At 44.2% G+C, this 57,671-nt stretch carries 54 protein-coding genes, 1 riboswitch and 1 other annotated feature (1 of these 56 running past the window's edge); of the genes, 18 read left to right on the top strand and 36 right to left on the bottom strand.

The window, feature by feature from the left end; all coding sequences use genetic code 11:
- On the bottom strand, positions 1–566 hold the 5' portion of the coding sequence (locus A6D97_RS04180) for a manganese-dependent inorganic pyrophosphatase (RefSeq protein ID WP_017065328.1). 340 nt of this gene lie to the left of the window's left edge; 566 of the gene's 906 nt are visible here — the first part of the coding sequence; its start codon is at positions 564–566; its stop codon lies off the left edge, out of view.
- Positions 567–767: 201 nt separating this feature from the next.
- On the opposite strand from A6D97_RS04180, the gene A6D97_RS04175 reads away from it, so the two are divergent.
- Complete coding sequence (locus A6D97_RS04175) at positions 768–1,982, top strand: putative manganese transporter (RefSeq protein WP_065583875.1); 1,215 nt, start codon at positions 768–770, stop codon at positions 1,980–1,982.
- A gap of 294 nt (positions 1,983–2,276) precedes the next feature.
- Here the strand turns inward: A6D97_RS04175 and torA are convergent, their stop codons facing one another.
- From torA to torE, 3 genes are read right to left on the bottom strand one after another with little or no spacing between them, the layout of a single operon-like run.
- Positions 2,277–4,739, bottom strand: coding sequence for a trimethylamine-N-oxide reductase TorA (gene torA, locus A6D97_RS04170; RefSeq protein ID WP_017067667.1), 2,463 nt, complete (start codon positions 4,737–4,739; stop codon positions 2,277–2,279).
- 24 nt (positions 4,740–4,763) lie between these two features.
- Positions 4,764–5,945, bottom strand: a complete 1,182-nt coding sequence (gene torC, locus A6D97_RS04165; RefSeq protein WP_017060299.1) for a pentaheme c-type cytochrome TorC — start codon at positions 5,943–5,945, stop codon at positions 4,764–4,766.
- Positions 5,946–5,996: 51 nt separating this feature from the next.
- Positions 5,997–6,179 carry a trimethylamine N-oxide reductase system protein TorE gene (gene torE, locus A6D97_RS04160; RefSeq protein WP_017060298.1) on the bottom strand — a complete coding sequence of 61 codons (183 nt, stop codon included), beginning with the start codon at positions 6,177–6,179 and terminating at the stop codon, positions 5,997–5,999.
- Positions 6,180–6,617: 438 nt separating this feature from the next.
- Here torE and A6D97_RS04155 point away from each other — a divergent pair, with 438 nt between their 5' ends.
- Positions 6,618–7,412, top strand: a complete 795-nt coding sequence (locus A6D97_RS04155) for an ABC transporter permease (RefSeq protein WP_065583874.1) — start codon at positions 6,618–6,620, stop codon at positions 7,410–7,412.
- Positions 7,413–7,766: 354 nt separating this feature from the next.
- Here the strand turns inward: A6D97_RS04155 and focA are convergent, their stop codons facing one another.
- Both focA and A6D97_RS04145 read right to left on the bottom strand, forming a co-directional pair.
- Positions 7,767–8,609 (bottom strand): formate transporter FocA, encoded by an 843-nt coding sequence (gene focA, locus A6D97_RS04150; protein WP_065583873.1) that lies wholly within the window; start codon positions 8,607–8,609, stop codon positions 7,767–7,769.
- 362 nt (positions 8,610–8,971) lie between these two features.
- A complete protein-coding gene (locus A6D97_RS04145; protein WP_065583872.1) occupies positions 8,972–10,279 on the bottom strand; it encodes an ATPase in 1,308 nt (435 codons plus the stop codon).
- A gap of 257 nt (positions 10,280–10,536) precedes the next feature.
- On the opposite strand from A6D97_RS04145, the gene A6D97_RS04140 reads away from it, so the two are divergent.
- The 3 genes from A6D97_RS04140 (at position 10,537) to A6D97_RS04130 (ending at position 12,394) form a co-directional block, all read left to right on the top strand.
- Positions 10,537–10,767, top strand: coding sequence for a TIGR02647 family protein (locus A6D97_RS04140; RefSeq protein WP_017060280.1), 231 nt, complete (start codon positions 10,537–10,539; stop codon positions 10,765–10,767).
- A gap of 114 nt (positions 10,768–10,881) precedes the next feature.
- Entirely contained in the window at positions 10,882–11,736 is an 855-nt protein-coding gene (locus A6D97_RS04135) for an NAD(P)H-binding protein (RefSeq protein ID WP_017060279.1), read from the top strand.
- Complete coding sequence (locus A6D97_RS04130) at positions 11,729–12,394, top strand: YdcF family protein (protein WP_032545711.1); 666 nt, start codon at positions 11,729–11,731, stop codon at positions 12,392–12,394. Before A6D97_RS04135 ends, A6D97_RS04130 begins: the two co-directional genes overlap by 8 nt.
- 149 nt (positions 12,395–12,543) lie before the next feature.
- On the opposite strand, the gene A6D97_RS04125 is transcribed toward A6D97_RS04130, so the two are convergent.
- Together A6D97_RS04125 and cysS are read right to left on the bottom strand one after the other, a co-directional pair.
- Positions 12,544–13,122 carry a thymidine kinase gene (locus A6D97_RS04125; protein ID WP_065583871.1) on the bottom strand — a complete coding sequence of 193 codons (579 nt, stop codon included), beginning with the start codon at positions 13,120–13,122 and terminating at the stop codon, positions 12,544–12,546.
- A gap of 97 nt (positions 13,123–13,219) precedes the next feature.
- Positions 13,220–14,605 (bottom strand): cysteine--tRNA ligase, encoded by a 1,386-nt coding sequence (gene cysS, locus A6D97_RS04120; RefSeq protein WP_065583870.1) that lies wholly within the window; start codon positions 14,603–14,605, stop codon positions 13,220–13,222.
- Positions 14,606–14,970: 365 nt separating this feature from the next.
- Between cysS and A6D97_RS04115 the strand changes: the two genes are divergently transcribed.
- From A6D97_RS04115 to A6D97_RS04100, 4 genes are all read left to right on the top strand, one after another.
- Positions 14,971–15,465 carry a peptidylprolyl isomerase gene (locus A6D97_RS04115; protein ID WP_017060275.1) on the top strand — a complete coding sequence of 165 codons (495 nt, stop codon included), beginning with the start codon at positions 14,971–14,973 and terminating at the stop codon, positions 15,463–15,465.
- A gap of 77 nt (positions 15,466–15,542) precedes the next feature.
- A complete protein-coding gene (gene lpxH, locus A6D97_RS04110; protein ID WP_017060274.1) occupies positions 15,543–16,277 on the top strand; it encodes a UDP-2,3-diacylglucosamine diphosphatase in 735 nt (244 codons plus the stop codon).
- 123 nt (positions 16,278–16,400) lie between these two features.
- Positions 16,401–17,618: an EAL domain-containing protein gene (locus tag A6D97_RS04105; RefSeq protein WP_029235542.1), complete on the top strand. Its 1,218-nt coding sequence runs from the start codon at positions 16,401–16,403 to the stop codon at positions 17,616–17,618.
- A 136-nt stretch (positions 17,619–17,754) separates the two neighbouring features.
- Positions 17,755–18,267: a YchJ family protein gene (locus A6D97_RS04100; RefSeq protein ID WP_017060272.1), complete on the top strand. Its 513-nt coding sequence runs from the start codon at positions 17,755–17,757 to the stop codon at positions 18,265–18,267.
- A gap of 225 nt (positions 18,268–18,492) precedes the next feature.
- On the opposite strand, the gene hisIE is transcribed toward A6D97_RS04100, so the two are convergent.
- The 9 genes from hisIE to A6D97_RS04055 form a co-directional block, all read right to left on the bottom strand.
- A complete protein-coding gene (hisIE, locus tag A6D97_RS04095) occupies positions 18,493–19,143 on the bottom strand; it encodes a bifunctional phosphoribosyl-AMP cyclohydrolase/phosphoribosyl-ATP diphosphatase HisIE (protein ID WP_017060271.1) in 651 nt (216 codons plus the stop codon).
- Positions 19,140–19,913 (bottom strand): imidazole glycerol phosphate synthase subunit HisF, encoded by a 774-nt coding sequence (gene hisF / locus A6D97_RS04090; protein ID WP_017060270.1) that lies wholly within the window; start codon positions 19,911–19,913, stop codon positions 19,140–19,142. The genes hisIE and hisF overlap by 4 nt, the downstream gene beginning before the upstream one ends.
- A complete protein-coding gene (hisA, locus tag A6D97_RS04085) occupies positions 19,895–20,632 on the bottom strand; it encodes a 1-(5-phosphoribosyl)-5-[(5-phosphoribosylamino)methylideneamino]imidazole-4-carboxamide isomerase (RefSeq protein ID WP_065583869.1) in 738 nt (245 codons plus the stop codon). The genes hisF and hisA overlap by 19 nt, the downstream gene beginning before the upstream one ends.
- 43 nt (positions 20,633–20,675) lie before the next feature.
- Positions 20,676–21,290, bottom strand: coding sequence for an imidazole glycerol phosphate synthase subunit HisH (hisH, locus tag A6D97_RS04080; RefSeq protein WP_017060268.1), 615 nt, complete (start codon positions 21,288–21,290; stop codon positions 20,676–20,678).
- Between the two features lie 9 nt (positions 21,291–21,299).
- Entirely contained in the window at positions 21,300–22,388 is a 1,089-nt protein-coding gene (gene hisB, locus A6D97_RS04075) for a bifunctional histidinol-phosphatase/imidazoleglycerol-phosphate dehydratase HisB (protein WP_017060267.1), read from the bottom strand.
- A 131-nt stretch (positions 22,389–22,519) separates the two neighbouring features.
- Entirely contained in the window at positions 22,520–23,560 is a 1,041-nt protein-coding gene (gene hisC, locus A6D97_RS04070) for a histidinol-phosphate transaminase (protein WP_065583868.1), read from the bottom strand.
- A gap of 9 nt (positions 23,561–23,569) precedes the next feature.
- Positions 23,570–24,871 carry a histidinol dehydrogenase gene (hisD, locus tag A6D97_RS04065; protein WP_017065318.1) on the bottom strand — a complete coding sequence of 434 codons (1,302 nt, stop codon included), beginning with the start codon at positions 24,869–24,871 and terminating at the stop codon, positions 23,570–23,572.
- Positions 24,871–25,767, bottom strand: a complete 897-nt coding sequence (gene hisG, locus A6D97_RS04060) for an ATP phosphoribosyltransferase (protein ID WP_017060264.1) — start codon at positions 25,765–25,767, stop codon at positions 24,871–24,873. The genes hisD and hisG overlap by 1 nt, the downstream gene beginning before the upstream one ends.
- A gap of 53 nt (positions 25,768–25,820) precedes the next feature.
- Positions 25,821–25,956 (bottom strand) — a sequence feature (His leader region).
- 190 nt (positions 25,957–26,146) lie between these two features.
- The gene (locus A6D97_RS04055) at positions 26,147–27,739 is read right to left on the bottom strand and encodes a Na+/H+ antiporter NhaC family protein (RefSeq protein WP_065583867.1); all 1,593 of its coding nucleotides are present in this window, start codon (positions 27,737–27,739) and stop codon (positions 26,147–26,149) included.
- A 112-nt stretch (positions 27,740–27,851) separates the two neighbouring features.
- Positions 27,852–28,029, bottom strand: a riboswitch (Lysine riboswitch).
- A 364-nt stretch (positions 28,030–28,393) separates the two neighbouring features.
- Here A6D97_RS04055 and A6D97_RS04050 point away from each other — a divergent pair.
- Positions 28,394–28,804, top strand: coding sequence for an H-NS family nucleoid-associated regulatory protein (locus A6D97_RS04050; protein ID WP_017060262.1), 411 nt, complete (start codon positions 28,394–28,396; stop codon positions 28,802–28,804).
- A 194-nt stretch (positions 28,805–28,998) separates the two neighbouring features.
- Here the strand turns inward: A6D97_RS04050 and A6D97_RS04045 are convergent, their stop codons facing one another.
- Together A6D97_RS04045 and A6D97_RS04040 are read right to left on the bottom strand one after the other, a co-directional pair.
- Complete coding sequence (locus A6D97_RS04045; protein WP_065583866.1) at positions 28,999–30,303, bottom strand: inosine/guanosine kinase; 1,305 nt, start codon at positions 30,301–30,303, stop codon at positions 28,999–29,001.
- Between the two features lie 102 nt (positions 30,304–30,405).
- Positions 30,406–30,675, bottom strand: coding sequence for a hypothetical protein (locus A6D97_RS04040; RefSeq protein ID WP_010439986.1), 270 nt, complete (start codon positions 30,673–30,675; stop codon positions 30,406–30,408).
- A gap of 204 nt (positions 30,676–30,879) precedes the next feature.
- Between A6D97_RS04040 and mnmA the strand changes: the two genes are divergently transcribed.
- The 3 genes from mnmA to purB all read left to right on the top strand — a co-directional run bounded on the left by mnmA (position 30,880) and on the right by purB (position 34,191).
- Positions 30,880–32,016 carry a tRNA 2-thiouridine(34) synthase MnmA gene (gene mnmA / locus A6D97_RS04035; RefSeq protein WP_065583865.1) on the top strand — a complete coding sequence of 379 codons (1,137 nt, stop codon included), beginning with the start codon at positions 30,880–30,882 and terminating at the stop codon, positions 32,014–32,016.
- A 43-nt stretch (positions 32,017–32,059) separates the two neighbouring features.
- Positions 32,060–32,677: a high frequency lysogenization protein HflD gene (gene hflD, locus A6D97_RS04030; protein ID WP_017060259.1), complete on the top strand. Its 618-nt coding sequence runs from the start codon at positions 32,060–32,062 to the stop codon at positions 32,675–32,677.
- Positions 32,678–32,820: 143 nt separating this feature from the next.
- Positions 32,821–34,191: an adenylosuccinate lyase gene (gene purB / locus A6D97_RS04025; RefSeq protein ID WP_065583864.1), complete on the top strand. Its 1,371-nt coding sequence runs from the start codon at positions 32,821–32,823 to the stop codon at positions 34,189–34,191.
- Positions 34,192–34,484: 293 nt separating this feature from the next.
- On the opposite strand, the gene htpX is transcribed toward purB, so the two are convergent.
- Positions 34,485–35,348, bottom strand: coding sequence for a protease HtpX (gene htpX, locus A6D97_RS04020; protein ID WP_065583863.1), 864 nt, complete (start codon positions 35,346–35,348; stop codon positions 34,485–34,487).
- A gap of 277 nt (positions 35,349–35,625) precedes the next feature.
- Between htpX and A6D97_RS21950 the strand changes: the two genes are divergently transcribed.
- Complete coding sequence (locus A6D97_RS21950; protein WP_017060256.1) at positions 35,626–35,793, top strand: hypothetical protein; 168 nt, start codon at positions 35,626–35,628, stop codon at positions 35,791–35,793.
- A 114-nt stretch (positions 35,794–35,907) separates the two neighbouring features.
- Here the strand turns inward: A6D97_RS21950 and bioD are convergent, their stop codons facing one another.
- The 4 genes from bioD to bioB are packed head-to-tail and all read right to left on the bottom strand — an operon-like array spanning position 35,908 to position 39,642.
- The gene (gene bioD / locus A6D97_RS04015; RefSeq protein ID WP_017060255.1) at positions 35,908–36,591 is read right to left on the bottom strand and encodes a dethiobiotin synthase; all 684 of its coding nucleotides are present in this window, start codon (positions 36,589–36,591) and stop codon (positions 35,908–35,910) included.
- On the bottom strand, positions 36,588–37,391 hold the full coding sequence (bioC, locus tag A6D97_RS04010; RefSeq protein ID WP_017060254.1) for a malonyl-ACP O-methyltransferase BioC: 804 nt from the start codon (positions 37,389–37,391) through the stop codon (positions 36,588–36,590). Before bioC ends, bioD begins: the two co-directional genes overlap by 4 nt.
- Positions 37,392–38,603 (bottom strand): 8-amino-7-oxononanoate synthase, encoded by a 1,212-nt coding sequence (gene bioF / locus A6D97_RS04005; protein WP_017060253.1) that lies wholly within the window; start codon positions 38,601–38,603, stop codon positions 37,392–37,394.
- A complete protein-coding gene (bioB, locus tag A6D97_RS04000; protein ID WP_016792500.1) occupies positions 38,590–39,642 on the bottom strand; it encodes a biotin synthase BioB in 1,053 nt (350 codons plus the stop codon). Before bioB ends, bioF begins: the two co-directional genes overlap by 14 nt.
- Before the next feature lie 159 nt (positions 39,643–39,801).
- On the opposite strand from bioB, the gene bioA reads away from it, so the two are divergent.
- Positions 39,802–41,079, top strand: coding sequence for an adenosylmethionine--8-amino-7-oxononanoate transaminase (bioA, locus tag A6D97_RS03995; protein WP_065583862.1), 1,278 nt, complete (start codon positions 39,802–39,804; stop codon positions 41,077–41,079).
- Between the two features lie 124 nt (positions 41,080–41,203).
- Here the strand turns inward: bioA and A6D97_RS03990 are convergent, their stop codons facing one another.
- From A6D97_RS03990 to lrp, 6 genes are all read right to left on the bottom strand, one after another.
- Entirely contained in the window at positions 41,204–41,470 is a 267-nt protein-coding gene (locus A6D97_RS03990; protein WP_017060251.1) for a DksA/TraR family C4-type zinc finger protein, read from the bottom strand.
- Positions 41,471–41,691: 221 nt separating this feature from the next.
- Positions 41,692–42,999 (bottom strand): serine--tRNA ligase, encoded by a 1,308-nt coding sequence (serS, locus tag A6D97_RS03985; RefSeq protein ID WP_017060250.1) that lies wholly within the window; start codon positions 42,997–42,999, stop codon positions 41,692–41,694.
- Positions 43,000–43,141: 142 nt separating this feature from the next.
- Positions 43,142–44,497: a replication-associated recombination protein A gene (locus tag A6D97_RS03980; RefSeq protein ID WP_240492690.1), complete on the bottom strand. Its 1,356-nt coding sequence runs from the start codon at positions 44,495–44,497 to the stop codon at positions 43,142–43,144.
- A 64-nt stretch (positions 44,498–44,561) separates the two neighbouring features.
- The gene (gene lolA / locus A6D97_RS03975) at positions 44,562–45,158 is read right to left on the bottom strand and encodes an outer membrane lipoprotein chaperone LolA (RefSeq protein WP_017060248.1); all 597 of its coding nucleotides are present in this window, start codon (positions 45,156–45,158) and stop codon (positions 44,562–44,564) included.
- 75 nt (positions 45,159–45,233) lie between these two features.
- Positions 45,234–48,410: a DNA translocase FtsK gene (locus tag A6D97_RS03970; RefSeq protein WP_065583861.1), complete on the bottom strand. Its 3,177-nt coding sequence runs from the start codon at positions 48,408–48,410 to the stop codon at positions 45,234–45,236.
- A 163-nt stretch (positions 48,411–48,573) separates the two neighbouring features.
- On the bottom strand, positions 48,574–49,068 hold the full coding sequence (gene lrp / locus A6D97_RS03965) for a leucine-responsive transcriptional regulator Lrp (RefSeq protein WP_004734558.1): 495 nt from the start codon (positions 49,066–49,068) through the stop codon (positions 48,574–48,576).
- 156 nt (positions 49,069–49,224) lie between these two features.
- Here lrp and ald point away from each other — a divergent pair, with 156 nt between their 5' ends.
- Positions 49,225–50,349 carry an alanine dehydrogenase gene (ald, locus tag A6D97_RS03960; RefSeq protein ID WP_017060246.1) on the top strand — a complete coding sequence of 375 codons (1,125 nt, stop codon included), beginning with the start codon at positions 49,225–49,227 and terminating at the stop codon, positions 50,347–50,349.
- A 155-nt stretch (positions 50,350–50,504) separates the two neighbouring features.
- Here ald and A6D97_RS03955 read toward each other — a convergent pair whose 3' ends face one another.
- Together A6D97_RS03955 and cysB are read right to left on the bottom strand one after the other, a co-directional pair.
- Positions 50,505–51,707 carry a methyltransferase gene (locus A6D97_RS03955; RefSeq protein WP_065583860.1) on the bottom strand — a complete coding sequence of 401 codons (1,203 nt, stop codon included), beginning with the start codon at positions 51,705–51,707 and terminating at the stop codon, positions 50,505–50,507.
- A 140-nt stretch (positions 51,708–51,847) separates the two neighbouring features.
- Complete coding sequence (gene cysB / locus A6D97_RS03950) at positions 51,848–52,822, bottom strand: HTH-type transcriptional regulator CysB (RefSeq protein WP_017060244.1); 975 nt, start codon at positions 52,820–52,822, stop codon at positions 51,848–51,850.
- 322 nt (positions 52,823–53,144) lie between these two features.
- On the opposite strand from cysB, the gene A6D97_RS03945 reads away from it, so the two are divergent.
- Together A6D97_RS03945 and miaE are read left to right on the top strand one after the other, a co-directional pair.
- Complete coding sequence (locus A6D97_RS03945) at positions 53,145–53,909, top strand: hypothetical protein (RefSeq protein WP_017060243.1); 765 nt, start codon at positions 53,145–53,147, stop codon at positions 53,907–53,909.
- A 143-nt stretch (positions 53,910–54,052) separates the two neighbouring features.
- Complete coding sequence (gene miaE, locus A6D97_RS03940; RefSeq protein WP_017060242.1) at positions 54,053–54,808, top strand: tRNA isopentenyl-2-thiomethyl-A-37 hydroxylase MiaE; 756 nt, start codon at positions 54,053–54,055, stop codon at positions 54,806–54,808.
- A gap of 104 nt (positions 54,809–54,912) precedes the next feature.
- Here miaE and pyrF read toward each other — a convergent pair whose 3' ends face one another.
- From pyrF to ihfB, 4 genes are all read right to left on the bottom strand, one after another.
- A complete protein-coding gene (pyrF, locus tag A6D97_RS03935; protein ID WP_017060241.1) occupies positions 54,913–55,608 on the bottom strand; it encodes an orotidine-5'-phosphate decarboxylase in 696 nt (231 codons plus the stop codon).
- A gap of 124 nt (positions 55,609–55,732) precedes the next feature.
- On the bottom strand, positions 55,733–56,908 hold the full coding sequence (lapB, locus tag A6D97_RS03930; RefSeq protein WP_017060240.1) for a lipopolysaccharide assembly protein LapB: 1,176 nt from the start codon (positions 56,906–56,908) through the stop codon (positions 55,733–55,735).
- Between the two features lie 12 nt (positions 56,909–56,920).
- Entirely contained in the window at positions 56,921–57,193 is a 273-nt protein-coding gene (locus A6D97_RS03925) for a lipopolysaccharide assembly protein LapA domain-containing protein (protein ID WP_017065308.1), read from the bottom strand.
- Positions 57,194–57,322: 129 nt separating this feature from the next.
- Complete coding sequence (gene ihfB / locus A6D97_RS03920; RefSeq protein WP_017060238.1) at positions 57,323–57,607, bottom strand: integration host factor subunit beta; 285 nt, start codon at positions 57,605–57,607, stop codon at positions 57,323–57,325.
- Positions 57,608–57,671 lie beyond the last annotated feature (64 nt).

Genomic DNA, 57,671 nt, shown 5'->3' with positions numbered 1-57,671 from the left:
TCGATGTTTGTTTTTGCGATTAGAAGCGCTTTGATGAATGCATCAACGTCAGTTACGCCAGCAATTTCAGCAAGCTCAGCAACCGCGTCTTTGTCTTTTTGAGTACATGTTGGAGAAGCGAAACCAACTGTGTCTGAAAGAATTGCAGACATCATTAGTTTAGCGATTTGTTGAGAGATTGCGTGACCTTCAATCTTGAACATGTTGAAAAGTACAGTGTTTGTACAACCAACAGGCCAGATCCAAGCTTCCATTGGGTTTACTGTCATCACGTCGCCTAGACGGTGGTGATCAACAATACCTACGATCTCTGCATCAGCAACATCATCTGGTGCTTGTGCTAGATCTGAGTAGTCTACTAGCCAGATTTTCTCACCAGCAACAGAAGTACGAAGCTCTGGCTTTTCAGCACCAGCGACTTCTAGAATGTGTTGAGTTTCGCGGTTGATCTCGCCTTGGCGAATTGGTGTCGCTTCCTCGCCACGAGCCTTAAGAAGCTCTGTTGCAACTAACGCACTACAAATACTGTCACTATCAGGGTTTTTGTGACCAACAACTAAAATCATGTTTCTTCCTATTACACTAACAATTATGACTCTACCTTTAGAGCCTCTCTTTATTAGCCATACTTTACCTCATTTTTTCAGGTTGGTCATGTTTCGTAGGTTTAGCCAATGGTAACAATAGATAAAAAACCAGCAAATGCAATTGATAATTATTATCATTCGTATATATTTATCTTAAGCCACTAATTTTGAGTAACACCTATGGATCGACTAATCTCTTTTTTGCCAAGCAGTAGCGCTGCGAAAACAACTCAGTTTTCACTGTCATTTAAGCGCCTGCTTTTACCTATCTCACTTGCAGCTTTAGTTATGGCGCCTGCCACGCGAGAATTGACGGTCACTACCTTGTCAGACGCGTTTTGGGCAGTGTCTTGTTATGTTGCTTTAACCTTGGCTATTTACCACTGGTTAAGTCTGTACATAAACAAAGATAACGTCTTCAATAAGCTCGTCCATCAATCTCGTTCAAACCAAGTGGTATTCGCGGCTCTCATGGGCGCGTTGCCCGGCTGTGGCGGTGCGATAGTGGTAACCACACAATTTATCTCGGGAAAACTCGGATTTGGTGCGGTAGTTGCGGTGCTCGTCTCAACCATGGGTGACGCGGCGTTCCTGCTCATAGCGAGCGAGCCTAAGACAGGTTTAGCCATGATGGCGATGGGCGTGATCGTGGGTACTGCGTCAGGCCGAATCATTAACTTGTTTCACGCAGACGACTTCTTACGCCCAAAAAAAGCAGAGAAAAATGAAGTGGTGAGCAGCTGTGCTTCTCAATCTCAAGACAAAGAATCGGTCTCTAAAAAAGCGATAAACCTGCAAGGTTACCTGTGGTCTGTACTGATTATTCCGGGTGCTGCCGTTGCCCTACTTGGCTCTTTTCAAGTCGATGTGAACAAGCTGCTCGCTTTGCCTGAAATGTCGATGGAATGGGCGGGGACAGTTTTGCTGATCAGCTCGATGTTTCTGTGGGGGCTAACCCGTGAAATTGAGGATTACAAATCAGCCGTGAGTGAGGACGAAAAGTGTATAGGCTCTCACCCATTGCAAAAGACCGCTCAAGATACAAACTTTGTCACCGCTTGGGTGGTGGTTGCCTTTCTTTTCTTTGAATTTGGCTCTGTGATAGCAAATGTTGATTTTGCGACGCTATTCTCAAGCTGGGGCATCATGCTCCCCCTGGCTGGCGTGTTGATGGGTTTGCTACCGGGCTGTGGACCGCAATTATTGGTCACTAGCTTATACCTTTCAGGCGCCCTGCCACTTTCGGCTCAGGTAGGTAACGCAATTTCAAATGATGGTGACGCGCTATTCCCTGCGATTGCGATGGCTCCCAAAGCGGCACTGGTCGCGACCTTATACTCTAGTGTGCCCGCACTAATCTGTGCTTATAGCTACTGGTTTATATTTGAGATCTAACTTGAGTAGAGTTAACTCCATAGGCTTCTGTAAGGTCGGTACTTTGTATCGGCCTTTTTGTTTCCGCCTGCTTAAGTCTTTCCACAGGTTCTTTTTACATTCCCTTCCTGCTTCACTGCTTCTACCACCTCTCTCAAACAGCGCGTTACAGCCTGTCTCAAAAACGCCCTCTATTAGCCCTGTATAATGCTTATTTAGAAACACCAACACTGATATCAAAAATACAAAAAGCCCCTGTAAGAGTGCTTACAGGGGCTTTAATTCAAGCTTTAATCTTGGTTCTTAAGACAAGACTTAAGAAACTTCGATTGGACCACCGAATGAAGTTACTGGAGGCAGTTTGCCTTGGAACTTCTCGAAATCAACCAAACATGTGTTTGCTGACGTTGCTTGAGCAAGTTCAGACGTACCGATATCTTGAGTCAGTGTGTTTGGATCGCCGTATGTATCTAGCGCGCCCACTTTCTCGTTGATCGGACCGTACCAAGCACCTTCTTCGATACGAACAACACCAGGAGCGTAGCTATCCATTAGAACAGCACCTGCTAGTAGTTGACCACGGTCGTTAAACACACGTACTACATCGCCATCTTTGATGCCTTTCTTCTTAGCATCTACTGGGTTGATGTAGATTGGCTCACGGCCTTGTACCGCGTAAGTCGCACGCCACTCTTCAGATTCACACATCTGAGAGTGAAGACGCTTGTCTGGGTGACAAGATTGTAGCCAGTACGGGTGCTTGTCAGAGCCTGGACCACCGTGTGAACGTTCAGATTTCTCGAACCACATTGGGTGTTCTTGACAGTGCTCGTAACCCATGTTGCCAACAGTACGGCTTGTGATTTCGATGAAACCAGAAGGCGTGCCTAGTGCGTTGATCTCTGGATCTTCACGGAATGAAGCGTGACGAGTCCATGGCTTACCTTTGCCGAAGTCTAGGAAACCTTTCTCCCAGAACTCAGCAAACTCAGGCATTTCGAAGCTACCTTCGTTTGATGCGCGACATTCGTCGTACAGAGATTTAACCCACTGCATTTCGTCCATACCACGCGTGTAATCGTCGTAACGACCCCAACGCTTAGTTAGGCTAGACATGATCTCGAAGTCAGTCTTAGACTGGAACAGAGGATCCACTAGCTTGTGCATTGCGATCAAACCACGGCCAGAGTACGCGCCGTAACCATCGATATCGTTACGTTCCCACTGAGTACAAGCTGGAAGAACAATATCAGAGTGACGACAAGTTGCAGTCCAAGCGAAATCAACAGCCACTACAGTTTGTAGGCTCTTGAATGCTTTACGCATCTTGTTGCGATCTTGGTGGTGGTGCCACGGGTTGTTACCACTGAATACCATCATCTTGATGTCAGGCAGTGTCACTGTTGCGCCGTTTGCTTTGATCTTCTTACCTGGCTCTAACAGGCTATCTACCCAACGAGCAACAGGGATTACGCGGCTGTAACCGTTGTAATCAGTGTTAGTGTGCTTAGGCGATTGACCTTTGTCGATGTTCAGCGGGAATGAACCCGGAGCAGCGAAGCCAGTTGAAGATACACCGATACCAGAGTAGTGGTGACCGTAAGAGATACCACCGCCCGGAAGACCAATTTGGCCAACCATTGCTGCGATAACTGCACACATCCAGTAAGGCTGTTCACCGTGCTCTTGACGTTGGATACTCCAACCAACAAGAATCTGTGTACGACCGTTAACCAGCATCTTAGCGAAGTCACGAATAGAGTCCGCGCTTGCGCCACAGATAGCAGAAGCCCATTCTGGCGTCTTCTCAACTCTGTCTTTCGTTTCACCTTGAACGTACTTGATGAAATCTTCAAAACCTAGACAGTAAGTTTCGATGAACTTCTTGTCGTATAGGCCTTCGTTGTAAAGAACGTGAGCAACACCAAGCATGAACGCCACATCAGTTTGTGGGTTGATGTACATTTGCTCGTTTTCTAGGTAACGACCTGTTTTGTTTTTAACAGGGTCAACAGAAACAACGTTGATCTCTTTCTTAGCAACTTTTTCTTTCAGCTGTTCTAGGTATGCGAACGACTCGTGAGTCTCACATGTCCAACCTACTTGAAGGTTTTTAACTGGATCGTTACCCCAAAGAACAATGTTGTCACTGTTTTCTAGGATAAGTTCCCAAGATGTACCTTGTGCGTAAACTTCAGTAGAACCTAGCACGTAAGGCATGATCGTTTGACCAGCACCTGTTGAGTAGTCACCGATTTTCTTCACAGAGTAACCGTGAAGTGCCATTGCACGTTGCATGTGGTTAGTACAGCTATGGAACTGACCTGTTTGCCTCCAACCAGTTTGACCTGTGTGAAGCGCCCATGGACCGTAATCTTTCTGTACGCGCTCTAGCTCGCGGTAAACAAGGTCTAGTGCCTCATCCCAAGTCACACGAATAAAGCGGTTGTTACCACGCGTGTCTGCGCTGTACTTATGCTTCTTCAACCAATCTAGGCGAACCATTGGGTAACGCACACGTGATGGGCTGTAGATAATACCTTTAATACCTTTCAACATCTCAGTTGGGTGTTGATCGATTTCTAGAGGTTTAATTTCTTGTACTTTACCCGCATAAACACGAGCTCGGAATGCACCCCAGTGAGAACCAGAGACTTTCCACGCACCGTCTGTTTCTGCTGCAGACGCTGATGCCGACGCCAATAAGCTTGGACCGATAACCGATGCCGCACTTGTAGTAGCGACACCTTTCAGAAAACTTCTTCTTGTAATTGCCATTGTGTTACTCCAATTGACGTCTTATTAGTGATGGCCTTCAGAAAAATCTGATGAGTGCTTCTGTAGATACTTAAGAACCAGTGCTTCTGTATCTGTATCGAAGTTAACGAATGCAATCATACCATCTAGCATGCCTACCCAACCGTTAGCGCTGAAGTGAGCTTCATCTGGCTGTGAGTGACACGTTGAACAGTTAGATTGGTACGCTTGACCCGCTGCGTTCCAGATTGGATCGAAGTTATCAACCATAGACTCTTTCTTCATCCAAAGTGCTAGGTTAACTTCTTCCCATGGAAGGCCAGTAAGCTCATCTTCTTTCTTCTCACCAACAGTGATAACGTCACTTTGAGATACTTCTTTCGTCAAGATTGCAGTTGAGATGTTCATACCGAAGTCTTCTTGGATTACACGTCCGAAGCCTTTCGCTTTACGCCAACCGTCGATTTGAATCTTGATCATGTCGCCTTTTTCGTCGATAACCGCAACTTTACTTGCAGGGCTTAATAGACCCGCTTCAACTTCAGCTGTTTCATCTGTGTACATTGGTAGGTGACGAATAGAGATCACGTCTGAACCATTTGCGTAAGATGTGCTGCTTGCTACGTTTTCTAGCTCGCCAACAATACCGCTCGCTGATGCCATATCTAATGGAAGGTTGTGAGCAATACCTTTGTGACAGTCAACACAGCTTTGATCACGCTCTGCCGCGTTCTTCATCTGGATACGCGCTGTTGGGCGCATGTTTTCGAAATCCATTGAATCGTAGTTGTGGCAGTTTTTACACTCTAGAGATTTGTTCGAAGAGAAGCGATCCCATTCGTGTTTAGCCAGTTCGATACGACGAGCTTCGAATTTCTCAGGCGTATCTAGGTCACCAAATACTTGAGCGAATACTTCTTTAGAAGCTTGCATCTTACGAGCGATTTTTGCTGTCCATTCATGTGGAACGTGACAGTCAGGACAAGTAGCACGTACACCAGAAGTGTTTTTCCAGTGAACCGTTTCTTGTAGTTCTACGTATACGTTGTCACGCATGGTGTGACAGCTTACACAGAATTCTTCTGTATTTGTGTGCTCTAGAGCTGTGTTAAAACCGCCCCAGAAAATAACACCGGCGATAAAGCCACCCATAGTTAGTACACCAAGACTGATGTGTACTGCTGGGCGAGTCATTGTGCGCCATAATTTAACTAAAAATGATTTCATGTTTAGCTCTCTTAAATATTGATTTTAAAAAATGTTGTTACTTAGAGGGCATTACATGCCGCCGTGAGCACCAGGAGGTCCGAATACAAACACTTGCAGTGCCCAAACTAGGAAGCCGTAACCGCCTACAAAAGCCACACTTAATATTGGGAAGAGAACCACCGCGATGAAGAGGAAAGACTTCCACTCCAGCGAATGTTTTTCGCTAGTTTCAATTTTATTAACATCACTCATACATTTTGCCTATTTTGTATTTAGTAATTTCGAGTAACCCATTCTATGGGGCTAAAGTTCTTAAGTATCTAACGACAAATTTTAGACCATACTCAAAGTAGGGTTCAATCAAATCTCCCGTTATAACCCTTGCTAATCAATACTTTTTTGAGCTCATCCAAAGTTGTTTTTAGTTAAACAAAGTTATTAAAAAGTATTAACAAATGTGAAGAATTAAGTATATTTCACAAATGTTAAATTCCAACATTTACGCAACCGTATTGTAACCAATTTTAACGTTTTACCTACTAAGTAGTAGCCAAAAAACCCTCAAATAACCATTATTTTGTACTTTGAATGTTAAATAATTGAGCCTTTTTTGAGTTCGACAGGTATGACTCTGAAATGCATCATTTGGCACTTTCAGATATGATAGAAGCCTTATTAAAAGGAAGCATTATGCAAGACGTTATTGATATATCTTGGTGGCAATTATTGTTTTTCAGTTCACTTCTCTTGCTACCAATTGTAATCAACCACAAGCTAAAACTTGGCCTTGGAAAAGAGGCTTCTATCAGCATCATTCGCATGACTGTTCAGCTATTTCTGGTTGGCCTCTACCTAGAATACCTGTTCACTTTGAATAGCTTGTGGGTCAATTTACTGTGGTTATTTACGATGATTATCGTTGGGGCAAGCTCGATTGTTGAAAAGTCCAAGTTACCCCGAAACCTCTTGTTAGTGCCTGTCGCTGTGAGCCTAGCGGTAACCTGTGTACCCATTGTCTTGTTCATCTGCTTATTTATCATTAAACCAACACCGGTTTTTAACGCTCAGTACCTTATCCCGATCGCAGGGATGTTATTGGGTAATAGCTTAAGCAGTAATATAGTGGCATTGCAGAACCTGTTTGGTGCTTTTGAAACACAGAAATCAGAATATGAAGCAGCAATCGCGTTAGGCGCGTCTCCTACTTATGCTGCAGCGCCTTTTGTGCGTAATGCTATACAGAAAGCGATGTCTCCTATTATGGCCTCAATGGCAACCACAGGCTTAGTAACGCTACCGGGGATGATGACAGGTCAAATTCTCGGGGGAGCTTCACCAATGATCGCAATTAAGTATCAACTGATGATCATGCTGGCGATTTTCGTGATGATGAGCTGCTCCTTAGCGCTTGCACTTCACCTATCGTTAAAGACTTCTCTGACCAAAGAAGGGCGAGTTCTCGCTCAAATACAGCCTTCAAAATAACCTCCCGACTCATCTTAGATCTGGTTACTCACTGAATTTGATACAGGTTATCCACAGAAATTGTGGATAACCAAATCAATATAGATCCTTTTTTGTCCATTTCGGCTCGCGCAAAGATCATTGCCATTGATCCTTGGGTTATTTCAAAGACATATACACACGTGCAGAACTGCGTTGTTAAGCGTTCAAATGATAATTTAAGAATTCAACGAGTAAGTTTTCCACAAATAAAAAACGGCCTGCAATGCAGGCCGTCTTGTAAATGTCATAAGTCAGTTCAATGTTTCCACTCTGAGCTTTAACTAATCTTGTCACTGAGCTAGTCACACAAGCTTTGTTGATCCGCCATCTTTATTAATCGCGTAAATAAATCAACCAATACCACATGCCAACAAAGATACCGCCGCCGATGATGTTACCGATAGTAACGGGCAGCAAGTTGTTCATCAGAAAGTCCATCATGTTTAGGTCAACATAGTCTGCTGGATTAGCCCCTGTCATTGTCCAGAATTCAGTTGGAGCAAATGTTTTGATACCGATAGCTAAAGGAACTTGGAACATATTCGCAATACAGTGCTCAAAGCCCGATGATACAAACATCGCGACAGGTAAAATCAGTACTGCAATTTTGTCAGTCAGTGTTCGTCCACTAAACGTCATCCATACCGCGATACAAACCAATACGTTACACATGATGCCAAGCGCGATAGCTTGGATAAAACCATGGTGCATTTTGTGCTGAGAGATGGCCATGGCATTCAAACCCACTTGCCCATGGTCGAACATGTACTGTTTAGTCAGAAGCATGCATGCCACTAGCAATAAAGCACCAATAAGGTTACCGATATAAACGGTCGCCCAGTTCTTTACTAGGGTTCCCCAGCTAATCTTGCCACTTGCACGAGCAACAAGAGTGAGCACCGAACTGGTAAATAGTTCACCGCCAGTAACAACAACGAGGATTAGGCCCAAGCTAAATGCAAGGCCACCTAGGACGCGAGTAATACCCCAAGGTAAATCACCAGCGCCAGTGGTTACAATTGTGTAGAACACAAACGCAATACCGATATGTATGCCAGCTGAAATCGCTAGGAGAAAAGATTTGGTTGGATCTTTGGTTGCTTTACCTACGCCAATATCTGCAGCGCGCTCAGCCATTTGTGGCGGTAATAATGAGTCAAATTGGTTTAGATTCATGATGATTTACATTTTGAAACATGTTGTCGGGAGCGCGATAATCCTCTCTTTCATTTCTGAATTCAAGAGCTATTTGGGACTCAAAATACCTCCCACAACCTTGTGGAAAGGAAATAGCCCAAGTTATTCAAAATTCATACGACTTTAGTAGTAAAAAGAAAACTATGCTGAATGATTAGTTATCAGCATAGAAAATAACACATCTATAAATATCAACAAGTTACGTTAAAAATAAAAGAATAACGTACACTAAAATGGCTCACAGAGCGCTTTTATTTCTAGATTTTGACATAGATCAACAGAACGTAAAAAAGCGCCCTAAGGCGCTTTTAACTCAATCACAAATAAAGAAATTAGTGATGCTAAACCGAAGGTTCAATCACTTCTTCTGATGATTGTTCTAGGGTTGAATCCTCTAGAGTAGATTCAACAGCTGGGGACATCACATCAGAGTCACTTTCGTTGGCCACTTTGCCACCTAAGCTTTTCAAACTATCCACTAACTCTTCTAAGCTTTTAATGTGAGCATCACTCTTGGTAATCTGCTCACCGAGCAACTCACTGTGCTTGGTCGCTTCAACCAATTTCTGTGTTTGTTTCTGATTCTCACTTTCTAACTTAGCGAGTCGTTCAGTCAAAGTTTTAATCTCTGACTTTAATGACGCCGTCATGTCTGAGCCTTTCAGCGCTTTAACACTCGCTACAATTTTTTGAGACTGAAGGCGCAATACAACATCACGGTGATCTTCATCATTAACCACTTGTGAAATGCTCAGCAACTGATTCTCTGCATTCAAAACCGATTGTTCGAACTTGTCGCCTTTTACACTCGCGAGCACTTTTACCTCATGAGCGACACTGCGCACGTGGTTCAACTCAAACTCCGCAGCGTGTACCGCATCTTCAATGATAGACTTTTCACGGGGACTGGCTTTGACTTGGCTTTCTGCCAAAGCAATTTGAGATGCTGCTTTAGCAAACGTCAGTGGAGCAACGTCATCGAAATCTTCATCTTCCAAGAACTCTAATTCGTTCTTCAAAGGTTCGATGTATTTCTTATGTGCCACTTTAACTTCTAGTAAGCGAGCATTGTTAAGAAATTCCACCTGCGCTTCTTGAGCGTCTTCAAGCTCATCGACCAGAACATACTCAAACAGCTCGCTGTATTCTGAATACAAGCGTTTGTAGCTCGAGGTAAACATGGTATCTGCGCCAAGGAACTTGAGGTAATCCATTTGCACAATCGAATCCGCTAGTACTCGGTCAGCCTTCTTCTTTAGCACTAATATCGAGTCATAATTTGATTTGATCAACGCAATTTTTTCATCAAAAGCTTCAGCGTAAGTCAGGCTAGAAAAAACTGAATAGCTCTTGGTGAGCCGAGTTTCGTCTTTAAGTAAGTCCGCATAAATGCTTTCAGCGTCATCCCATGCGTCTAATAGTTCATTGTAATTCTCTGGTGCATAGAGAGACAATTGGCCGTGGTCTGCGAGCTTAGCCTCCCATTCGGAGTAAACGCTTTGGACAGACTGAAATGAACGGACCTCTATTGTCGATTCATTATTGTTGTTTGTGGTTTGGTTCGCGTCTGTCTGCTCTGAGGGTGTACTTTGACAACCTGAGATAGCAAATAGCATACTGATCGTTAATGCTACTTTGTTCGCTCTCACTTATGCATATCCTTTTTATACAATATTCGCTCAATGCAAATTATTTCTAGTCACAATATATTACAACCACTTAGCAATAAACATCACTGATGATTTAAGTGGGTGCAAATCACCCAATATAACCAAAATAAACTCATCACTCGATGATTAATCAATCAATTTGGTATCACTTATCAATTCTCTTTATTTGCTATTGCCTGAGCCGAGAATGCGCACTAAGGTGAAGGTAGAGAACGTTATGAATATATAGGTCAATTATGAAGTACAACGCTGAACATATTGCTGATTTAAACCTCCTTCTTCAATTTGATGTAAGTAGTGCAGCTACTGGAATTAAAGTCCATCAAGAGGCTGCTCAAGAAACTCAAGACGCTGTTAAGCGCCTATTCGAAAAAAACCTTTGTACTCAGCCAGACGGCGGTTACCTAACAGATGAAGGTATCGAGATGGCAGAGCGCGCAGACAAGCTTCTTCGCGTACTAAACTAAAGCTCCATTGTTCTAGTAAAAACTCCACTTGCTTCGGCCGTGGAGTTTTTTCATTTTTGGGCAAAGCTTTGTTAGGCTTATTGTAAATTCGTCATTTGCAGTTGTGAGGAACACATGGCTTCTATATTTATTGTCGGTGCAGGATGGGTAGGTGCACCTTTATCTGAACATTTAGAAAAACATGGTAACCGAGTAGTGGTCACGAAAACGACCCAAGCGGGAGCAGATGCCATTGGTAGCGAACAAATTCCATGTGAAGTGTTTAGCTTTGATTCATCCGATCCACAACAGACTATCGGGCGACTCTATTCATTGTTACTCGAAAACAACACTGAAATTGTGATTGGCAGCTTCCCTCCTGGCTTTAGAAAAGGAGCAGGACAAGAGTATGCCGACTACTGGCAGCAACTCACCAATGCATGCCAAAAGGCCAACATTAAAAAGCTCATTATGGTTAGTTCAACTACGGTATACCCAACTAAGCCGGGTGTGCTGAACGAGCTGGATGCATCACTCCCCCTTTCGACCTCAGATAACGAGCACGCGTCTTTATTTTCCGATAACGCACGAATCATGCTGCAAGCTGAACAGTCAGTGATTGATTCCGGTATCGACTACACCATTCTTCGCTTTAGTGGCTTAATCGGCCCAAGCCGTCACCCATCACGCTTCGCAAGCAAGTTAAAACAAGTCAGCACTCAAGCTCCAGCCAACATGCTGCACCTTGATGATGCAATTGGTGCTGTCGATTTCGCTATCAGTCAACTGCACAATGAAATAGTTAACGTGACCACACCAAATACAGTCAGTAAGGCGGAGTTTTATGCCGCGGCACTGAAAAGCGCCAACAGCAGTGAGCCTCTGCCCGCTGTTGTTGATACCCCAGACAAGTTAATCTCTTCGAAGAAGATTCTCGACTTAGGTTATTCATTTAAATTCGAATCCACACTGGACGCACTTCATGACTGAACAATCTATTGCTAACAAAAATCCCAACATAAAACTGCATCGCTCAGTCGACACCCTTTGGAACTTTATGTCGATGGGTCACAAGGTTACGCCTTCCGACTGTATCTTTGTGTTGTGTAGCAACGATACTCGCGTAGCTGAATATGCAGCCGAGCTTTATCACCAACAGATCGCGCCTTACATCGTTTTTTCTGGCGGTGTGGGGCGCTTTACCGAAAGAAGCTTTGAACGCTCAGAAGCAGAAACATTCGCTTCTATCGCACGAGATTGTGGCGTGCCTGACTCTGACATTATCATAGAGAAACACGCAACAAATACTGGGGAAAATGTACGATTCACTCATGAGTTGCTGACAGAAAAAGGGTTATCGCCGAAGAGGCTAACCTTAGTTCAGAAGCCCTTCATGGAGAAACGTACCTACGCAACCTTCAGTAAACAATGGCCTGACGAAACTTCCGAGATTACCGTGACGTCGCGATGGCAAACTTGGGATGATTACTTTAACGAAGAGTTGCCGTTAGATATGGTGTTAGGCGCATTAATTGCTGATTACGAGCGAATCAAATCCTACCCAGAGAAAGGCTTTCAGATTGAGATGCCGATCCCCGACGACGTTGACCACGCCTATCAAGCATTGAAGAAGCTCGGTTTCGAATAAGCAAAAGTTAGACTTTGAACAAAGTAAAAGCTCGGCAGGAAATAAAACAAAAGCTCGGCTTGGAAGAAAGCAAAACACAGGCCCAATAAACAAAAACGGTGACACTTGGTCACCGTTTTTCGTTCTTTCGCGTTAGCAAATAGATCGGCTTATTTACCCAACGCTTCTTTGTAGTGCAGACGGCAAACAGAAACGTATTTGTCGTTACCGCCAATAGCCACTTGGTCGCCCTCAGCAATCGCCACACCGTGCTCGTCGGTACGAATTACCATGTTCGCTTTACGGCCACAGTGACAAATTGTTTTAAGCTCAACAAGTTTATCTGCCCAAGACAGTAAGTAACGGCTACCTTCAAACAGTTCACCCAGGAAATCGGTACGTAGGCCGTAACAAAGTACAGGGATGTGCAGCTTATCAACCACTTCTGTTAATTGGTACACCTGCTCCTTCGATAAAAATTGGCACTCATCGATCAATACACAATGACGCTTTTCTTCTTCGTTAAGTTTTTGAATTGCCTCAAACATATTGGTGTCGTTTTTAAACAATTGAGCTTCAGATTGAAGACCAATTCGTGAACTCACTTTACCGATACCATAGCGATCATCTAATGCAGCCGTAAAGATCACTGGTGTCATACCACGTTCTTGGTAGTTGAATGAAGATTGAAGAAGCGTTGTTGATTTACCCGCGTTCATTGCCGAGTAATAAAAATACATCTGAGCCACAGAAATATTCCTGTTAATTAAAAGTTGAAGATAAAAAGGTGAAATTAGAGAATTTTTGCTAGAAAAAAGGGCTGAAAATCAGCCCTTTTTATAAGATTTACTTACGACGCCAAGTCGTACCTTCTGGACCATCTTCCAGAACAATACCTAGCTCGTTCAGCTTATCACGTGCAAGATCGGCATTTGCCCAATCCTTCGAAGCGCGAGAGTCATTACGTAGCTTAATTAGGCCTTCGATTTCAGCGACTTCGTCATCGTTACCTGCTGCATCGCCTTGCAAGAAAGCTTCTGGATCTTGGTGAAGAATACCGATGATGTCTGCCAGTTCACGCATCAACGCACCTAGTGCACTTGCTTTTTCTATGCTTTCAGTCTTGATACGGTTGATTTCACGAGCCATTTCAAACAGCACTGAATAAGCTTCAGGTGTGTTGAAATCATCGTTCATCGCTGTAGAGAAACGAGTCACATACTCTTCACCACCAGCAGGGGCTGCGGTAACGTCTAGACCACGAAGTGATGTATAGAGACGTTCAAGTGATGCACGAGCCTGATTTAGGTTATCTTCGCTGTAGTTTAGTTGGCTACGGTAGTGACCAGACATTAGGAAGTAACGAACTGTCTCTGCATCGTAATGCTGAAGTACGTCACGGATAGTGAAAAAGTTACCCAGTGACTTAGACATTTTTTCTCTGTCTACCATCACCATGCCACTGTGCATCCAAGTATTTACATACTGAGTGCCGTGCGCGCAGCAAGACTGTGCGATTTCGTTTTCGTGGTGAGGGAACTGCAGATCTGAACCACCACCGTGGATATCGAAGTGGTTACCAAGAATAGACGAGTTCATTGCTGAACATTCGATGTGCCAACCTGGACGACCCGGGCCCCATGGCGATTCCCATGTAGGTTCACCTGGCTTAGACATCTTCCAAAGAACGAAGTCTAGTGGGCTGCGTTTTGCAGATTCAACATCAACGCGAGCACCCGCTTGAAGCTGATCAAGGTCTTGCTTTGAAAGCTTACCGTATTCGTCGAATTTCTTTACTTCAAACATCACGTCGCCGTTGCTTGCAACGTATGCGAAACCACGTTCAATCAGCTTTTCAACAAGCTCGATGATTTCAGTGATGTATTCTGTCGCACGAGGCTCAACATCTGGACGCTTCATGTTCAATGCATCAAAGTCAGCGTGCATCTCACCGATTAAACGCTCAGTCAGAGAGTCACAAGACTCACCGTTTTCGTTAGCGCGTTTGATGATTTTGTCATCGATATCAGTGATATTACGAACGAAATTCAAATCGTAACCAAGGTAACGCAGGTAACGAGTTACCACGTCAAATGAAACGAACGTACGGCCATGACCAATATGACAGAGATCGTATATGGTTACCCCACAGACATACATACCGACTTTGCCAGCTGTAATTGGTTTGAATTCCTCTTTCTGTCTTGTGAGCGTGTTATATATCTTCAGCATGATCTCTATCTATTTTATGGATTAATCAAAATAAGCTCGCAGTATAACAAGTCATACCTTAATAGGTAATCCCTAAAAGCAGGAATTATACCAATCACGGTAAGTAGATGGTCATAAATAGCGCAGAAAAAATGCTTGAGAACAAGGAAGCTCTTTTCGACAAAAAGTTTCGATAAGTAGTTATTCTACATTCAAAATTTCTAACGACGTTATCAAGTGTTTTAACAAGCTAGGATGGCCAGTTATTTACTACGATTGGTATTACCTCAAACATCCGAGTTAAGTTAATGATTTGGTGATTTGAAAGTCTGCCAACATGCGCTAGAATTCGAACTTCATATTAAAAAGACAGTAAGGTAACAATCATGATCATCCTTCACACAAATTTTGGTGATATCAAAGTTCAACTTAACGAAGAAAAAGCACCAGAAACAAGCGCAAACTTTCTACAGTATTGCCGTGACGGTTTCTACGACAACACACTATTCCACCGTGTTATCGATGGTTTCATGATTCAAGGCGGCGGCATGACTTCTGGCCTTAAAGAAAAGGCAACTCGTGCAACGATCAAGAACGAAGCAAACAACGGTCTAGCGAACAAAGTTGGTACGCTAGCAATGGCTCGTACTATGGAACCGCATTCAGCGAGCTCTCAGTTCTTCATCAACGTTAACGACAACTCTTTCCTAAACTTCCGTAGCGAAAGCCTAGACGGTTGGGGCTACTGTGTATTCGCAGAAGTTGTTGAAGGCATGGACATCGTAAACAAGATTAAAGGTGTTAGCACTGGTTCTATGGGTATGCACCAAGATGTACCTCTAGAAGAAGTGATCATCACTGGTACTACAATCGAAGCTTAATTCATCGCTTTCGGTTAGTATTGATGAGCCGATAAAATCAGGATATAGGGAGCGAATCGCTCCCTTTTTTTAGACCTATGAAAACATATTTTATATCAGATCTGCACCTTTCTCCGTCACGAGAAGACATCACAGACTGCTTCTTAACCTTTATGAAGAAAGAAGCCGTAGAAGCGGATGCACTTTACGTATTAGGTGACCTTTTCGAATTCTGGATTGGTGACGATGATAAGAGTGAATTCGCGACTTCTATCCGCCAAGCGTTTATCGACTTAGTGAAAACAGGCGTGCCTTGTTACTTTACTCAAGGGAACCGCGACTTCTTAGTCGGCAAAAAATTTGCTAAGCAAACGGGCGTACAACTTCTCGACGAAGTTTCTACGATCGATATCTACGGGCAAAAAGCGGTAGTATTGCATGGAGACACTCTATGTACTGAAGATGTAAAGTACCTCGCCTTTCGCGAAAAAGTGCATCAGCCATGGTTACAATGGGTCTTCAACCGAATTCCATTTTTCATCAAGAAGAAAATTGTTTCAAAGGTTCAATCAGATATCAAAGATGACAAGCAGACCAAGTCTCTCGACATCATGGATGTGACACAGCAAGAAGTCGAAGATGTGATGGAACGAAACAATGTCGATCTGATGATCCACGGCCATACTCACCGCCCAGACATCCATACATTTAATGCTAACAATTGCACTAAAACCCGTATCGTACTTGGCGATTGGTATACGCAAGGCTCAGTGCTGGTGTTCACGCCGCAAAGTTTTGAACTACAGAATCGAGCGTTTAGCAATAGCTTTTAACATCACGCTTAAACTTTCACTTTGATTATTATTGTCGGTCAGACTTTCTTAGAAAGTGTATGGTAATTTCTAGTGAATTAGCTATTATCTCTCTACCAGAAATAAACCGAACACAGTACTAAGTTGAAATATTCATACGTAGCGCGTCAACCAATACTCGACACAGGCAAGAAAACCATAGGTTACGAGTTGCTATTCAGGGATGGTCCTAAGAACACTTTCCCTGAAGTAGAGCCGGAGCTCGCTACTAGCCGTTTGCTTTCCGATCACTTCTTATCGACCCACTATAATACGTTGGGTGATAAGCTTGGGTTCGTGAACTTCCCATATGCAAGCCTAATCAACTTAGTCCCTACTCTGTTCCCCAAAGAAAGCCTCGTTGTTGAGGTTCTTGAAGACTGCGAACCAACAGACGAATTACTTGAAGCAATCAAAACCATCTTTGACGCGGGTTATACCATTGCGCTAGACGACTTTGTGCCAAGTAAAGCTTGGAAGCGCTTCTTACCCTACGTTTCAATTATCAAGTTCGATATCCGTTTGACGCCAATTGCCAAAGCAGCGATGTTTATGAACTCTCTCAAAGGGCTAGATATCAAGTTCCTTGCTGAGAAAGTAGAAACGTACGAAGAATACCAAGAAGCGAAAAAAGCAGGCTTCACCTACTTTCAAGGTTATTTCTTTAGCAAGCCAGAGATGATCCAAACGCGTGCGCTCAACCCGGCATTCCTGACGACCGTTCAGCTGTTAAAAGAGATTGCGCACGACCCTATCGACTTTGGTGAAGTAGAGCGTTTGATTACGCTCGATGTGACCATGTCGTATAAGCTACTTACCTACGTAAACTCCGCTGGCGGTTCACCAACAACGATTCGTTCATTCCGCCAAGCGCTTATTTACCTTGGTGAACAGAAACTGCGTAAGTTCGTTTCACTGGTGGCTATCGCATCCGCGAAAGAAGATAAGCCGGACTCACTTTATGGCTTAGCGGTAATACGCGCACGTCAGTGTGAACTCTTGGTTGAGAAGATGAATGTTAAGGTTGAGCCTGGACAAGCCTTTTTGACCGGTATGTTCTCTCTGTTGGACTCACTCTTTGACCAACCATTGAAACAAGTACTCGATTCAGTGCCGATCGACATCGAGATCAAACAAGCCTTGATTCAACGTAAAGGCGTGTTAGGTGCTGTATTGGCGATGGTGGTTGCGTATGAGCAAGCTCGTTGGGAAGAAGCGACTCGTATTCGCCAGCTTCTCAAACTGAGTGAAGCTCAACTTGGTCAAGCTTATGACGAAGCGACGACTTGGGCTCAAGAGCTATTGTCTCCAGCCTTGAAATAGTAAACTTCGCGCTAACACTTTGATAATTTCAATAACTTCAACAGAAACTAAACTTTGGTGAGCGATCGTTTCTTGGTAAACTCCCACGCATTCACTTATGGCCTCTTAATAGAGGCCATTTTTACAGGATCTGACTATGTCTTTATGCCCATGCGGTAGCAAAAATACTTACCAACAGTGCTGTGAATCAGCGCACCTTCACCACAGTGCTGTTGAAACGCCTGAACAGTTGATGCGCTCTCGTTATTCAGCGCACGTGTTGGGTTTAGTTGACTATGTTGTTGCGACTTACCACCCTAGCTGCAACGCAGAAGCGCAAAGAGAAGGTATTGCCGAATCTATCAACAGTGATTGGGCAGGACTAGAAGTCATCGATACTGCGGTAGGCTCGCACCAAGACGAAGGCTTTGTTGAGTTTAAAGCTTACTTCAATGAAGAAGGCGCACAATACTGCATGCAAGAACGCTCTCGCTTTATACGTGAAGACGGTCTTTGGTACTACATTGATGGTACCTTCCCAGAGCAGGAACAAACTACACAACCAGAAATTGACCCACGCTTAAATCAAACCGTTGAGAGCTTTAAAATCGGCCGTAATGATCCGTGTATTTGTGGCAGTGGTAAGAAATACAAGAAGTGCTGCGGATAACTCGTTCGACTAAGAAGTCAGATTAAGAGAAGAGATTCCTGATGTCGCTTAGGCTCCTCGGAATGACGCAAAGTCAGAGGTTAGAAAAGTGACGTAGGGCTTAGAAATCTTGAAATCTTGAAATCTTGAAATCTTGAAAATTAAAAAACTAAAAAGCCCCGTAAACATGTTTGTTTGCGGGGCTTTTGTCTGTCTTTTACGCGGTTCTATTAATCTAAAGAGAGCTTACTTATGACGCTCTTTCAGCTTGTTTACCACATCATCCATCGATAAGCCTTGGTCTTGAAGAAGAACCATTAGGTGGTAAATCAAATCTGCTGATTCACACACTAACTCCGCCTTATCGCCCGACGTCGCCGCAAGCGCGACTTCAACGCCTTCTTCGCCCACTTTTTGCGAAATACGCTTGGTGCCACGGGCATATAGACTGGCAGTATAAGAAGATTCAGGATCGGCGTCCTTGCGGGCAGCCAATAGCTGCTCAAGCTGATGAAGCCACACCATCTGAGACTCTTCTTGCTTGTCTCCATCCCAACACGTTGTTGTACCTGTGTGGCACGTTGGACCAATGGGATTAACTTTAACCAGTAAGGTGTCGCTGTCACAGTCCAAGGCGATGTTTTGCAGTTGCAATACATTGCCCGACGTTTCACCTTTCGTCCAAAGACGCTCTTTTGTGCGAGAGAAAAACGTCACATTGCCAGTTTCACCCGTTTTCTCAAGTGCGGCTGGATTCATGTATCCCATCATTAGCACTTGGCTTGACTGGTAATCTTGAACAATCGCTGGCACTAAGCCATCTACTTTTTCCCAGTTAATACGCTCTGACAATGCGCCTACTTCTGTTTTTGATAAGCTTACGGGTTCAAAACTCATAGTCGCACCTCTACATCTTGTTGTTTTAAATACTGTTTAAGTTCACCAATATTGATGACTTGTTTGTGGAATACCGAAGCCGCAAGTGCTCCATCCACGTTGGTCTTTTTATAAGCTTCAGCAAAGTGCTCCATTGCACCAGCGCCACCAGAGGCAATCAATGGCACATTACACACTTCACGCACCATGTTTAACTGATCGATATCATAGCCGTTACGAACGCCATCTTGGTTCATCATGTTTAACACAATCTCACCTGCGCCACGCTTCTGTACTTCCTGCACCCAATCTTTGGTTTCCCATTTGGTTGCTTTAGTACGCGCTTCATCGCCTGTAAATTGGTAAACCTGATATTTACCGGTTTCTTTGTCGAAGTATGAATCGATACCGACAACGATACACTGAACGCCAAACTTATCAGCAAGGTCAGTAATCAGCTGTGGATTAGCCAATGCCGGTGAGTTGATTGACACTTTATCCGCACCAAACTCAAGGATGCGCGCTGCATCTTCTGCTGATTTAATACCACCAGCGACACAGAAAGGGATATCGATCACTTCAGCTACGCGTTTCACCCAGCTTTTATCGACCACACGGCCATCACTTGATGCGGTGATGTCATAAAATACCAATTCATCGGCGCCCTCTTCTGCATAGCGTTGTGCTAGCGGAACGATGTCACCAATAATTTCGTGGTTACGGAACTGAACGCCCTTAACCACTTGTCCGTCACGGACATCCAAACAAGGGATTATGCGCTTTGCCAACATGCAAATGCCTCCTCTGCGGTAAACTTGCCATCAAGTAGTGCACGACCCACAATCACACCCGCAACACCGCTGCCTTTTAGCGCTTCGATATCAGCTAGGCTGCCAATGCCGCCCGATGATTGGAATTGCACTTGTGGGTACTGCTTACAAAGATCAACATAGAGCTCTACGTTTGATCCTTCTAGCGTGCCATCGCGTGAAATATCGGTACACAGCACGTGTTTAAGGCCAACCGTGAGGTAGTCTTCAATCAGCGCTTCAATGGTCACACCTGAATCTTCTTGCCAACCTGAAATCGCCACTTTACGTATGCCGCTTTCGTCAATATTGATGTCCAGAGCCAGCACGATTTTTTCCGCGCCGTACTTCTCCATCCAACCTTTCACCAACTCAGGTTGCTTAACGGCTGTAGAACCAACCACAACGCGCTGTGCGCCAGCTTCTAGCAGATCAACGACATCTTGTTCGTTACGCACGCCACCACCAATCTGGATGTTCGCAGGCGTGCTAGCAAGGAGCTTAGCAATCAAGTCTAACTGACGAGCCGTTGTGTCTTTTGCGCCCGTTAAGTCAACAAGGTGCAGCCAGCCAGCGCCAGCTTGGTGGTACAGATTAAACTGCTCTGTTGGGTCTACTTTGTATTCTGTTACTTGCCCGTAGTCTCCTTGGAATAAGCGAACTACTTGGCCTTCAATTAAATCTAACGCGGGAATAATCATTTACATTCCTTATATGGCAACGTTAGCCGCTGCCTAATCCTTATTACAATTCCAAGAAGTTCTGAATCAGCTTAGAGCCAGCTTTCGAAGATCGCTCTGGGTGGAACTGAACACCATAATAATTGCCACTTTGAACCGCCGCAGTGAACGGATTACCGTAATCACATTGTGCGATTGTGTAGTCGCCCACTGGCATTGCGAAGCTATGAACAAAGTAGAAGTATTCGCCTTCTTCAATGTCTTTAAATAGCGGGTGATTAGGCGTTGCTGTTACTGTGTTCCAACCCATGTGTGGTAATGGTAAGTCGCCCGTTTCAAGTAAACGAACTTCGCCATCACACAAACCTAGGCATTCAACTAACTCATCAGCCTTTTGACCTTTCTCTTGAGACAGTTTGCCTAACAGCTGCATACCTAAACAGATACCCAGCAGAGGCTTCTCTACTTGCTTCACAAGGGTAACAAGGTCACGCTCTTGCAGGTTCTTCATTGCCTCACTTGCTGTACCTACACCGGGTAGGAATAGCTTGTCGGCAGCAAGAACAACTTCTGGTTCTTTTGAAATTTCAACTGCGTAGCCCAAACGTTCAATCGCAAACTTCACCGATGAAACGTTGGCACAACCAGTATCAATAATAACGACTTTTTGCTCTTTCATACCGAACCCTTACAGAACGCCTTTGCTGCTTGGTAACTCGTTACCTTCAACTTTGATTGCTTGGCGAAGAGTACGGCCAAACGCTTTGAACAGGCTCTCAATGATGTGGTGATCATTATTGCCATCAGAAGAAAGGTGTAGCGTACAAGCCAATGTATCAGTTAGAGAACGGAAGAAGTGAACCACCATCTCGGTTGAAAGATCACCCACTTGCTCACGGCTGAACTTAGCATCGAACTTCAGGTATGGACGACCAGAAAGGTCTAACGCACACTGAGCCAAACACTCATCCATTGGTAGGCTGAAACCAAAACGGCCAATACCACGTTTGTCGCCTAGTGCATCTTTCAATGCTTGGCCTAAAGCCAGAGCGGTATCTTCGACTGTGTGGTGATCATCAATGTGCAGGTCGCCCTTCACAGTCAGGTTCATTTGGAAACCACCGTGTGTCGCAATTTGATCAAGCATGTGGTCGAAGAAACCCATGCCGGTATCGATCTTGTTGCCACCGGTTTCATCAAGGTTTACTGCAACCTTGATATCGGTTTCTTTAGTAGTACGAACTACTTCAGCAATACGCGCATTAACCGTCAGATCTTTAACGATTTGTGGCCAGTTAAGCGTGCCTTCAGTTTCCGCATCCGGGCCATATTGAATACCGCGGATAGCCATGTTCTCTGCCAGTTGAAGATCCGTCATTCGGTCGCCAATCACAACAGAGTGTTGGAAATCGACTTTACCGCCTTGTAGGTACTCTTTAACCATACCCAGTTTAGGCTTACGGCAAGAGCAGTTGTCTTCGTCAAAGTGAGGGCAAATAAGCACGTCGTCAAACTTAACGCCTTGAGATTCGAAGAACTCCATCATCATATTGTGTGGTGCATCGAAATCTTCTTGTGGGTAGCTATCGGTACCTAGACCATCTTGGTTAGTCACCATCACTAGACGGTAACCAGCGTCTTGCAGTGCAAGTAGGCTAGGAATTACTCGCGGTTCGAATTTTAGCTTGTCTAAACGATCTACTTGAAAGTCAACTGGCGGCTCTACAATTAAGGTGCCGTCACGGTCTATAAAAAGTATTTTCTGTTGTTTACTCACTTGAACTTCCTTTTAATTTTAAATCTGGTGGCCTAGCTAAAATCAAACGCTAACCCAAAATATTGGTTTCACTTGCCAATCTGCGATTAATCAACTCAAACTGGCAAATGTTATTACTGGTAAGCCTTTCGTTACTGATAAAAGTTACGAATGAATCCAAGTGTCTTTTCGCACTCTTCGCGGTTACCAATACTAATACGAACACAGTCTTCAATAGGTGAATTACGCAAAATAATGCCCGTATCCCAAGCCGCTTTAAATAACTCATCGCCGTTCGGGAATTTCACCAGTAAGTAGTTACCCCAGCCATCAAAAACCGTCACTTGAGGCATACCTAATAGACCCGCCTGCAAATACGCTCGGTTAGCACTTAAATCTAGAACTTGGAACTTAGCTCGCGCTAGTCCTTGCTCTGAGAGAGCTTGAACGGCAATGTCAGCAACAGGGATTGGCACTGGATAAGGAGCAATCACTTTCAACAGTACATCGATAAGCTCTTTGTTCGCTAGCGTAAAGCCACAACGTAAGCCCGCCAAAGCAAAGGCCTTCGACAAGGTGCGCAGAATCGCTAGGTTTGGATATTGCTCAAGCAAATCAACGGTTGACGCTTCTGGACAAAAATCGATATACGCTTCATCCATCACCACAATCGCTTTGTCTTGTGTCATTTCAAGCAGCTTGATGATGTCTTTACGATCAACTAAATTACCGGTTGGGTTATTTGGGCTACAAACAAACACCACTTTTACGTTGTCGAGCTGAGCTTCGATAGCTGGAAGATCCAATTGCCATTCAGAAGTAAGAGGCACAACTTTACGCTCAACACCAATCGTCTCTGCACTGATTGCGTACATACCGTAAGTAGGTGGGCAGTAAAGAATAGCGTCTTCGTTCGGCTCACAGAAAGCACGAATCAATAACTCAATGCCTTCGTCAGCACCACGAGTCGTCAGTGTTTGCTCTGATTTCACGCCTGCGTATCGAGCGTAAGCATCAATCAGCTCTTTTGGCTGACATTCGCTGTAACGGTTAAGACGAGACAAGTTCAGGTTGTACTCGTTATCAAACGGAGATTCGTTGGCGTTTAGCCATACATCACCAGTACCGCCTATGCGTCTTGCAGACAAGTAAGGTGTTAGAGCCTGAACTTGTTTTCTTGCTAACTTTTCCATGCCCTACCCTTATTTCGCTTTATTTAACTTTTCAACTCGGATAGTCACAGCGCGTTTGTGTGCATCCAAACCTTCGGCTTCCGCCATTGTTACTACTGTTGGCGCTAGGCCTTTCAACCCATCGGCTGTTAGCTCCTGCACCGTCATTCGCTTAGAGAAATCAGCCAAACCTAGGCTTGAATACGTCTTGGTATAACCGTAAGTCGGAAGAACGTGGTTTGTGCCGGATGCGTAGTCACCTGCAGATTCTGGAGACCAGTCACCAAGGAAAATTGAGCCTGCATTATCTAGCAATGGCAGCAATTCACGTGGGTTCTTGGTTTGAACGATCAAGTGCTCAGGACCGTAGAAATTCGAAATCGCAATCGCTTGAGTGATCGATTCAGCAATGATGATTAAGCTTGAAGCCAATGCTTGCTGAGCGATGTTCGCACGAGACAGTTCTTTCAGTTGCTTTTGAACCGCTTCTGTTACTTGGTCTGCAACCACTGGAGATGGAGTTACCAATACTACTTGAGAGTCAGGCCCGTGTTCCGCTTGGCTCAACAAATCCGCTGCAATGAAGTCTGCATCAGCCGTTTCATCAGCAATCACTAACACTTCAGATGGGCCAGCTGGCATATCAATAGCTGCTCCGCGGAAGTCATTACTCACTTGGCGCTTTGCTTCCGTAACGTAGGCATTACCTGGGCCGAAGATCTTATCGACTTTAGCCACACTCTCGGTACCGTAAGCCATTGCTGCAACCGCTTGACCACCACCAACGTTGTAAACTTCGTCGATCTTACAAAGCTTAGCGACATACAAGATTTCATCAGCGATTGGCGGAGGTGAACAAAGCACAACCTTACGACAACCTGCGATTTGAGCAGGAACACCTAACATAAGAACCGTTGACGGTAGTGGCGCACTGCCACCGGGAATATAAAGGCCAACAGTATTAATCGCGCGCGTCACTTGCTCACACACAACACCAGGCTGTGTCTCAACCTTAATTGGCTGCGGCTTTTGAGCTTCGTGAAACTTCGCAATGTTGCTATAAGCTTGCTCTAACGCTTGCTTCATCTCTGGTGTTAGACGAGCACACGCCTCTTCAATCTCACCCGAACTGACTCGGATAGATTCTGGAGTTACACCATCAAACTTTGCAGTCAGCTTTTTAAGCGCGGCATCGCCTTCATTTCGTACTTTTGCAATAACATCAGAAACAGTCGCTGTGATGTTTGCACCTTCAGTAATAGCTGGACGCTCTAATACCGAGTCTTGCTGTGATTCACTTAAAGATTGCCAAACAACGGTTCTCATCGTCACTACCCCATCATTTTTTCGATTGGTAATACTAGAATCGAGCTTGCACCCAACTCTTTCAGCTGTTCCATTGTTTCCCAGAACAAGTTCTCTGTACTTACTAGGTGCACGGCAACTTTGTCTTTGTCTGTAGATAGAGGAAGAACCGTTGGATCTTCAGCACCAGGCAGTAATGCTTTGATTTGCTCTAGTTGAGAGGTTGGCGCGTGAAGCATGATGTACTTCGACTCTTTCGCTTGTTGAACACCCTGCATACGAGTCAGTAGTTTTTCAATCAGTGCGGTCTTGTCTGCGTCGAAGTCGCCAACACGTTGAATCAGTGTTGCTTTCGATTGGAAGATAGCTTCTGCTTCTTTTAGGCCGTTCGCTTCAAGCGTTGCACCTGTAGAAACTAAATCAGCGATAGCGTCTGCAAGGCCAGCGCGAGGCGCGACTTCAACCGAACCTGTTAGCATACAAGTGCTGAACTCAACACCCTGCTCGTCCATGTAGGCTTTAAGTAGTTGTGGGTAGGTTGTCGCAATACGTTTGCCCGCTAAGTCTTGTGGGCCGTTGTATTCTTCGTCTTTATTAATAGCGATTGAAAGGCGGCAACCACCGAAGTCTAAACGACGTAGTGTGCGGAACTCTGAAGGCTCTTTAAGAGCAACACGATCTAGACGAACTTCTTCTAGTTCATTTTCACCGATGAAACCAAGGTCAACTACACCATCCATGATAAGACCTGGGATGTCGTCATCACGAACGAGTAACAAGTCGATTGGCATATTTAGTGAGTGAACCACTAGGCGCTCACCCATGATATTAAATTTAACACCACATTTTTTAAGTAGGTCTTGGCACTCTTTACTTAAGCGACCTTTCTTTTGAATTGCGATTCTTAGGCGTTGTGTCTGCATTGCTGTATCCCTGTGCAAATATTTGAATTTATTGATTATTTAAAAGCGCTAAAACTAAAAAACCCTCGGGGACTTTGTCATCCCGAGGGTTTAAATCTAAATTCTTTTGACTTAACCTCCGGGAGTAATCTTGCTCCCGGGTATACGTAAATCTCCCCGAAAGACTAGATAGGGTGATGATGGTGATGAATGTTCATTACTAATTTACGCATACTTATCAGCTCTTAGGTTGTTTGCTGTCTTGTCTCCACACTAACTAAGCTGACATCCTTTTTCAACCATTTATTCGAACTTTTTTCACGAAACTTAAAATTAAATTAACAGGCACAAAAAAGGGAGGCAAACGCCTCCCTGATAGTTTACTGATTAACTTTCAATTTTAGCTTTTGCACGTCGCCATTTTGCAGCGAGAGAAGTAAGCCAATGCAAAACATACAGCAACAAACGTTAGAGACGCTGCGCCAAATGCGATGCCAATTGAAGATGTCATACCTAGAGTGATGAAACCAATGCACGATACGAACGCTACAGACAACGCGTATGGAAGCTGAGTCGAGACGTGGTCGATGTGGTTACAACGAGCACCAGTAGAAGACAGAATCGTCGTATCTGAGATTGGAGAACAGTGGTCACCAAATACTGCACCCGCTAGAACCGCACTTAGCATTGGAAGAATCAGTGCGATATCCGATGCTGCAGCCATGTCACCTGCGATAGGTAGCATGATACCGAACGTACCCCATGAAGTACCTGTAGAGAACGCCATAACGCCCGCTAGAAGGAACAAGATAACTGGTAGCCAGTGGTAATCGATGCTGCCCGTTACTAGAGATGATAGGTACGAACCTGTTTTCATGTCGCCGATTACAGAACCGATAGTCCATGCGAATACAAGGATTAGGATTGCGCCAAACATAGAGCTTGCACCAATCCACATTGTTCTTGCGATATCGGCCATAGATAGCTTTTGCTTGAATACTGTCGCTAGTGCTACTAGTAAGCCGATAACACCACCGTAAACAAGAGATTTACCAACATCTGTATTTTCGAATGCACCAAGTAGGTTAAACGCTTGACCATCAGCAGCTAACGCTTGACCGCCTGTGTAAAGCATCGCAGCTACAGTCGCTACGATCAATGAAACGATCGGCATGATTAGGTCAGAAACAGAACCGTTCTCGCTCTCTTCGATGTCTAGCTCTTCGTTTAGATCGTGAGCTTGCTGGCTATCGTTGTCGCCTTCAAAGCCACGACCTTGAGACGCTTCGATCTCGTGATCGCGCATCTTACCAACATCTAGACCGAACCACGCCACTGCGAACACCATCAATAGTGCAAATACCGCGTAGAAGTTCATTGGAATAAGACGAACATAAGCACCTAGAGCAGAATACTCTGTCACACCATGTGTTACTAAGATGCCACCAATAATAGTAATGATGTAAGCACCCCAACTAGAAGCTGGCATGATCACACACATAGGAGCCGCAGTAGAATCAAGAATATAAGCTAGCTTAGCGCGAGATACATAGAAGCGGTCTGTTACAGGACGAGAGATAGCACCAACCGCTAGGCTGTTAAAGTAGTCATCAACAAAGATGAATACACCTAAGAAAGCAGCAAGTAGTTTTGAACCACGTTTGCTCTTAACGCGAGACTGTGCCCACTCCGCGAATGCGCGAGTACCGCCAGACAGTGTTAATAATGCCGTTGTCATTCCAAGAATAATTAGGAATGCAATGATGCTCATGTTCCAAGTGTTGATGCCACCATCTTCGATGAAAACACCAGATGCTTTAGTAAACACGTAGCTAGCTGCGTTACCTACTGAGTAATCAGCAAGTAGAATCGCACCCATGATGATACCGACACCCAAAGAAACCAATACACGGCGGGTAACAATAGCAAGGCTCAAAGCCACAAGGGGCGGAAGCAAAGATAAAGGTGATGTTGCAAAATCTATTAAATTCATGATCTTCAAAAACCAGTTTTTTATTTGGCTAGAGATCTACTGCAGACAAACTTGATACGGCTGACCAAGCTCATGTTGAACTAAGCGAAAGGGAAGTGAACACTTCACCCAACCCTACAGTAGCGCTCCATAGTTTAAAATTAAGACTATGGCAGTGTTGTACCTATTGAGCACAACCCCAGCAAATTGCTTAGATATACAATTTACTTCGGCAATTACACCTTTCATTCCCGTTCATTGGCATCACCCCAACGGAAGTTACTTTTTATAATTGCACCTCTACGTGCGATAACATTATTAACCGTGCAAACCAGAGTTTAACAACAAATTAACCAACACCTCGCATCAGGTAGCCGCAATTGTACTCATCAAGAGCAACAATGCAACATATCATTCCAAGAAAAATAGCTTTTTGTTAATGAACTAATCAATAGAAGAATAGTCTACATAAGTTGACTACTCCACCTGTCACATATCATTTTTTAAGATATTCTTAATAATTATTATAAATTCAATAGAAATACTGCTCTGAATTTTCAACTATTCATCTCACTTTTATATTTAAATATGTAATAGAAGAAATACTATTTGTTTTATTCCTAGGCTCTGTTTATTATTAGGAAGATTATTTAGTTTACCTTGATGGAAAATATCATGTCTGAATTAACAAAAACTCTATTAAATATCCGCAGCCTTCGTGCGTTCTCACGTGAATTAACTCTTGAGCAACTTGAAGAAGCGCTAGACAAGCTGACTATTGTTGTACAAGAGCGTCAAGAGTCTGAAGCTGAAGAGCGTGCTGCTAAAGCAGAGCAAGAAGCTAAGCTTTCTGCTATTGCTGAACAAATTGCAAAAGACGGAATTGATGTTGCCGATCTTATTGCTGCACTTTCTGGTGAAGCAAAATCTAAAACAACAAAAGCTAAACGCGCTCCTCGCCCAGCGAAATACAAATACGTAGACGCAAACGGCGACGAGAAGACTTGGACAGGTCAAGGCCGTACGCCTTCAGCTATCCAAGAACAGCTAGATGCTGGTAAATCTCTAGAAGAGTTTGCTATCTAAACATTTAGTTTACTTAGTGAGTAATCAATTACACGCTAAGCGATAGAATTAATATTTAAGTCGACCAAAGTATTATTTACGACTTCAATATATTCAAAAACAAAAAAGGCTCCTTTCGGAGCCTTTTTTATATTTGTACTATCAGTATTAGAAACCAACTGATACTGATAGTACTACTGATTAAAGAAAGTAACTTATCTTTCCCAGTACGCTTCTTCTAGGCTATCTTCTCTTTCAGGAAGGCCACGAGATAAACGTGGAGAGTGTTGAACCAACACTTCATAGCTAGCACGGTTAGAATATTTACAAACTTGTGAGAACGAAGAGTACGTCAAGAATGAATGTTGGTGTTTACTTGAGTTTGGCACGTTTTCTTTGTGGTACTTATTAGCAGCCATATCATGTAATAAAGCTGATAACGCAGCATCACCTGCACCATTGGTATTTTTGATCTTTTCTGGTCCACCCATGTATGGCGCAATGTGCGAATACACTTTAGTTGGGTTTTCACATAAATCTTTATGCGCAGGACGGCTAAATTCAAAACGGTTGAATTCCGCAATTGAACCTGGAAGTAAAGGCAGTGACGTTTCACGCTTAGCTGCATCTTCTGTATAACCAGCCATAAATAGGCCAACAGGTCCCGCAGTACATAGAACAAGGTCTACCCAGTCTAGCGCTTTATCTGATGCAGCCAGTGGATCGCTTTCACCCGTTAACGCTTCAGCTTCGTCTTCATTCATTGCAACAACCGTTACGTGTTGCTCAAGGAAATCTTTCCAGAATTCTGGATCATCTTGAATAACGAACTTAGTACCTAGTGTAAGAACGACTGGCACATCGTATTTCTTCGCGTATTCGATCGCTTTCATTGTTGCTTCAGGCATCGGGTCGCCTGGCTTACAGCGAACTAAATAAGCCGTTAAAACTAAAGCAGAAGCACTTTTGAAGATTTTTTCAGGAATGCTTTCTGGTTTTAATTGGTTCATTTGTCCTTCGCTAATTGCGAAAGTACGTTCACCGTCTTCTGTAATTAATGCAAAGCAGCGACCAATTGCGCCATCTACCCCTTGTAAATGGTTCAGATCCATTCTGCTTGATGTATTACATAAATAGCGATAACCGTAACTACCAATCTTAATATCTTGGCTCATTACACCTAACAGTGTAGAACGGTCATCCGCTAGCACTGAATAGTTGTGTAATGTGTTACCAATTGTGCCACCAGCGTATTCATTGGTAATCAGGCACTGCTCTTTTAATTCTTGATACAAAGATTCAGCGGCTGCGTCGCCAATAACCAGTGAATGTCCCTTGCTCAAACCATACTTCTCAATAAGTTCAGAACTCACCTTTGCTTCAATATCCACCAATGTTTGGTCAATGCCGATAATATGAGTACGTGACATTCTTTTACTAGTTTGAGCTTGGCTAACTAAAGGGTCACGAGCGTGAACCGGAAAATAGTGCTTTGATTTACGTTGTCCAGGGAATTTCATAGGGCTAGTCTAAGTCAAGGGGAAATAGGTGGCGGATTCTACCGCGCAATATTTAACGCGGCAATCTTTCAAACTATAGCAAACGTTTGCTGTACTATTTTTTTATTCGCCTTCCATAAAGCTTAAATCAGGCAGCATACCCAAATGCTCTGCATAACGTTTTTGATTGAACTCTGCACCATTTTTCATTACATCAAATACTTCAATAGCCAGTGCACATGCCATAGCCGCAATTGCTTCTTCACGCGGTGTACCAGTCATCATTAAACGCATCAACGTCTCTTTCACTTTCACTGGTTCGCCATCCTCAAGCTGGTTCTCGATGATCTCAATCAGCTCTTCTTCTTGCATAAATTCATTTTGTTCAGACATTTTTTTATCTCAGGTCTTGGATTTCGAGCGACTATGCCACATATACTTCTGACATCCTAGCGACTCACCTCGCTCTCATGCGATTCTCTAACAAAGTCAGCGCACTATTTGTGCAAATGAAACTGTGATTCCGGTCTCGGATCTGTCACGGCGTTTCTCTTTCTGTTAGAATCTGCGACCAAGTAATAGTAACGGTGTTTAGACATGTCAGATATCAGCTCTGGAAACAGCGAAAAGAAAGTAATTGTCGGTATGTCCGGCGGTGTAGATTCGTCAGTATCGGCGTATCTTCTTCAGCAACAAGGCTATCAGGTAGAAGGCCTTTTCATGAAAAACTGGGAAGAAGACGATAACGAAGAATACTGCACGGCAGCTGAAGATCTTGCTGATGCTCAAGCGGTATGTGACAAATTAGGTATCCACCTTCACACTATCAACTTTGCCGCAGAGTACTGGGACAATGTATTCGAATACTTCCTTGCTGAGTACAAAGCAGGTCGTACGCCAAACCCAGACATTCTTTGTAATAAAGAAATCAAATTCAAAGCATTCTTAGAGTTTGCAGATGAAGTATTAGACGCAGACTACATTGCGATGGGTCACTACGTTCGTCGTACTTTCCCAACTCAAGAAGAGCTTGATGCTGGCGTAAAACCAGAAATGCTACGCGGTCTAGACAGCAACAAAGACCAAAGTTATTTCCTATACACGCTAAGCTCAGATCAAGTGGCACGCAGCCTATTCCCTGTCGGTGAATTAGAGAAGCCAGAAGTGCGACGTATTGCTGAAGAGCAAGACTTGATCACAGCTAAGAAGAAAGATTCAACAGGCATCTGCTTTATCGGTGAGCGCAAGTTCACTGAGTTCCTAGGCAAATACCTACCAGCACAACCGGGTAACATCGAAACACCTGAAGGCCAAGTGATTGGTCAACACCAAGGTTTGATGTACCACACGCTAGGTCAGCGTAAAGGCCTTCATATTGGCGGCACTAAAGGTGGTGGCGGTAACGAAGAACCATGGTTTGTTGGTGAAAAAGACCTTAAGCGTAATGTACTTATCGCAGTACAAGGTAAAGACCACCCTCTTCTGAAATCAGAAGGCTTGATCGCATCTCAACTTCATTGGGTAAATCGCACACCAATTACTGAAGTTATGACATGCACGGTAAAAACACGTTACCGTCAAACAGATATTCCTTGTACAATCATCCCAATTGATGATGAGAACATTAAGGTTATTTTTGATGAGCCACAAATCGCAGTGACCCCAGGTCAATCTGCAGTGTTCTACCAAGGCGAAGTATGTCTTGGTGGTGGTATCATCGAAAAGCGCATCTAATCAATCAAACGACAAACGATAGAAGACAACTAGGAGTTACTACGTGGCTAATACACTTTATGACCGTACTATTGCTTTCGCCGGAATTTGCCAAGCTGTGGCTTTGGTTCAACAAGTAGCGAAAGACGGCCATTGTGATAAAGATGCCTTTGAAGCTTCACTCAGTGCCATTTTAAATACCAACCCATCGAATACCGTGGGCGTATTTGGACGTGAAGCGAACCTAAAGCTTGGCCTTGAGTGCTTAGTAAAAGGTATCGATAGTACTCCAGCAGGTAGCGATATCACGCGTTACATCATCAGCTTGATGGCGCTTGAGCGTAAGCTGTCTTCTCGCAACGACTCTATGTCTCAGCTTGGTGACCGCATTCAAACTGCAGAGCGCCAAACTGAACACTTTGATCTGTTTGACGAGCAAATGATCAGCAACCTTGCAAGTATCTACCTTGATGTCGTCAGCCCTATCGGCCCTCGCATTCAGGTTTCTGGTACTCCGTCTGTACTTCAGCAGACATCGAGCCAACATAAGGTTCGCGCACTGCTTCTATCAGGGATTCGAAGCGCTGTGTTATGGCGTCAAGTTGGCGGTAAACGTCGCCACCTTATCTTCGGTCGTAAGAAGATGATCGAGCAGGCTCAAATCCTACTAGCTCGAATGTAGTTTATTAGCTCGCGCCTCGTCGCGAGCTTGTTTTTTGTATCAACACAACTCTCACGCAAACGATTGCGCAATGTGCGTGACAATTGAGATTGTTACTGGTATAAACCTCTCAAAATTTAGAAAACTCAATTCAGGAGAACACCATGGAACTGTCAGCATTGACTGCTGTTTCACCAGTAGACGGCCGTTACGGAAGTAAGACTATTGCATTACGCAGCATCTTTAGTGAGTTTGGACTACTAAAGTACCGCTCTATCGTTGAAATTCGTTGGTTACAAAAGCTTGCAGCAACTGATGCAATCAAAGAAGTACCAGCGTTCAGTGCAGAAGCTAACCAGTTTCTTGATGAACTAGCCGCTAACTTCAGCGAAGAAGATGCTCTACGTATCAAAGAGATCGAGCGCACGACTAACCACGACGTTAAAGCGGTTGAGTACTTCTTGAAAGAGAAAGTTGCTGGCGTTCCTGAACTTCACGCTGTAAACGAATTTATTCACTTTGCATGTACTTCTGAAGACATCAACAACACCTCTCACGCGCTTATGCTTAAAGAAGCTCGTGACACAGTGATTCTTCCAGAAATCCGTAACGTAATTGATGCTATCAAAGCACTTGCGAACGAGTACCGTGATATTCCATTACTGTCTCGTACACACGGTCAGCCAGCTTCTCCTTCTACTATGGGTAAAGAGATGGCTAACGTTGCGTACCGTATGGAACGTCAATACAAGCAAATCGAAAACGTTGAGATCCTAGCGAAAATCAACGGTGCTGTAGGTAACTACAACGCACACCTTTCTGCATACCCAGAAGTTGAATGGCACCAGTTTAGCGAAGAGTTCATCACTGAATCTCTTGGCGTAACTTGGAACCCGTACACAACTCAAATCGAACCTCACGATTACATCGCTGAGCTATTCGATGCAATTGCTCGTTTCAACACTATCCTTCTAGACTTCGACCGTGACGTTTGGGGCTACATCGCTCTTGGTCACTTCAAGCAGAAGACTATTGCTGGCGAAATCGGTTCTTCGACAATGCCGCATAAAGTTAACCCAATTGACTTCGAAAACTCTGAAGGCAACCTTGGTCTAGCGAACGCAGTATTCAGCCACCTTGCACAAAAACTTCCAGTTTCTCGCTGGCAGCGTGACCTTACTGACTCTACGGTTCTTCGTAACCTAGGTGTGGGTGTTGGCTACGCAATCATTGCATACACTTCGACTCTGAAAGGTATTAGCAAGCTTGAAGTTAACCGCGCTGCGCTACTTGCTGAACTAGACAAGAACTGGGAAGTATTGGCTGAACCAGTACAAACAGTAATGCGTCGTTACGGCATCGAAAAACCATACGAGAAGCTAAAAGAGCTAACTCGTGGTAAACGTGTAGATGGCGAAGGCATGCGTGCATTCATCGATGGTCTTGAGGTTCCTGCAGACGAGAAAGTTCGTCTGAAAGAGATGACTCCAGCAAACTACATCGGTCAAGCAATCGAGCTAACTGACAAGCTGTAATATTCGAATTTCGAATCGCAGAATAGACTAAGGCTTCCCATGTGGAAGCCTTTTTATTGCGTGGAACTAAATCTATCGCCACAAGAATCGTCAACATAAGAACACCAAGCCTTCTCCAATTGATCGACTCGTCTCCTACTGATTCAATTTAATCACCTAGCGACAACTGCACCTCATATCTCATACTTCATGTCTCAACACTTGTTATCTTAAACGCCAAGATCAAAAAAGACCTCCCGAAGGAAGCCTTTCAAATGTATCTTGTCGATTAGCGACTGAAGAATACGTAGCGATTACATGTTACGTAGAGAAGCAATACGCTTGTCTAGCGGCGGGTGGCTCATTAGAAGCTCAGTTAGAGACTTCTTACCGTTGATACCAAACGCCATCATAGAACCTTCTAGTTGTGGCTCATGGCTCACCTTTAGACGCTCTAGCGCTGCAATCATCTTCTCTTTACCAACCAAGTGCGCAGCACCTGCATCAGCATGGAACTCACGGTGGCGGCTGTACCACATGGTAATGAAGCTCGCTAGGAAACCAAATACCAGTTCCAGCACCATAGACACACCGAAGTACACCATCATGTTGCTGCCACCCTCTTCTTCGTTGTCATTCGACGCAACAATGTTGGCGATGAAACGAGATAGGAAGATAACGAACGTGTTCACAACACCTTGCATTAGGGTCATCGTCACCATGTCGCCGTTTGCGATGTGGCTAACTTCATGCGCTAATACCGCTTCAGCTTCGTCACGTGTCATGTTGTGCAGAAGGCCTGTTGATACCGCTACCAATGAATCGTCACGCTTAGCACCTGTTGCGAATGCGTTGATGTCTGGCGAATCGTAGATCGCCACTGTTGGCATACCAATACCAACTTGTTGAGCTTGACGGCTTACCGTCTCCATCAACCAATGTTCTGTTTCGTTACGTGGGCTTTCAATGACCATGCCGCCTACCGAGCGTAGCGCCATTTTCTTTGACATCATTAATGAAATGAATGAGCCGCCAAAACCAAATACCGCAGCCATCACCAATAAACCTGAGAGGCTACCGGGTTGCATACCTGTAACTGCGTATACAACATTAAGAACAACACTTAGTACCAATACAACCGCTAGGTTAGTTGCAAGGAACAACATTACTCGCTTCATTACTTATCTCCGCATGAAAGCTGTTTTTATAAAACTTATTGTTATAGACAAGGCAGACAGCAATAGATTCCAACCTTGAAGACTTATACTTACTTATACATATAGTCTTAGATTAAGAAAACAAGGTTAAGCATTAAATTGCAACATTTGATTACGAGACCATATCCGAATTAAATCCACTCTATTAGACCTAAGTCGTATGGTGTCGATATAACAATCCGTTTACAGTGACTTCAGATGATTTATTGGCTAGTCCATGTACAAAAAGGAAAGGATCATGGTTGAAGGTACTAACACTCAAATGGCTATCGATTTACTGTGCTGTCACCTAGGGATTACTGAAGAAGAAGCGAAAAAGCAGGTTGGAATCCTAACACCGCAAACGGCACAGACAAAAATCACAGAAACTCAGCAAGCTTTAATGGGACTGACTAAAGAACATTAGTTCTAAGCTTGTTTATTAAAAGACCGGTTGTTTATCAACTCAAGGTCTAAAGGCTTAAAATAGCAAAAGGGCTGCAATCGCAGCCCTTTTCTTATTTAGTACATAACGTGGTAATTAAAGCGCAAGCAAAGGCTGCACATCAATGTACTTACCAATGTTTTTAGACTTCGCTTTTGGGACGTAAGGGATTTCACCTAACTTAGGTGCACCTAACTTATCTTCAAGCATCGCAATAATATCTGCGTAGTGCTCAGTACCTGGATTGATACGGTTTGCGACCCAACCTACTAGGTTTAGGCCATCAGCACGAATCGCTTCTGCCGTTAATAGAGCGTGGCTCAAACAACCAAGTTTAATACCCACAGTCAGTACCACTGGCAGTTGCTCTTTTTTAACCCAGCTAGAAAGATATTCATCGTCTGAAACCGGGACTCGCCAACCACCAGCACCTTCAACTAACACGATGTCAGAGTTTTTCTTATGCTCTTCTAGCTTCGCTGATAATACCGCCTCATCAATTACAACACCATCATGCTTAGCAGCGATGTGAGGCGATGATGGTAGCAACAACGCGTATGGATTGACGTCTTCGTAAGCAATATCTTGCGTCGCCGCTTCTTGAAGATGCAGTGCATCACTATTACGTAGTCCTTCAGGGGATTTTTCACTCCCTGCAGCAACTGGCTTGTAACCAATTGTTGATAAATCTTGTGCGGCCAAAGCTTGAAGAATCGCTTTTGAAACCACAGTTTTTCCCACTTCGGTATCCGTACCTGCAATGAATAATGCATCAATCATAATTGAATAACCCCTAAACAAACTTGATATGTTGCTGGTAAGAAACCTTGATGGTTCTTAAACTCTCGATATTCCCGATCAACAAGCTGCAACATGCGACGACTTGTTAAACCTTGTGAGCGACCACTTACGTGATTAGCGCCGATACCTTTAAGGTCGCGCATCAGTTCAAACGCAGTGTCGTACCAAACGGTGATGGTGGGCAAGTCTAGTTGATGAACGGTACAGCTAGATTGCGCTAACGCAATTTTTACCTTATTGATTGTAATAAAATGGTTAACGTGTTGATGTGCGTCAATTTTGGACCACGACTTTTTCAGTTCAAACAGCGACCCATCAAGCAAAGTTGAGAAAATAACACGCCCACCAGCCGCTGTAACACGCTTCATCTCTCTCAAAGGCGACGACAAATCGTCACACCATTGCAACGCAAGGCTAGAGAAAACGATGTCAAAGCACCCATCTTCAAACGGCAATTGTTCGGCATCGGCTTGTTGATATAAAGATACAGATGCACCACACCGCTTCTCTGCTGTTGCTAGCATTCCAACAGAAAGATCAGCGCAAACCACTTCGGCGCCTCGTTTTACAAGTTGCTCGGAGAAATAGCCAGTACCACAACCTAGATCCAGCACCTTAAAGCCTGACAGATCGCTGGGTAATTTATCCAGTAATCGGTGGCCAACATCGCGTTGAAATTCAGCGTGTTTGTCATAGGTTGTTGCCGCTTTACCAAAGGCTTCGGCAATCGCACTCTTATCTTGGCCAACGTAATTATGCACTACTGCTTCTTGTGACATTTACTGAGCCTCTTTATTTGATTCAAAGCTTGGATGGATACCCGGTTCAGTGCTTAAGTCGATGTTTCGTTCAATGGCTTGATGCAACGACCTGGTTAACTGGAGAATCTGTTTTGGGCTATGGTTAGCTGTTAACGTGATTCGTAATCGAGCAGTTCCAGCAGGTATGGCTGGCGGCCTTATTGCGGTCACCCAAACTTGGTTTTGCTTTAACTCTTCAGCTATTGATAATGCCGCTTGTGCTTCACCTATCACAAATGGCTTAATCGGAGTCTGAGTATCCACAAAGCCTTTCAAGCCGCTCACCTGCTCTGCATAGAGAGACCCTAACTCAGTCAGCTTTTCTCGGCGCCACTCTTGAGTTTGAGTCATCTTACAGGCATGAGATAAAGCCACCGCTTGTGAAGGTGGCATCGCCGTCGAGTACACATGATGACGAGCAAACTGAGTTAAGTAATCACCCACTTCTGACGAACAAAGAATCGCAGCACCAGAAACGCCAAATGCTTTGCCAAAGGTCACCACCAAAATATCGGGGGAGATTTGTGCTGCACTGCAACTCCCAGCTCCTTTATCACCTAATACGCCGATACCGTGGGCATCATCAACCGCCAACCAACTGTCGTATTGATGAGTCAGGTTAGATATCTGGCTGAGAGGCGCTTGATCGCCGTCCATGCTGAATACGCCCTCAGTGACGACCAAGGATTGTAGAGATCGGCTTAATAGAGACTCTAGATGCTGCGTGTCGTTGTGTTTAAAGCGTTTCATGGTTGCATGAGAAAGCATCCCCGCTTCCATCAAAGAGGCGTGATTAAGCTTGTCTTGCAGCAGAGAGTCGTCTTTTTCGAGCAGAGAAAACAACAAGGCTTGGTTCGCACTGAAACCAGAACTAAAGAGAATCGCACGTTCAAAGCCCAACCATTCACACAGCTGAGCTTCTAAATTTCTATGAGCAGGACTAAAACCCGTGACCAATGGCGATGCCGCACTGCCAGCACCATAAAGGGAAAGCCCCGCTTGCCACGCCTCTACCAATTCAGGGTCGTTCGCCAAGCCTAGGTAATCATTACTCGAAAAATTAATAAAGCGAGAACCTTCGCAATTAAGCAAAGGACCATTACTGTTTTCGAGCACTTTAAGTTGACGAGTTAGCCCCTGCTCACGGCGTTGAACAAGGGCATCTTTGATACGGGATTTAAACAGTGGCATCGTAGAACATGTCATCTTTCGTTGGACGAGCAGCAACGCGCTCCACTACTTGATCTAACAGTTCGTTTTCTTGAATTTCATCAGGCTTCTGAGCCACTTGTTGGCTGTTGATGCCTAACTTCTTAAACAGCTGCATGTCCGTGTCTTCATCTGGGTTTGGCGTAGTCAGTAGCTTACAACCGTAGAAGATAGAGTTCGCGCCAGCCATGAAGCACATCGCCTGCATCTGTTCATTCATATTCTCGCGACCTGCAGATAGACGAACCGCTGACATTGGCATCATGATACGAGCAATCGCAATCAACTTAATGAAGTCAAAAGATTCAACATCATCGACGTTTTCCATCGGTGTGCCTTTCACTTTCACGAGCATGTTGATTGGCACACTCTCAGGGTGTACCGGAAGGTTCGCTAGCTCTACCAGCAGGCCTGCACGGTCATTGGTACTTTCGCCCATACCAATAATGCCACCAGAACAGATCTTCATACCGGCATCACGTACGTGAGATAGCGTATCTAAACGATCTTGGTAAGTACGAGTGGTGATGATGCTGCCGTAAAACTCGGGAGACGTATCAAGGTTATGGTTGTAGTAATCCAAGCCTGCATCCGCTAACTCGCCAGCTTGATCAGGGGTTAACATGCCTAGTGTCATACAGGTTTCTAGACCCATACCTTTCACACCTTTGATCATATCAGTCAAGTGAGGCATATCGCGTTCTTTCGGGTTTTTCCACGCCGCGCCCATACAGAAACGAGTCGAGCCCGCGTTCTTGGCTTTTTGCGCCGCATCCAAAACACGCTCTACTTCCATTAGGCGTTCTTTGTCGACATCCGTTCGGTAGTGAGCACTTTGAGGACAATACTTACAGTCTTCAGGACAAGCACCGGTCTTAATCGATAGAAGCGTACTCACCTGCACGTGGTTGTGCTCTTGGTACTGTCTATGAACCACTTGAGCTTCAAACATTAAATCCATAAACGGTTTTTCAAGCAGCGCTGTTACTTCAGCAACTGTCCAGTCATGACGAACTTCCACGTGTCGATCCTTTTTTATTATTTGATGTTTCATCTCTATCAATAGAGATTGCATTTATGCTTGGCTAGTCTACCGACAAGCTTTAGACTGTCAACACATTGATAATATCAAAAGTTTACATATGGTTATTTTTTAACCGCACCAAGAATGGAAGTTACTATGGATCTCGCCTTTGATCGCCAGCATATCTGGCATCCCTACACATCAACGTTAACACCTCTGACCTGCTATCCAGTCACCAACGCAGACGGTGTTCACCTAGAATTAGAAGGCGGAAAACGAATTATTGATGGTATGTCATCTTGGTGGTCAACCATCCACGGCTACAATCACCCTGAGCTAAACGCTGCAGCTCATAGTCAAATCGATAAGGTTTCACACGTTATGTTTGGTGGCATCACCCACCAGCCCGCTATCGATCTATGTAAGAAGCTTTTGAATCTCGCGCCAAGTAATCTTGAGCATGTATTTTTGGCCGATTCAGGTTCAGTTGCCGTAGAGGTTAGCCTCAAGATGGCATTGCAATATTGGCACGCTAAAGGACAACCTCGTTCAAAGTTCCTCACACTAAGAGATGGCTACCACGGTGATACCTTTGCGGCGATGTCAGTGACCGACCCTGACAATTCGATGCACAGCCTCTACAAAGGCTTTTTGCCGGAACATATTTTCGCTGATTCGCCAAAAACAGGCTTTTGGGATGAGTGGAACTCAAGTGACATCGATAGTTTTAAAGAAAAGCTGGCAGCACACCATCAAGAAGTCGCAGCGGTGATCTTAGAGCCTATCGTTCAAGGGGCTGGCGGCATGCGCATCTACCACCCTGAGTTCCTAAAACAAGTTCGCTTGCTGTGTGATGAATTCAACGTATTGCTGATCTTGGATGAGATTGCGACCGGATTTGGCCGCACAGGGGAACTGTTCGCTTGTGAGCATGCCGATGTTCAACCGGACATATTATGCGTAGGCAAAGCTTTAACTGGTGGCTATATGACATTGTCAGCGACGCTTGCGAGTAAGGAAGTTGCTGACACCGTATGTGGCGGTGAAGCCGGTTGCTTTATGCACGGGCCTACCTTTATGGGTAACCCTCTAGCTTGTGCTGTAGGTGCAGCAAGTTTATCCATCATCGAGCAAGGCCATTGGAAAAATCAGACTCAACAGATTGAACAACTCTTTTCTGAGTTGCTACCACCGTTGCGAGAGCATGATCTTGTCAAAGACGTGCGTTGGTTAGGCGCTATTGGCGTTGTTGAAACACATACACCTGTCGATATGGAAACCATTCAAGCGCACTTTGTAGAGCAAGGCGTTTGGATCCGTCCGTTTGGTAAGCTAATTTATATGATGCCTCCGTTTATTATCAAACCACAACATATTGAGCAATTGGTCGCTGCTATCGACACTGCATTACAAAATACTCATTGCTTTAAATAAGGCGTTTATTGCTCTAAACAAGAGCGACGATTATTTCTATATATCTTCATTAATAAATCATTTAATTAAACTAAAAGGCCTTACATAAAAGTAAGGCCTTAACTGCTTGAAGGTAACCGTCAGTTTAACGTAATTGGCTATCTTTACTTGCTCGACGGTTAAACAATGAATGTCGATGTGCGTCATGCTCTAATATTGACTGACATTCTATACACAAACGAACGCCTTTGATCGCGCGTCGTCTTTGTTCCGGAATCTCATCACCACACTCATCACAATAACGCAAACCCTCACCACCTCGAAGGTTTCCTCTTACACGAGAGATCTCATCATCAATGGTATTTTGTATTTGCTGGCTGACACTATCGTCACCAGCCCATCCTACGGCCATAAGCCCTCCTCAGTATTTGAAAGAGAAAATCTATACCTACCGCGGTAAGAGCATATTATAGCCACATTTAAGGATTGTAATAATTATCAAAATCAATAAAACAATATTACACATAGGTAACAAAAATTATTTATTTCTCGCCACTGCACTATTCTATAGGCAATAAAAAACCCAGCCTGTTGGCTGGGTTTTATAAGTAACCTAATGCTTAATCAATCTAATTAACCGATGTGCGTTACGCCGCCCATGTATGGTTGAAGTACTTCTGGGATAGCAATACGGCCATCTGCTTCTTGGTTGTTCTCAAGGATAGCAACCATAGTACGACCAACAGCAAGACCAGAACCGTTTAGTGTGTGTACAAGTTCAGGTTTTTTCTCGCCTTTACGACGGAAACGAGCTTGCATACGACGCGCTTGGAAATCCCACATGTTTGAACAAGAAGAAATCTCACGGTAAGTCTCTTGTGCTGGAACCCATACTTCTAAGTCGTAAGTTTTCGCAGAACCGAAGCCCATGTCACCTGTACATAGAATCACTTTACGGTAAGGAAGCTCTAGAAGTTGAAGTACTTTCTCAGCGTGGCCAGTTAGCTCTTCAAGCGCTGCCATTGAGTCTTCTGGCTTAGTGATTTGTACTAATTCAACTTTGTCGAATTGGTGCATACGGATAAGACCACGAGTGTCACGACCGTAAGAACCCGCTTCAGAACGGAAACACGGCGTGTGAGCTGTCATCTTAAGTGGCAGTTCAGCTTCATCAGTGATCGTGTCACGAACCATGTTCGTTACCGGTACTTCCGCAGTAGGGATAAGCGATAGAGTCTTAAGAGGTACGTCACTTACTTGCTCAGTTAGCGGGCTTGTGTGGAACAAGTCTTCGCCGAACTTAGGAAGTTGACCAGTACCGTAAAGGCTATCGTGGTTCACTAGATACGGTACGTACATTTCTGTGTAGCCGTGCTCATCAGTGTGAAGGTCCAGCATGAACTGAGCAATAGCACGGTGTAGACGTGCAAATTTGCCTTTCATCACGATGAAACGAGAACCCGAGATTTTAACTGCGCTAGCAAAATCAAGACCGCCAGACATTTCGCCAAGATCGACGTGATCTTTCACTTCAAAGTCGTAAGTCTTAGGTTGACCCCAACGAGAAACTTCTACGTTATCGTCTTCATCTTTACCATCTGGCACTTCTGCATCAGGTAGGTTAGGAATAGACATTGTGATCGTTTCTAGCTCAGATTGAAGATCAGCCAATGCTACTTTAGCTTGGTCTAGTTCTGCGCCTAAGTTGCCTACTTCTGCAAGGATACGCTCAGCTTCTTCATGGTCGCCTTTTGCTTTCGCTTGACCAATGGACTTCGATCGAGAGTTACGTAACGCTTGTAGCTCTTCAGTTTTCATCTGAAGGGACTTACGTTTTTCTTCAAGTTCACGAATTGTCTCTACATCAAGGGTGAAGCCTCGACGTGCTAATTTTGCCGCTGTTTCATCCAGCTCAGCTCGAAGTAATTTAGAATCCAGCATTGCTAATCCTATGCTTTAGTTATTTGAATATTCAGTAGCTTGCTACTGAATCACTGCTAAACCCCTAAAACTGGTGTTATTTCGACCAATTTATAACGATTTAATTGAAATTTTATGACTAGGTAACGATATCCAAAAAAGACTACTTTTCATAGCGTTTTTGTGGGCTTTTTGCGTCCAAATCCGCCAGATAATCTAGCTTCTCGCCAATTTTGGTCTCTAAGCCTCGTTTTGTTGGGAAATAGTATTGCTTCTCTCCCATTTCAGGAGGCAGATACTTTTCACCAGCGGCGTAGGCTCCTGGTTCGTCATGAGCATAACGGTATTCTTGCCCGAAGCCCATGTCCTTCATCAAAGTTGTCGGTGCATTTCGCAAATGATGCGGCACTTCATATTCAGGAAGATTGTGAGCATCTGTTAACGCTTGCTTCCACGCGGTGTAAACGGCGTTACTCTTTGGTGCACATGCGAGATAAACAACCGCCTGCGCAATCGCACGCTCCCCTTCAGCAGGGCCAATGCGCGTGAAGCAATCCCAAGCCGACATCGCTACCTGCATGGCGCGAGGATCAGCGTTACCGATATCTTCAGAAGCAATCGCCAGCAAGCGTCTAACGATATACAAAGGATCACAACCCGCAGCAATCATTCGTGCTGACCAGTACAAGGCCGCATCAGGGTTTGAGCCACGAATTGACTTATGAACCGCGGAGATTAGGTCGTACCAAATATCACCCTTGTTATCGAAACGAGCGACTTTCTCACCAGCCACTTCAGCCAACAACTGCAAGGTTATCGCTTTCTCGCCTTTATCGTTGTCTTCTGCCATGTCATACAGCAGTTCAAGGTAGTTAAGCGACATACGCGCGTCGCCGTTAACCAGTTCTGCAAGGCGATCTAAAACATTATCAGCAAAATCAACAGGCACATCACCTAACCCACGTTGCTTATCTTCAATCGCTTGGCGAATGACAAGAGAAATATCATCTGTGTTCAGGGACGTCAGTTTGTAGACACGCGCACGTGACAACAAAGCGTTGTTCAGTTCAAAAGATGGGTTTTCTGTCGTCGCACCAATAAAGGTCACGGTGCCATCTTCGATATGAGGCAGAAAAGCATCTTGCTGACTTTTGTTAAAGCGATGGACTTCGTCCACAAACAGGATGGTTCTGCGCCCTGCTTGCTTGTTCTCGCGCGCTTTTTCAATTGCAATACGAATGTCTTTTACGCCCGAGGTTACCGCCGATACGCGTTCCACTTCAGCATTCGCATAGTTTGCTGCAACTTCGGCTAACGTCGTTTTACCGGTGCCCGGAGGCCCCCACAAAATCATCGAGTGGATATGGCCCGCTTCCAACGCTCTGCGAAGTGGTTTACCTGGGCCTAATATATGCTGCTGACCGATGTACTGTTCGACAGTTTCCGGTCTCATACGAGCAGCAAGGGGACGAAAATCTTCGTCCCCCGCAAAATCTAAGCTGTAATTACTCAATTGCAATCTCTTGATTCGTTGATGGCATTAATGCCTATCGACGTACTACCAAACGATCTGCTTGTTTAGATCAGTTTCTTTGGTCGTCGACCTCGACACCTTCCGGTGCCACAAAAGTAAAGCGGTCTGCTGCAGGTTTACCCAAATCAACATTGCTAAAGGTAAACTCACCTTTTTGACCGTCTTGTTCAATCACATTAAAGCCCTGAACAATGCCCTTTTCGGTGATATTAATCTGGAAGTCGCCCTGATTAGAATCGACAGCAGTTGGCGTTAGCGTGAATTGGTTACCCGTTTGCGCCACATTATAGTTATCCCAATCACTTTCTTGGTTACGTGTAAGCAGGACAAAAGGTGTCTGTGATGTCGCTTGCTCTTGCCAATAAATGCTCACTTGCTCAATGAACGGGCTGTAGTACCACAAGCTTTGGCCATCAGATACCAACAAGTTTTCATCAGGGAACGTGGTCTCCCAGCGGAACAGGCTTGGGCGTGCAATCTCTACCGTGCCCTCACCTTCCATAACAACATCACCATCAGGGCTGGTCACGACTTGTTTAAAGTCAGCGCTGAAGCCTGCGTTTAATGCCAAGCGGCTACTCAACTCTTCTTTCGGAGAAGCAAACACTGAGAAGCTCATAAATAAAAGTGCGAATACTTTTTTCATCAATAATCCTGTTAGAACATAAGTCGGTCATATTTTCGATTTGACCGACTGAATAGTTATGAGTTCCTACCGGAACTAATCTTTTGGTGGCGCTGGTGCTAAGACTTCTCGGTTACCGTTATGACCTGGAGCACTTACGATACCTTGAGCTTCAAGTTGCTCGACAATACGTGCAGCACGGTTGTAGCCAATCTTGAATCGACGCTGTACGCCTGAAACTGAGCCACGACGTGAATGAACAACGTGTTCTACCACTTGATCAAACAGAGGATCGACCTCTTCATCACCTTCCATCTTCTCACCCGGAAGCAAGGTTTCTGGGGTTTGTTCGCCGTTGGTGATTTCATCAATATAGTTTGGCTTACCACGCGCTTTCCAGTTATTCACGACTGCGTGTACATCGTCATCAGATGCAAAGGCACCGTGAACACGAGTTGTATGGCTAGAACCAGGAGGCAAGTAAAGCATATCACCCATGCCCAATAGTGATTCCGCACCACCTTGGTCAAGGATAGTTCGTGAATCCGTTTTAGTTGATACCGTAAAGGCCACACGGGTTGGAATGTTCGCTTTAATAAGACCAGTAATAACATCCACTGATGGACGTTGCGTCGCTAGGATCAAGTGAACCCCCGCCGCACGTGCTTTTTGTGCCAAACGTGCAATCAGTTCTTCAACCTTCTTACCAACCACCATGATTAGGTCGGCAAATTCATCAACGATAACCACAATGTAAGGCAGTTTCTCAAGCAATGGCGCTTCTGGGTCCATGCTGTCGCCCGGCTTCCACAGTGGATCGTGAATTGGGTGACCCGCTTCCGCTGCCATCTTAAGCTTATCGTTGTAACCTTTAATGTTACGAACGCCTAATGCTGACATCAGCTTATAACGTCGTTCCATCTCGCCAACACACCAACGAAGGGCGTTCGACGCATCTTTCATGTCGGTTACCACTTCAGACAATAGATGAGGAATACCCTCATAAACCGATAGCTCAAGCATTTTCGGGTCGATCATGATGAAGCGAACATCTTCCGGTGATGCTTTGTAAAGCATACTCAGAATCATTACGTTCACACCTACCGACTTACCAGAACCGGTTGTACCTGCAACCAGAACGTGAGGCATTTTCGATAGATCAGCAATAACGGCTTCACCAGCGATGTCTTGTCCTAGAACCACTGTCGTTGGCGATTTCGCTTCTTGGAACTGAGGGCTAGCAACCACGTCTGAGAAGAATACCGTTTGGCGACTCATATTCGGCAGTTCTAAGCCAACATAAGGTTTACCCGGAATCACTTCTACGACACGTACTGCCAATGCAGAGAGCGAACGCGCTAAGTCCATAGAAAGGCCAGAAATACGGCTTACTTTCACACCTGGAGCCAGATCAAGTTCGAATCGAGTGATTACTGGACCTGGGAAAATGTCGACAACGTCTGCTTTGATCTTGTAGTCCGCTAGCTTAGATTCAACAAGACGAGCAATTGCCTCTAGCGCATCACGGTCAATAAAGGTTTCACGCTTTTCAGGGTGGAATAACAATTCAAGCGTGGGTAATGGCTCAGCAGGCTTAGGTAAATTAACATCTTGTTGAACCAAGAACGGATTCTGCGCCGCTGCCATATTCGCTTGGGCTTCAGAAACAATGCTTTGGAATGCGGCGACATCTTGATCTTGATCTTGATGCGCAGGTTCTTCTTCCGTTACTTCTTCCCAAGGAAGATCAACAGTTGGCTCTAGGTTTTGTGCTGTTGGCTGTTCAGGTTCTGAATGTTCTTCTTGATAAGGGAAAGGTTCAAACTGTTCTTCGATTAATGCTGCGTCAGCTAATTCAGCTTCAGCCTGTTCTGATTCAAGCTCTGAGCCCTGTTGGTAGCTTTGCTCTTCCGTAACATCAAACGGTGAAGGTTGTGCAGAGAAATCGTCTTCCACGGTTGCTTCTGGCTCGCCCATAGGTGAAGCGTATAAAGATTCAGGTTGAACATCTTCAGAACCAAATTCGCCATTTACTTGTGGTGAGCTATCTAATTCTGGTTCAGCACTTCTAAGGTCAGCATGAGCAGGGCCAACTTCTGGTTGTTCGTTCTGCATGTATTGTTGGTAAGCAACCTGAGAATCATGCGCGTCAACCTGATCTTGTTCTGCTAGGTCATCTTCATACATGGCCGCATTTTCTAGCTGCTCTATCGTTGCATTCAACTGTTTAGAGCGCTCAATACCTTCTTCTAGCGGTTCTTCTGGCGCTTGGTAAACAGCTGCAGCAGGGATCGTTTGCTCTGACTCAATTACCGCTTGAGGCTGAACCTGAGGTTCTTCATGAACAGGAGCTTCTTGTTTCGCAGGAGCATCGACAGGCATATGAATATTGTAATGACGCTTCGGCGATGCAGCATTGTCTCGCGCATTTGTCGCCATGTCTGCCGACTCATTGGTCGCAGAAAAACTCATCGCAGGATCTAGCGGATCATGCTCTGTTGATTCTTTGTTGCCTTCTATAGCAGGAACATCGCGGTAAGTTGGCGCTTGATGCTGCTGATGACGTTCTTCGATTAAATCGCGGTCTGCTGATTCTCTTAATTGAGGCTCAAGCAGCTCTTGGTCTTGGCCACGAGCCTTATTAACAGTAGACGTGAAAAATTTGATGGCACATTCACCCAACCATTCCACAATGCTTAGCCAAGAGATACCGGTTAATAGAGTGAAACCAGCACCCCATAAGAAAAGAAGAACCAGCGTACTACCAAGAACATTCAACGTTGGAAGTGCAAGGCTTGTTAAAACGTCACCTACCACGCCACCGGATGAAAAGTACCAGATGTCGTCAAAGTTGATATCCGCTAAACCACAACTCGTAAGAATTAGGATAGTCAGGCCAAGTAAGCGAGTGCCCCACAGCATGAAGTCGATCTGCTCGTCTTCATTACGTTTGCGGAATAAAACCCACGCAGCAACCGTCACTAAGATAGGCAGAGGGTAAGCCAAAGAGCCAAATACGAAGAAAAGCGTATCCGCCAACCAAGCACCTAGGTAGCCACCCGCATTTTGAATGTCACCACCCCACGCCGTTTGCGACCATGATGGGTCTGCAGGACTAAAAGTTAATAACGCAACGGCAAGTAGAATAGAGAAGAGAACACCGAGAATCAGACTGCACTCTTTGAGACGTTGAGAACCACTCAAACGAGGAGACTGAGGCTCTTCACTCGTTTTAATGATTGTTTCTACTTTATTACTGCTCTGCTTGAACATAAACCAACTTAATAATTAAACGGGATAAAAACATCTCGAGCGGCCAAAGCCGCTCGTTTCAATGAAACTACTGTTGATTTAACCATATCAAACAGAAAAACCCAATTCCAGAAAGCAAGAAAGCGGAACAAATGTCCGCTTTCTTTCATTTCACCAATTGTGACTAACGAGTTTTAATCACAAGTTGATTGGTTTGTTTCACTTCTTCCATTACTACGTAAGTTCGAGTGTCGTTTACGCCCGGTAGACGAAGTAACGTATCACCCAGTAGCTTACGGTAAGCACCCATATCAGATACACGTGTTTTTAGAAGATAGTCAAAATCACCCGACACTAAATGACACTCTTGGATGTCATCCAGTTTCTGCACAGCGGTGTTGAATTGTTCGAACACATCTGGCGCACCACGGTTCAACGTAATTTCAACAAACACTAAAAGTGAAGCATCAAGGTACTGTGGGTTCAGCAACGCTGTGTACCCAGTAATGTAACCTTGACGTTCTAAACGACGAACACGTTCAAGACATGGAGTTGGAGAAAGTCCTACTCGTTTTGAGAGTTCAACGTTTGAGATACGACCGTCTTTTTGCAACTCATTAAGAATGTTGCGGTCAATACGATCTAGTTCCTTGGACGGCTTCTTATAATTGTCTGCCATTTTTTATTCCACCTTATTACTTCCTTGCAAAAAAATATACTACAACTTTTTAATATTCAGTATCAAATTTTATCTAAACCTATCTATACTAGATATTAATTCGACAGAATTACCCTACATATAGATAAAACAACCAAAATAAAATGAGGAGTCAGGATGATCATTGGCGTACCTAAGGAAATCAAGAACCACGAATACCGCGTTGGTATGACCCCAGCTAGCGTGAGAGAACTAATCTCACACGGCCACCAAGTTTTTGTAGAAACCAATGCCGGTACTGGTATCGGTTTTTCAGACGATGATTACATCGCTGTAGGCGCATCCATTCTTCCTACTGCTGCTGACGTTTTCGCGAAAGCAGAGATGATTGTAAAGGTTAAAGAACCTCAAGCTGTCGAGCGAGCTATGCTTCGCGAAGGGCAAATATTATTTACCTATTTACACCTTGCACCAGATTTTCCACAAACTGAAGAGCTTATCAAGAGCAAAGCTGTCTGCGTAGCCTATGAGACTGTAACAGATAATATGGGTCGCTTGCCACTATTAGCACCAATGTCTGAAGTAGCTGGTCGTATGTCTATTCAAGCAGGTGCACAAACATTAGAGAAATCTAACGGTGGTTGTGGTCTTCTTCTTGGTGGCGTTCCAGGTGTTGAACCAGCAAAAGTTGTTGTTGTTGGTGGCGGTGTTGTAGGTGCTAACGCAGCACGTATGGCTGTAGGCCTTCGCGCTGATGTTACAATTCTTGACCGTAACGTAGATACACTGCGTCGACTTGATGAAGAATTCCAAGGTCGCGCAAAAGTGGTTTATTCTACTGAAGACGCCATTGAGAAGCATGTTCTAGAAGCAGACCTAGTAATTGGTGCAGTACTAATTCCTGGCGCAGCAGCTCCAAAATTGGTTACAAAAGAGCACATCGCTAAGATGAAGCCAGGTTCAGCAGTTGTTGATGTTGCAATCGACCAAGGCGGTTGTTTCGAGACTTCTCACGCAACCACTCACGCAGACCCAACTTACATTGTTGATGACGTAGTTCACTACTGTGTTGCAAACATGCCTGGCGCTGTTGCTCGTACTTCAACTTACGCACTAAACAATGCAACACTTCCTTACATTGTTAAGCTAGCGAACAAAGGCTACCGCGAAGCACTTCTATCTGATGAAGGCTTCCTAGAAGGTCTAAACGTTATTCACGGTAAAGTAACTTGTAAAGAAGTTGCAGAAAGCTTTGACCTTGAATACGTAGACCCAGCAGAAGCAATCGCAATGTTTAACTAATGATGTAATGACTAACTGAACGCAATAATCTTCTCGTTGAAGCGTTCAGTTAACTCATACACATTAAACAAAAAGCCAGTACGACATTATGTCGCGCTGGCTTTTTTGCATTAATGGATTTAGTTCGTAAAAACACGTAACAGTACGGTTTACCACTAGCGCTCGATTTTAACCCCATGAATCAATAGATTTCTTGGCGTAATACTGCGTTCACAGAACTCTTCAATCGTAGCTTCATAACCTTGCTCTTGCAGATAGATAGCGCGATCTAAAGCCAGCCATATCTCTAATGGTCGTCTAAAGACTTGTTGAACCAAACTCAGCTTTTCCATTTCCCAGAAAAGCGCTTCGCCTTGAATCAAATAAGAGTCAAAATCAATATCTGAGCCCAGCGATAGCTCTTTCACTTCAGATGCCCAACGGCAGAAAGATTCAAAACCCTCAGCTAACTCTGATTTTTTGATGCTCGGTACAGGAATGTATTCGTCAATGTTAAGTTCAGCCTTAAGCAACTGGCTGAAGCCTAGACGATAGCTCATCTCTAGTTGACGATGTCTTTTTACTCTTTCACCACCAGTAACGGTTTCTTGAAGCGGGATTCTCAAGTCGCTCTTACTTAACGTTAATGCTGAGCTTTTCGCGATAGAAGACATCGCTTGATAGTTTTCGTCTCGAATAAGATGATAACAACAAGGAGAAATAGTGACCGCTGGTAGCCCATGTGACACTGACTTTTTAACTAGCTCAACATGAAGATCACCACAAGCATGAAGGGCCACGGCATGTTGGTACGAATTAAACACGTCATCGGCCTTGTCTGAAAACGCATCTCCTTGAACAAAATCCATCGCTAACTTCTGGTCATCCGCAATCTTTTGTCCGCTTTCGCATAACGATTGCTGCCATTCAAAGCTAGTGACTTTTTGATCCGATTGCTGAGATAGGATTCGACCAAGAAAGCCTTTACCAGAACACCACTCGAGCCACTCTTTGCCATGGTGATGGCATAATGCAGCCTCGCCCATTGCGACAATTTGATGTAGCTTTCGGCCAGGAATACCATCAGCAGTACCACGTGGGAGGTCTAAACCAACCAAAGCTGTGTTATTGAACTGGATGTTTTGGGTAGCAGTATCTAATTCAGGTAGGAAACGAGTCAGTTCTTCGACCAAAAGCTGAGGCTGCTCTTTTAAGGTTTGAATACTCTCATTATCTAAGCTTTCTAACCAATCAACGAGTGGACGATTGACCTCTTTCCACGGCTGCTGTTGAGTTTGACATAGGTGAAAAGGCTCTGAACGCCAGTAAATCTGGTGCTCTAGCAAAAATGAATCGAGTATTTTAAATCGTGAATGCATGCTTCCCCCTATTATGCGTGGATTGTAGGGGTAAGAGGTCGAAATGGAAAGGCCCGATAAAGAAAACGAAAACTAAAAGCCCAAAAGAAAAACGGCCTGCAAATACAGGCCGAATAAGAATCAAAATTTACACGATGAGATTAACGAACTGGCAGTTCGATATCTTTAAACATCTCTTCGATCTCTTCGTTCGATTTCAAAGAAATAGCTTGCTCAACCACAGGGCGAGTTAAGTGCGGTGCAAAACGCTCCATGAAATCAAACATGTAAGAACGCAAGAAGGTGCCTTTTCTAAAACCAATGCTGGTTGTGCTCGCACCAAATAGATGGCTCGCATCAATCGCAACCAAATCAGTATCTTGTTCGTGGTCAATAGCCATACTTGCAATTACACCAACACCAATGCCCATACGAACGTAGGTTTTGATTACGTCTGCATCGGTCGCAGTAAACACAACACGCGGTGTTAAACCTACTTTGTTAAACGCGGTATCAAGCTCAGAACGGCCAGTGAAACCAAATACATAAGTCACGAGAGAGTAAGCCGCAAGATCTTCGATCGTGATATTACGCTTCTGTGCCAGGGGATGATCTTTGGTCACGACGATCGAACGGTTCCAGTGGTAACAAGGCAGCATAATCGCATCTTGGTAAAGGTGTAGCGCTTCCGTTGCAATCGCAAAATTCGCTGTACCTTTAGCGACGGCTTCTGACATTTGGCTTGGCGTACCTTGGTGCATGTGAAGCGATACTTTAGGGTAACGCGCCGTGAAACCTTTAATCACATCAGGCAGTGCATAACGAGCTTGAGTATGAGTCGTTGAAATATTCAATGTACCCATCTCTGGATGAGTGTGCTCACCCGCTACCGCTTTAATACTTTCAACGCGTGCCAAAATCTCTTGAGAGATACGAATGATATCCTCACCCGCTTGGGTAACCTGCGTTAGATGCTTGCCGCTACGCTCAAAAATCTGAATACCTAGTTCGTCTTCAAGTAATCTAACTTGCTTACTAATGCCAGGCTGAGATGTGTACAAACTCTCTGCTGTAGCTGAAACATTTAGGTTATGGTTTACAACCTCAACAATGTACTTCAGTTGCTGTAACTTCATATCTAACCTCGTAATCCTTTACTCATTTCTGTGCTAACTTATTTGCAAAGAGAGCGTTATAGTCGCGTGTAATATAATTAATAGTTATAACGCTTCGAACACAAAAATGACAGAAAAATTGAGTTTTTCTAGCTTAACAAACAAAAATATCACTAACGCTTTGCAACCCAACCCTCATTCTCATACATTAGTTGGTAAGTTTTGATTGCCGATTTCGCTCAACAAGAGATAATCAGAAATTGCAATTTACGAGTGCCGATACACAATGGAATCGTGTATCCTCTCCAGTTAGCTATAGAAAATAATAAGCAGACTCAAATATATGAATATTGGTTTAATAATCGTCTTAGTAGCCGTTCTTTTGGTGTTAGTTTTAGGCTACAACATCATGCTTCAATATAAAGTTAAGGTAGAAACAGCGAAGAAACAGGAAGCTTCTCGTTATCTAACCATTATTGACGGTACAGAAGAACTGATTGGCAACGCTCATCACATGCCGTTTAGCCAAGATCTTCTTGTATGCTTAAACAATCGAATTCTTGATGCATTAGAAAACATGTATCAACTCGATCCAAAAAATAAGCAGCTTGCCCAACGCATTGAAAGCGTAAAACAACAAATCACTCAGCTAAAAGAGAACTACAAAGGTGGCGAGAGTACCGCTTTCCGCGTACCAAGTAGTGACAAGCAAGCGATCATGATGCTTAAGTTAGTTAAACGCCTGCGTGATACGGTGCGCAACGAGCACAATAAAGGCCGTTTCGAGACTCAAGCTTATGTGGTTGAAAATGCTCGCCTAGAAACAATTCAAATCCGTATTAACATTGAAAATGTTATCAAACGTGCAAACGATTCGATTTCTCGCGGACAACCGGGAACAGCGATTCAGCTATTACGTAAAGGTATTGATGCTTTGGCGACTAAGAACGACTCGTACTCTAATCAAGCCAAAGAAAAGCTTCAACAGATGCTTAACGAGCTTGACCAGAAACGCCAAGACAAAAACGCTCAAGATTTGCAGCAGATGGAATCTAAAGAACGAGAAGACGATATGGATGCCCTCTTCGGTCAGAAGAAGAAATGGTAACAGTCTAACTCAACACTTAAAGGCCGCCTTATTTACATTAAATAGGCGGCCTTTTTTGTAGCTGTTGAATTTCCTTTCTCTGTATAGGGAGATCTCTTGAGCTGTGATAAAATCCCCGCATTATCAACAAACTTTCCCTGACCATGTATCAAGAATTACTCGCTCCAATCCACTCTTTTCTTAAAGCCGAAACGCCAGATTCATGGATAGATGAAGCCAAAAAGCCAGAAAATCTTCACATCATTCTACGCGATCACATGCTGTGTGAACTTAAGGCGGCACAGAGTGCTTTATTCCTTATTCGCAAGTACGCCGTCGATAAAGAAAGCGCGAAGCAACTGAATGAATGGATTTTGCCATACGAGCAATTTGCTTACCGTCGTATCGGAGACTTAGAGTCTCTGCGTGGTAAAAGCAACGTATCCAAGCAAATCACAGCGAAAGAAGGCTGTAATTACGGTGCTGACCTAATCGATAAGATGGTTTTACTGATCAAAGAAGAGCTGCATCACTTCTACCAAGTCATGGAGTTGATGGAGAAGAAAGGCGTGACTTACCAGCCAATCGAGGCGGGTCGTTACGCTAAGGGCTTGATCAAACAAGTTAAGACTTACGAGCCTGATGCTCTGGTTGATAAGCTTATCATCGGTGCGTTTATTGAAGCTCGCTCTTGTGAGCGCTTCGCTAAATTGGCTCCTTTCTTGGAAGAAGACATGGAGAAGTTTTACGTGTCTCTACTTCGTTCAGAAGCTCGCCACTACCAAGATTACCTTGAGCTAGCAGAACAGATCGCAGGGAAAGATATTTCAGAGCGTATTTCGCACTTTGCTCAAGTAGAAGCTGATCTTATCACTTCAGAAGACAGCGACTTCAAATTCCATAGTGGTGCTCCGGTTTAGGCTCCACACAGAGCATTCAGTCCAGTTTAGACTAATCCAGACTAAAAAATTAAGGCCAGCAATTTGCTGGCCTTCTTTATTTATATCTCAATCCAAATATAGACTTAAGCAAGCGTACCGTTGATCTCTGCAAGTACAGCAGCAGGGTCTATCGCTTGCGTAATCGGACGACCAATAACAAGGTAGTCTGAACCTGATTCAATCGCTTTAGAAGGCGTCATGATGCGCTTCTGGTCACCAACATCTGCGCCGACAGGACGAATACCTGGAGTAACTAGCTTGAACTCTTGACCAAGTGCACCTTTAAGCAAAGAAGCCTCTTGTGCAGAACATACAACACCGTCTAAGCCAGAGTTTTTCGTTAGAGAAGCCAAGCGCATCACGTGTTGTTGTGGTTCAAGATCCAGACCGATACCCGCTAAGTCAGATTGCTCCATACTGGTGAGTACCGTTACACCGATTAACAGTGGACGATCTTTGCCATAAGGTTCTAAGATTTCGCGAGAAGCCGTCATCATACGCTCACCGCCACTTGCGTGTACGTTCACCATCCAAACACCCAGTTCAGCGGCAGCACGGACTGCTTTTGAACATGTGTTCGGGATGTCGTGGAATTTAAGGTCTAAAAATACTGAGAAACCACGCTTATGTAATTCACGAACAAATTCAGGGCCAAACAGGGTAAACATCTCTTTGCCCACTTTTAGGCGGCAAGATGCTGGGTCAATTCGATCGACAAAGGCTAACGCATCCGCTTGATTATCATAATCCAAGGCTACAATGATTTTTTGGTCGTTCATTTCATCTCCTAACGCAGTTAACTTTCTAAAAATTTCTAATCACCTAAACAGGTGATAAATAACAGTCATAAAAATGCAGCCCGAAAGCTGCAATTAATAATTTGGTCTTAAAGTGACCACAAATCTATTCACCATCAAGCCCACGAATAGGCTTGATCGTCCCCCACCCTTTACATGAAGGGCAGTGCCAATACAAAGAGTGTGTCGAGAAACCACACTGACGACAACGGTAATGAGGCTTAACCTTAAGCTGTTCACCAACCATAGATTGAAGTGTGGTTAAGCTGTCTTTTGCTCGGCCTTCTTCTGCTTCCGCTAGGTGGTAATCGATTAATCGATAAAAACCTTTCATGGTTGGATTTTTAACAAGCTGCTTTGTCAGTAACTCTTGAGCAGAGCCTACATCTTCATGGTGAGCAACCAATTGCGCCAGCATCAGTTCGGCAGATACACCGGCTTTCTTCTGAATACACGCTTTGAGGAACTCGACCAATTGAGCTTCTTGTCCAAGCTTGTGGTAACACTCAGCAAGGGTTGGCAACACCTCACTGATAAAATCGATATCTTGTTCAAGTACCGATTCAAGACAATCAATTGTCTTTTGGTAATCTTCGTTCGCTAAGTGGAACTTCCCTAGTGCGATACTTGCGCGAACACATTTAGGGTCTTCAGAAAGCGCCTTCTTAAAATGCTGAAGCGCTTTAGAACGATTACCATCGGCTTGTTCTTGCATTGCAAGCTCACACCAGAAATGCGCGACTGTGGCACGCATCTTCATTTTTTTCTTGCCGAGCTTAACTAAGATATTTCCGTAATGGATAGCCTTGTTCCACTCACGGGTCTGCTGATAAATAGCCACCAACTGCTGTAAAGCGCCCTCTTTATGGTCAGGTTCTTCTACAAGTTGTTCAAAGATTTTTTCAGCGCGATCAAGGAAGCCAGAGACCATGTAGTCTTTAGCTAATTGTTGCAGTGCGAGATTTTTCTGATCGAGGGTAAGCCCCGAACGAGAGATGAGATTTTGGTGAATACGAATAGCGCGGTCGACTTCGCCTCTTGAGCGGAACAAGTTGCCCAAAGCCAAGTGAGTATCGATGGTTTCATTGTCTACTTGAAGCAGCTCAATGAAGTGATCAACCGCTTTGTCAGATTGGTCTGACAGTAATAGGTTCAAACCCGTCACGTATTGACGGGAGATCTGGTGTGATTGCTTTTGTTTTTCTTGCTGAGCATTACGATTACCCATATACCAGCCATAAGCGGCTGCGATGGGCAAAAGTAAGAACAGTAACTCTAACATCAAATATAGCCTTTAAGCTTTAGTATCAGCAGCGACCTGCTTTGATTGCTTATTGAGTTGCTTCTTCAAGCGATGAATTTTTAGCTGAGACCGCATGTGCATATTACCAAAGACTAACCAAGCAAGGGCGAAGCCTGAAACGAATACAACACCTAATAAACTTGATAGGTGGAAGTCACCTTGCGCTAGCAGATAGTTGAAATTCACAGTTGCTTGGTTTTGAGAGCCTAAAGCCAGTGCAATTAGGAAAAGTGCGATAACGGCGACTATTTTTATAATTTTCATAGTTCATCACTCATTGGTTGGTTAGCTGTACGATTATGCAGGAAAATTACTAATCAGACCACCATATTATGGTCATAAAAAAGCGGCATACATTATAGTATGCCGCTTTTCTTAATTCCGATAAGTAGGCTACATTCCTGAGTTTACTCGTTCACGCAACTCTTTACCTGGTTTGAAGTGAGGAACGTATTTACCTTCTAACTCAACCTTGTCACCAGTCTTTGGGTTACGTCCAACACGAGGCTCACGATAATGCAGAGAAAAACTGCCAAAACCGCGAATTTCGATTCGATCACCACTTTCTAGTGTTGAAGCCATATGCTCTAAAATGTCTTTTACAGCGTCTTCAATTTCTTTTGCAGAAAGATGCGTTTGCTCAGCGCACAGTCTTTCAATCAATTCAGACTTAGTCATAGTTACCCTCGTTGGTTTTCTTTTTAGAAATTATAGACCTATCGGAAAAATAAGCAAAAAAAAA

This window comes from Vibrio sp. ZF57 (assembly GCF_001691235.1).
Lineage (GTDB): Bacteria > Pseudomonadota > Gammaproteobacteria > Enterobacterales > Vibrionaceae > Vibrio > Vibrio crassostreae_C.
This window is presented reverse-complemented; position numbering and strand designations above follow the sequence as displayed.

What these genes read in the sequence shown, in the direction of transcription:
- A6D97_RS04175 (WP_065583875.1), top strand. Translation starts at nt 768, where the DNA reads ATGGATCGACTAATCTCTTTTTTGCCAAGCAGTAGCGCTGCGAAAACA.
- torA (WP_017067667.1), bottom strand. Translation starts at nt 4,739, where the DNA reads ATGGCAATTACAAGAAGAAGTTTTCTGAAAGGTGTCGCTACTACAAGT.
- torC (WP_017060299.1), bottom strand. Translation starts at nt 5,945, where the DNA reads ATGAAATCATTTTTAGTTAAATTATGGCGCACAATGACTCGCCCAGCA.
- torE (WP_017060298.1), bottom strand. Translation starts at nt 6,179, where the DNA reads ATGAGTGATGTTAATAAAATTGAAACTAGCGAAAAACATTCGCTGGAG.
- A6D97_RS04155 (WP_065583874.1), top strand. Translation starts at nt 6,618, where the DNA reads ATGCAAGACGTTATTGATATATCTTGGTGGCAATTATTGTTTTTCAGT.
- focA (WP_065583873.1), bottom strand. Translation starts at nt 8,609, where the DNA reads ATGAATCTAAACCAATTTGACTCATTATTACCGCCACAAATGGCTGAG.
- A6D97_RS04140 (WP_017060280.1), top strand. Translation starts at nt 10,537, where the DNA reads ATGAAGTACAACGCTGAACATATTGCTGATTTAAACCTCCTTCTTCAA.
- A6D97_RS04135 (WP_017060279.1), top strand. Translation starts at nt 10,882, where the DNA reads ATGGCTTCTATATTTATTGTCGGTGCAGGATGGGTAGGTGCACCTTTA.
- A6D97_RS04130 (WP_032545711.1), top strand. Translation starts at nt 11,729, where the DNA reads ATGACTGAACAATCTATTGCTAACAAAAATCCCAACATAAAACTGCAT.
- cysS (WP_065583870.1), bottom strand. Translation starts at nt 14,605, where the DNA reads ATGCTGAAGATATATAACACGCTCACAAGACAGAAAGAGGAATTCAAA.
- A6D97_RS04115 (WP_017060275.1), top strand. Translation starts at nt 14,971, where the DNA reads ATGATCATCCTTCACACAAATTTTGGTGATATCAAAGTTCAACTTAAC.
- lpxH (WP_017060274.1), top strand. Translation starts at nt 15,543, where the DNA reads ATGAAAACATATTTTATATCAGATCTGCACCTTTCTCCGTCACGAGAA.
- A6D97_RS04100 (WP_017060272.1), top strand. Translation starts at nt 17,755, where the DNA reads ATGTCTTTATGCCCATGCGGTAGCAAAAATACTTACCAACAGTGCTGT.
- hisIE (WP_017060271.1), bottom strand. Translation starts at nt 19,143, where the DNA reads ATGAGTTTTGAACCCGTAAGCTTATCAAAAACAGAAGTAGGCGCATTG.
- hisF (WP_017060270.1), bottom strand. Translation starts at nt 19,913, where the DNA reads ATGTTGGCAAAGCGCATAATCCCTTGTTTGGATGTCCGTGACGGACAA.
- hisA (WP_065583869.1), bottom strand. Translation starts at nt 20,632, where the DNA reads ATGATTATTCCCGCGTTAGATTTAATTGAAGGCCAAGTAGTTCGCTTA.
- hisH (WP_017060268.1), bottom strand. Translation starts at nt 21,290, where the DNA reads ATGAAAGAGCAAAAAGTCGTTATTATTGATACTGGTTGTGCCAACGTT.
- hisC (WP_065583868.1), bottom strand. Translation starts at nt 23,560, where the DNA reads ATGGAAAAGTTAGCAAGAAAACAAGTTCAGGCTCTAACACCTTACTTG.
- hisG (WP_017060264.1), bottom strand. Translation starts at nt 25,767, where the DNA reads ATGCAGACACAACGCCTAAGAATCGCAATTCAAAAGAAAGGTCGCTTA.
- A6D97_RS04055 (WP_065583867.1), bottom strand. Translation starts at nt 27,739, where the DNA reads ATGAATTTAATAGATTTTGCAACATCACCTTTATCTTTGCTTCCGCCC.
- A6D97_RS04050 (WP_017060262.1), top strand. Translation starts at nt 28,394, where the DNA reads ATGTCTGAATTAACAAAAACTCTATTAAATATCCGCAGCCTTCGTGCG.
- A6D97_RS04045 (WP_065583866.1), bottom strand. Translation starts at nt 30,303, where the DNA reads ATGAAATTCCCTGGACAACGTAAATCAAAGCACTATTTTCCGGTTCAC.
- A6D97_RS04040 (WP_010439986.1), bottom strand. Translation starts at nt 30,675, where the DNA reads ATGTCTGAACAAAATGAATTTATGCAAGAAGAAGAGCTGATTGAGATC.
- mnmA (WP_065583865.1), top strand. Translation starts at nt 30,880, where the DNA reads ATGTCAGATATCAGCTCTGGAAACAGCGAAAAGAAAGTAATTGTCGGT.
- purB (WP_065583864.1), top strand. Translation starts at nt 32,821, where the DNA reads ATGGAACTGTCAGCATTGACTGCTGTTTCACCAGTAGACGGCCGTTAC.
- htpX (WP_065583863.1), bottom strand. Translation starts at nt 35,348, where the DNA reads ATGAAGCGAGTAATGTTGTTCCTTGCAACTAACCTAGCGGTTGTATTG.
- A6D97_RS21950 (WP_017060256.1), top strand. Translation starts at nt 35,626, where the DNA reads ATGGTTGAAGGTACTAACACTCAAATGGCTATCGATTTACTGTGCTGT.
- bioD (WP_017060255.1), bottom strand. Translation starts at nt 36,591, where the DNA reads ATGATTGATGCATTATTCATTGCAGGTACGGATACCGAAGTGGGAAAA.
- bioC (WP_017060254.1), bottom strand. Translation starts at nt 37,391, where the DNA reads ATGTCACAAGAAGCAGTAGTGCATAATTACGTTGGCCAAGATAAGAGT.
- bioF (WP_017060253.1), bottom strand. Translation starts at nt 38,603, where the DNA reads ATGCCACTGTTTAAATCCCGTATCAAAGATGCCCTTGTTCAACGCCGT.
- bioA (WP_065583862.1), top strand. Translation starts at nt 39,802, where the DNA reads ATGGATCTCGCCTTTGATCGCCAGCATATCTGGCATCCCTACACATCA.
- A6D97_RS03990 (WP_017060251.1), bottom strand. Translation starts at nt 41,470, where the DNA reads ATGGCCGTAGGATGGGCTGGTGACGATAGTGTCAGCCAGCAAATACAA.
- serS (WP_017060250.1), bottom strand. Translation starts at nt 42,999, where the DNA reads ATGCTGGATTCTAAATTACTTCGAGCTGAGCTGGATGAAACAGCGGCA.
- lolA (WP_017060248.1), bottom strand. Translation starts at nt 45,158, where the DNA reads ATGAAAAAAGTATTCGCACTTTTATTTATGAGCTTCTCAGTGTTTGCT.
- A6D97_RS03970 (WP_065583861.1), bottom strand. Translation starts at nt 48,410, where the DNA reads ATGTTCAAGCAGAGCAGTAATAAAGTAGAAACAATCATTAAAACGAGT.
- lrp (WP_004734558.1), bottom strand. Translation starts at nt 49,068, where the DNA reads ATGGCAGACAATTATAAGAAGCCGTCCAAGGAACTAGATCGTATTGAC.
- ald (WP_017060246.1), top strand. Translation starts at nt 49,225, where the DNA reads ATGATCATTGGCGTACCTAAGGAAATCAAGAACCACGAATACCGCGTT.
- A6D97_RS03955 (WP_065583860.1), bottom strand. Translation starts at nt 51,707, where the DNA reads ATGCATTCACGATTTAAAATACTCGATTCATTTTTGCTAGAGCACCAG.
- cysB (WP_017060244.1), bottom strand. Translation starts at nt 52,822, where the DNA reads ATGAAGTTACAGCAACTGAAGTACATTGTTGAGGTTGTAAACCATAAC.
- A6D97_RS03945 (WP_017060243.1), top strand. Translation starts at nt 53,145, where the DNA reads ATGAATATTGGTTTAATAATCGTCTTAGTAGCCGTTCTTTTGGTGTTA.
- miaE (WP_017060242.1), top strand. Translation starts at nt 54,053, where the DNA reads ATGTATCAAGAATTACTCGCTCCAATCCACTCTTTTCTTAAAGCCGAA.
- pyrF (WP_017060241.1), bottom strand. Translation starts at nt 55,608, where the DNA reads ATGAACGACCAAAAAATCATTGTAGCCTTGGATTATGATAATCAAGCG.
- lapB (WP_017060240.1), bottom strand. Translation starts at nt 56,908, where the DNA reads ATGTTAGAGTTACTGTTCTTACTTTTGCCCATCGCAGCCGCTTATGGC.
- A6D97_RS03925 (WP_017065308.1), bottom strand. Translation starts at nt 57,193, where the DNA reads ATGAAAATTATAAAAATAGTCGCCGTTATCGCACTTTTCCTAATTGCA.
- ihfB (WP_017060238.1), bottom strand. Translation starts at nt 57,607, where the DNA reads ATGACTAAGTCTGAATTGATTGAAAGACTGTGCGCTGAGCAAACGCAT.